The 57,671-nt window shown below is 35.1% G+C and carries 33 protein-coding genes and 1 pseudogene; 20 read left to right on the top strand and 14 right to left on the bottom strand.

From position 1 onward, the window contains the following. From ASC72_RS24050 to ASC72_RS05355, 5 genes and pseudogenes are all read left to right on the top strand, one after another. A pseudogene (locus ASC72_RS24050) lies at positions 1-1,182 on the top strand (hypothetical protein); the annotation flags it as partial. A 217-nt stretch (positions 1,183-1,399) separates the two neighbouring features. Further along, the gene (locus ASC72_RS24755) at positions 1,400-1,612 is read left to right on the top strand and encodes a T9SS sorting signal type C domain-containing protein (RefSeq protein ID WP_371258436.1); all 213 of its coding nucleotides are present in this window, start codon (positions 1,400-1,402) and stop codon (positions 1,610-1,612) included. 185 nt (positions 1,613-1,797) lie between these two features. Then, a complete protein-coding gene (locus ASC72_RS05345; RefSeq protein WP_241775641.1) occupies positions 1,798-5,649 on the top strand; it encodes a T9SS sorting signal type C domain-containing protein in 3,852 nt (1,283 codons plus the stop codon). A 471-nt stretch (positions 5,650-6,120) separates the two neighbouring features. Then, a complete protein-coding gene (locus ASC72_RS05350) occupies positions 6,121-9,432 on the top strand; it encodes a T9SS sorting signal type C domain-containing protein (RefSeq protein ID WP_056187967.1) in 3,312 nt (1,103 codons plus the stop codon). A gap of 451 nt (positions 9,433-9,883) precedes the next feature. Next, a complete protein-coding gene (locus ASC72_RS05355; protein ID WP_157849264.1) occupies positions 9,884-13,396 on the top strand; it encodes a T9SS sorting signal type C domain-containing protein in 3,513 nt (1,170 codons plus the stop codon). A 61-nt stretch (positions 13,397-13,457) separates the two neighbouring features. Here ASC72_RS05355 and ASC72_RS05360 read toward each other — a convergent pair whose 3' ends face one another. From ASC72_RS05360 to ASC72_RS05375, 4 genes are all read right to left on the bottom strand, one after another. After that, complete coding sequence (locus tag ASC72_RS05360; RefSeq protein ID WP_082564240.1) at positions 13,458-14,324, bottom strand: cupin-like domain-containing protein; 867 nt, start codon at positions 14,322-14,324, stop codon at positions 13,458-13,460. A gap of 81 nt (positions 14,325-14,405) precedes the next feature. Then, positions 14,406-15,494 carry a biotin synthase BioB gene (gene bioB / locus ASC72_RS05365; protein ID WP_056187976.1) on the bottom strand — a complete coding sequence of 363 codons (1,089 nt, stop codon included), beginning with the start codon at positions 15,492-15,494 and terminating at the stop codon, positions 14,406-14,408. Positions 15,495-15,665: 171 nt separating this feature from the next. After that, complete coding sequence (locus ASC72_RS05370; protein ID WP_056187978.1) at positions 15,666-16,103, bottom strand: hypothetical protein; 438 nt, start codon at positions 16,101-16,103, stop codon at positions 15,666-15,668. A gap of 119 nt (positions 16,104-16,222) precedes the next feature. After that, positions 16,223-17,152 (bottom strand): bifunctional riboflavin kinase/FAD synthetase, encoded by a 930-nt coding sequence (locus tag ASC72_RS05375; RefSeq protein ID WP_056187981.1) that lies wholly within the window; start codon positions 17,150-17,152, stop codon positions 16,223-16,225. A 195-nt stretch (positions 17,153-17,347) separates the two neighbouring features. Here ASC72_RS05375 and ASC72_RS05380 point away from each other — a divergent pair, with 195 nt between their 5' ends. Beyond that, entirely contained in the window at positions 17,348-20,020 is a 2,673-nt protein-coding gene (locus ASC72_RS05380) for a reprolysin-like metallopeptidase (protein ID WP_056187983.1), read from the top strand. A 112-nt stretch (positions 20,021-20,132) separates the two neighbouring features. Here ASC72_RS05380 and ASC72_RS05385 read toward each other — a convergent pair whose 3' ends face one another. Next, entirely contained in the window at positions 20,133-20,816 is a 684-nt protein-coding gene (locus tag ASC72_RS05385; RefSeq protein WP_056187986.1) for a ComF family protein, read from the bottom strand. Positions 20,817-20,914: 98 nt separating this feature from the next. Here ASC72_RS05385 and ASC72_RS05390 point away from each other — a divergent pair, with 98 nt between their 5' ends. The 5 genes from ASC72_RS05390 to ASC72_RS05410 all read left to right on the top strand — a co-directional run bounded on the left by ASC72_RS05390 (position 20,915) and on the right by ASC72_RS05410 (position 26,729). Continuing rightward, positions 20,915-22,453: a glycine--tRNA ligase gene (locus tag ASC72_RS05390; RefSeq protein WP_056187990.1), complete on the top strand. Its 1,539-nt coding sequence runs from the start codon at positions 20,915-20,917 to the stop codon at positions 22,451-22,453. A 200-nt stretch (positions 22,454-22,653) separates the two neighbouring features. Then, positions 22,654-23,463: a LytTR family DNA-binding domain-containing protein gene (locus tag ASC72_RS05395; protein WP_056187993.1), complete on the top strand. Its 810-nt coding sequence runs from the start codon at positions 22,654-22,656 to the stop codon at positions 23,461-23,463. Between the two features lie 172 nt (positions 23,464-23,635). Then, positions 23,636-23,893: a hypothetical protein gene (locus tag ASC72_RS05400; RefSeq protein WP_056187996.1), complete on the top strand. Its 258-nt coding sequence runs from the start codon at positions 23,636-23,638 to the stop codon at positions 23,891-23,893. A gap of 159 nt (positions 23,894-24,052) precedes the next feature. Continuing rightward, a complete protein-coding gene (locus tag ASC72_RS05405) occupies positions 24,053-26,044 on the top strand; it encodes a tetratricopeptide repeat protein (protein WP_056187999.1) in 1,992 nt (663 codons plus the stop codon). Beyond that, the gene (locus tag ASC72_RS05410; protein ID WP_056188002.1) at positions 26,034-26,729 is read left to right on the top strand and encodes a response regulator transcription factor; all 696 of its coding nucleotides are present in this window, start codon (positions 26,034-26,036) and stop codon (positions 26,727-26,729) included. Before ASC72_RS05405 ends, ASC72_RS05410 begins: the two co-directional genes overlap by 11 nt. A gap of 83 nt (positions 26,730-26,812) precedes the next feature. On the opposite strand, the gene thiL is transcribed toward ASC72_RS05410, so the two are convergent. The 4 genes from thiL to ASC72_RS05425 all read right to left on the bottom strand — a co-directional run bounded on the left by thiL (position 26,813) and on the right by ASC72_RS05425 (position 32,963). Continuing rightward, positions 26,813-27,859: a thiamine-phosphate kinase gene (thiL, locus tag ASC72_RS05415; RefSeq protein WP_056188005.1), complete on the bottom strand. Its 1,047-nt coding sequence runs from the start codon at positions 27,857-27,859 to the stop codon at positions 26,813-26,815. A 116-nt stretch (positions 27,860-27,975) separates the two neighbouring features. Beyond that, on the bottom strand, positions 27,976-28,110 hold the full coding sequence (locus ASC72_RS24475) for a HepT-like ribonuclease domain-containing protein (RefSeq protein ID WP_241775642.1): 135 nt from the start codon (positions 28,108-28,110) through the stop codon (positions 27,976-27,978). Between the two features lie 224 nt (positions 28,111-28,334). Continuing rightward, positions 28,335-28,634 carry a nucleotidyltransferase family protein gene (locus tag ASC72_RS05420; protein ID WP_056188008.1) on the bottom strand — a complete coding sequence of 100 codons (300 nt, stop codon included), beginning with the start codon at positions 28,632-28,634 and terminating at the stop codon, positions 28,335-28,337. Positions 28,635-28,904: 270 nt separating this feature from the next. Then, positions 28,905-32,963: a T9SS type B sorting domain-containing protein gene (locus ASC72_RS05425; RefSeq protein WP_056188011.1), complete on the bottom strand. Its 4,059-nt coding sequence runs from the start codon at positions 32,961-32,963 to the stop codon at positions 28,905-28,907. Positions 32,964-33,160: 197 nt separating this feature from the next. Here ASC72_RS05425 and ASC72_RS05430 point away from each other — a divergent pair, with 197 nt between their 5' ends. The 3 genes from ASC72_RS05430 (at position 33,161) to ASC72_RS05440 (ending at position 35,349) form a co-directional block, all read left to right on the top strand. Beyond that, on the top strand, positions 33,161-34,093 hold the full coding sequence (locus ASC72_RS05430; protein ID WP_056188014.1) for a 1-phosphofructokinase family hexose kinase: 933 nt from the start codon (positions 33,161-33,163) through the stop codon (positions 34,091-34,093). Positions 34,094-34,310: 217 nt separating this feature from the next. Further along, positions 34,311-34,790, top strand: a complete 480-nt coding sequence (locus ASC72_RS05435) for a DinB family protein (protein WP_056188016.1) — start codon at positions 34,311-34,313, stop codon at positions 34,788-34,790. Positions 34,791-34,851: 61 nt separating this feature from the next. After that, the gene (locus ASC72_RS05440) at positions 34,852-35,349 is read left to right on the top strand and encodes a DinB family protein (RefSeq protein WP_056188020.1); all 498 of its coding nucleotides are present in this window, start codon (positions 34,852-34,854) and stop codon (positions 35,347-35,349) included. 54 nt (positions 35,350-35,403) lie between these two features. Here the strand turns inward: ASC72_RS05440 and ASC72_RS05445 are convergent, their stop codons facing one another. Then, positions 35,404-36,363 carry a YafY family protein gene (locus ASC72_RS05445; RefSeq protein WP_056188024.1) on the bottom strand — a complete coding sequence of 320 codons (960 nt, stop codon included), beginning with the start codon at positions 36,361-36,363 and terminating at the stop codon, positions 35,404-35,406. 649 nt (positions 36,364-37,012) lie between these two features. On the opposite strand from ASC72_RS05445, the gene ASC72_RS05450 reads away from it, so the two are divergent. Further along, on the top strand, positions 37,013-37,507 hold the full coding sequence (locus ASC72_RS05450; protein ID WP_056188027.1) for a hypothetical protein: 495 nt from the start codon (positions 37,013-37,015) through the stop codon (positions 37,505-37,507). 51 nt (positions 37,508-37,558) lie between these two features. On the opposite strand, the gene ASC72_RS05455 is transcribed toward ASC72_RS05450, so the two are convergent. The 4 genes from ASC72_RS05455 to ASC72_RS05470 form a co-directional block, all read right to left on the bottom strand. Beyond that, positions 37,559-42,349 carry a fibronectin type III domain-containing protein gene (locus tag ASC72_RS05455; RefSeq protein ID WP_056188030.1) on the bottom strand — a complete coding sequence of 1,597 codons (4,791 nt, stop codon included), beginning with the start codon at positions 42,347-42,349 and terminating at the stop codon, positions 37,559-37,561. 240 nt (positions 42,350-42,589) lie between these two features. Beyond that, the gene (lepA, locus tag ASC72_RS05460; protein ID WP_056188032.1) at positions 42,590-44,386 is read right to left on the bottom strand and encodes a translation elongation factor 4; all 1,797 of its coding nucleotides are present in this window, start codon (positions 44,384-44,386) and stop codon (positions 42,590-42,592) included. 164 nt (positions 44,387-44,550) lie between these two features. Next, entirely contained in the window at positions 44,551-45,288 is a 738-nt protein-coding gene (locus ASC72_RS05465) for an NUDIX domain-containing protein (RefSeq protein ID WP_056188034.1), read from the bottom strand. A gap of 20 nt (positions 45,289-45,308) precedes the next feature. Continuing rightward, positions 45,309-46,025, bottom strand: a complete 717-nt coding sequence (locus ASC72_RS05470) for an NUDIX domain-containing protein (protein ID WP_056188037.1) — start codon at positions 46,023-46,025, stop codon at positions 45,309-45,311. Positions 46,026-46,527: 502 nt separating this feature from the next. Here ASC72_RS05470 and ASC72_RS05475 point away from each other — a divergent pair. From ASC72_RS05475 to ASC72_RS05495, 5 genes are all read left to right on the top strand, one after another. Further along, complete coding sequence (locus ASC72_RS05475; RefSeq protein ID WP_056188040.1) at positions 46,528-49,641, top strand: TonB-dependent receptor; 3,114 nt, start codon at positions 46,528-46,530, stop codon at positions 49,639-49,641. 11 nt (positions 49,642-49,652) lie between these two features. Beyond that, positions 49,653-51,227 (top strand): RagB/SusD family nutrient uptake outer membrane protein, encoded by a 1,575-nt coding sequence (locus tag ASC72_RS05480; RefSeq protein ID WP_056188044.1) that lies wholly within the window; start codon positions 49,653-49,655, stop codon positions 51,225-51,227. Positions 51,228-51,251: 24 nt separating this feature from the next. Continuing rightward, the gene (locus ASC72_RS05485) at positions 51,252-52,148 is read left to right on the top strand and encodes a hypothetical protein (RefSeq protein ID WP_131725781.1); all 897 of its coding nucleotides are present in this window, start codon (positions 51,252-51,254) and stop codon (positions 52,146-52,148) included. Between the two features lie 369 nt (positions 52,149-52,517). Next, positions 52,518-54,995: a beta-galactosidase GalB gene (gene galB / locus ASC72_RS05490; protein ID WP_056188053.1), complete on the top strand. Its 2,478-nt coding sequence runs from the start codon at positions 52,518-52,520 to the stop codon at positions 54,993-54,995. Between the two features lie 122 nt (positions 54,996-55,117). Continuing rightward, positions 55,118-57,517 (top strand): alpha-xylosidase, encoded by a 2,400-nt coding sequence (locus ASC72_RS05495; protein WP_056188057.1) that lies wholly within the window; start codon positions 55,118-55,120, stop codon positions 57,515-57,517. The last annotated feature ends 154 nt before the right edge of the window (positions 57,518-57,671 follow it).

Here is a 57,671-nt window from a genome sequence, read left to right on the forward strand (position 1 = left end):
ATCAATACAGGAAATATTGAGTATGTACGTACCACTCTTCCAATCCGTCAGGCAGATTATGTATACTGGTCAACGCCTGTTAAAGGACAGACTCTGGCAGCTGTTTCGCCTCTAACGGAAAGTGAYAAATATTTTAGATTTGATGGTACTGGYTGGGTTGCAACTCCTAAAACCAATGTGATGATTGTTGGTAAAGGATATATCATCCGTGGTCCGGAAGGAACTTCAAACACAGTAAGAACCCCATATACGGCTACTTTTAAAGGAACGCCAAATAACGGAACCATTACTACTGAAACATTCAGTGCAGGAAAGTATTATTTGATTGGAAAYCCTTATCCGTCTGCCATTGATGCCGATAAATTTATAAGTGACCTTAATAATAAGGGCTTACTGCAGGGRACATTGTATTTCTGGACACACAATACACCRGTAACACTTGGCGGTTATTACAGATATAATACCGATGATTAYGCAAGTTACAATTTGAGTGGCGGTACCAAAACAAAGAAAGCAGCAAAAAGTGCAAATAATGCACCGGGAAATATCGACAGCGAGCCACAGGGCTATATAGCAGCGGGACAGTCCTTTATGGCAGGYTTCAGTTTTGGTGGAGCAATTCAATTTACCAACTCAATGCGTATTGGCGCGGATAAAAACGCTCAGTTTTTCAAACCCGGCAAAACTTCAAAAACCACAGGTATCGAAAAAAATCGTGTGTGGTTAAATTTCAGTTTTGGTGGAGCAATTCAATTTACCAACTCAATGCGTATTGGCGCGGATAAAAACGCTCAGTTTTTCAAACCCGGCAAAACTTCAAAAACCACAGGTATCGAAAAAAATCGTGTGTGGTTAAACCTGACCAATGAAGAAGGTGCTTTCAAACAAATGCTGGTAGGATACATTGAAGGGGCAAGCAATGATTACGACAGAGGATACGACGGTCTTTCATTTGACGGAAACAAATACATCGATTTTTACAGTATAGGGGGGACAAGAAAATTTGTAATCCAGGGTCGTGCACTGCCTTTTACAGATACTGATACAGTTCCTTTAGGATATAAGACTACCATTGCCGGAGATTTTACAATCTCTATTGATCAGGCTGATGGTATATTTACCACTCAGTCCATTTATCTGGAAGACAAAACAACGGGCAAGATTCAGGATCTGCAAGCAGCANTTTACAATCTCTATTGATCAGGCTGATGGTATATTTACCACTCAGTCCATTTATCTGGAAGACAAAACAACGGGCAAGATTCAGGATCTGCAAGCAGCAAACTATACCTTTACAACTGCAATCGGGACTTTCACAGATCGTTTCGTGCTTCGTTATACTAACAAAACATTAGGAACAGGTGATTTCGAAAATATCGAAAACGGACTTTTGATTTCAGTGAAAGATAAAACCATAAAAGTTACTTCGGCAAAAGAAACTATTAAAGAAGTTACGATTTTTGATATCAACGGAAAACTACTTTATAACAAAAAGAAAGTTGGATCTACAGAGTTACAGATTTCGAACCTGCAGGCCGCCAATCAGGTTTTATTGGTAAAAGTGACATTGGAGAATGGATTTACAGCTACCAAAAAAATTATATTTCAATAAATAAAAAATGTTTACAATACCGAAAAGAGACGCATTACGCGTCTCTTTTTTTTGCGCTATTTTAAAAATCTATATCCTTAAAACTAAATCTAAATATCACCAAAAGTGGGTATTGTGCTTTTTCCTAAAGCCACTTAAATTACGGTTAATTCTTATCATTTAATAGTAACCTGATATTTTCGATTTTGATTAAACATTTATTTCTTTCATTGGTTTTAATGAACTTCATTAGTAAAACTCAAGTTTACGCACAACAAGGAAAGGTAGACGCAACTTTCAATACTCTTGATGATGGTTTAATAGGTGATGGTTTTGATAATACGGTTCGAAGCTTAAGCTTACAGGCCGATCAAAATTTAATTGTCGGTGGTGATTATTTAAATCTTAATGGAATTGCATCTTCTTATTTAACTCGCTTAAAACCGGACGGATCCATAGACGAAACTTTTAACACAGGAAGCGGTTTCAATGGTAAAGTATATGCTACTTATATTCAGCCAGATGGTAAAATTATAGCAGGAGGCAGTTTTACTTCTTTTAATGGAATCAGTTCCGGAAGATTGGTCCGTTTGAATCAGGATGGTTCTTACGACGAATCTTTTAATACTTCAGTTGCTGCAACCACAGGAATTATTTATGAAATTTCTCCACAAATCGACGGGAAAATTATAATTGTGGGAAGTTTTACAAGATATAATAATGTAACAGTTAATCGGGTCGCCCGTATTCTTTCAAATGGTTCTCTAGATACTTCTTTTATAACAGGTTCGGGGACTTCATCAAATATTACAAATGCCAGTGCCTTATCAGATGGGAAAATTTTGCTGACTGGGAATTTTACTTCTTTTAATGGGATTCAAAGCAATAAAATTGTCCGTTTATATCCTGATGGACGTGTTGATACGAGTTTTAATAGCGGTGCTGGTTTTGACGACGATGTAAGTGCTATGGTCGTTCAGTCTGATGGCAAAATTGTTTTAGGGGGAAAATTCACTAATTATAATGGAATGCTTGCCAATAGAATTATTCGATTAAATAATGACGGAAGCATTGATGACAGTTTTTTATCCGGTTCTGGTCTAAGTGCAGGATCAGTTCAGAAAATTAAAATGGATACTTTTGGGAATATCATGATTGGTGGTTCTTTTACAGGTTCTTATAATGGCAGTGATGTCAACAGAGTTTGTCTTTTAAATTCTCATGGCATATTAAAAACAGATGTTGACTTTGGTTCCGGACCTGCTTCAGCATCGGTTTTAGCATTGGCAAATGATCTGGAAGGTTCCTGGTATATCGGAGGTTCATTTTCCATTTTTGATGGGCTGAATCAGGGAAGATTAGCAAAGATTAATCCGGAAGGAGAATACGATACCGGATATTTGGCAGCAGGAATTGGTTTTGATAATTCGGTTTTAAAAGTTTTATCACTGGAGAATAAGAAAACAATGGTGTTTGGTAATTTTAAAAAATTTAATGGTGTTTTTGTTTCCAGAATTACCCGTCTTTTAGAAGAAGGGTTAATAGATCCTGATTTTAATGCAGGACAATTAGGGGCCAATAATTTAATTAAAACGGCAGTATTACAATCAGATGGAAAAATCATTTGCGGAGGAAATTTCACGAAATACAATGAAACACTTACCAATAGGATAATTCGGGTTTTACCTGATGGGGTCGTTGACGATACTTTCAGCATTGGTACAGGTTTTAATAGTCAGGTTTATGCAATAGCTATTCAATCTGATCAAAGAATCGTTGTTGGAGGAAATTTTACCCGTTATAATGATACTCCTGTAAATAGATTAATTCGATTATTGCCTAATGGTTCCCGTGATACAAGTTTTAATGTTGGTGTTGGAGCCGATGCAATTATTGAAGCGATCTTAATTCAGCCCGACAGGAAAATTTTGGTTGGGGGGCATTTTTCTAATTTTAACGGTCAGTCAATTTCGCGTTTAGTTCGGTTAAATGCTGACGGAAGTATCGATTCAGGTTTTAATGTAGGAAACGGATTTGATAAATACATATATGCAATGGCATTGCAATCTGACGGAAGAATTATCATAGGAGGAAATTTTCTCAATTATAATGGATCTTCGCAAAAGCGTATAGTTCGATTAAATTCTAATGGCAGTCTGGATGCCTCTTTCGAATCGGGTTCGGGTTTTAGTAAAGGTGATGTAAGGAGTATTTTGGTGCAGCCTGATGACCGAATTTTAGTTGGAGGTACTTTTTCCGGAACATACAAAAACTATACGTCTATGCGGCTTTTGCGTTTATTGAAATCGGGTGATTTTGATGCTTCTTTTGATGTTCGTCTTAACAACAAACTTTACACGATGAGTTTTACAGCAAATCAGAGGCTGATGATTGGCGGAGATTTTAATTCAGTTTCAGGCATATCCAAACATCGAATTGCAAGATTGAAACTTTGTCTGGAAGGCACGGTCTGGGATGGTAGCAATTGGTCAAATGGTTTTCCATCTGGTGGAAAAGAAGTGTTTTTTAAGGAAGATTATCCTTCTTTGATCTCGACAAATGTATGCAGTTGTAGTATCGATTATGGAAAAACAGTTACGCTTTTAAGCGGTAATACTTTAGATATAGAGTTTTCTTATTTAGGTTTTGGAACATTAGTTTTAGAAGATACAGCAAATTTATATCAGTCAGATGATGAAATGATTAATACGGGAATACTACATCTTAAAAGGAAGACCTCGCCAATTCTTAAATCTGATTATACCTATTGGTCATCTCCCATAAATAACCAAAAATTATTTGATGTTTCTCCTAATACGGCATCTGATAATTACTATTCTTTTTTTAATTATGCCTGGCAAAGAGAAAGTCCTTCTAATAATATGATTGTGAGTAAAGGATACATTATTCAGGGACCGACAAATTATTCTCCAACTATTCCTGAAAAATATGAGGCTGTTTTTAAAGGCATTCCTAATAATGGAATAATTAATGTAAATATTGGGTCTGCAAACATCTATAATTTAGTTGGCAATCCTTATCCGTCTACGTTAGATGCTGATGTCTTTTTAAATGTAAACAAAAAAAATATTAAAGGAACTCTTTATTTCTGGACACATAATACCCCTTATGCTAATAATAAATACACACAGAATGATTATGCGGTTTATAACAGGCTTGGTGGTGTGGGCACCAGGGCAGCGTTGACATCAGGAATTAATGAAACTGTACCGGATGGAAAGATTGCTTCCGGACAGGCTTTTTTTGTAGGCAGTTTAAGTGAAGGAACTATTGAATTTAATAATAGCATGAGGACTACTGAAAAAAACTCCATCTTTTTCAAGCCAGAAAAGATAAATCATATAAGCAGCAAAAATGTTTTCGAAAGACATCGTATATGGCTGAATTTGAAGAACTCGGCAGGTATTTTTAAACAGCTTTTAATTGGATATATTGAAGGGGCAACGAATTTATATGATAGTAATTATGATGCAGAATCATTTAATGCTAACCAGTTTGTAGATTTTTATAGTAATGTTGAAAATAAAAAATTAGTGATTCAGGGTAGAGGTTTGCCATTTGTAGAAACAGATTCAATTCCGCTAGGTTATTCCAGTACAATAGATGGTGAATTCAGTATTAGTATTGATCATAAAGATGGGATATTTGAAAACAGGTCTGTTTTTATAAACGATAAAGATTTGAATATTACATATGATCTTTCAATCGGGGCTTATACATTTTCTACAAAAAAAGGAACTTTTAAAGATCGTTTCAATTTAAAATTTGTGGATGAAAATTTAAAAACAGATACCTGGACAGCAGAAGCAAATAAAATTATAGTTTCTGCAAACAAAAAGAACATACTTATAAATGCCAATCAAAATAATATTAAGGATGTTATAATTTTCGACGTTGCAGGGAAACAAATTTATAAAAAAAATGAGGTTGAAAACACCAAATTATTTATTGAAAATCTATCTTCAAAAAATCAAATTTTATTGATAAAAGTTAGGTTAAAAAACGGATCTGATTCAACCACAAAAATTATATTTTAGTCCTATTTTTCTTCTTATTTGTATGTCATTTCTTTTAAAAAGAAGTGACTTTTTTTTGAAATAAATTTTACTTAAAATCCCCTTACCTGACGCTTTTTTTTAGGTTAAAATTAATTTTAACATAATTTTTTTTCAAATCATTATGTTTTTTGATGGAAAACTGAAAAATGTGCATTTCATTTATCAGGTGAGTTACATTTTTTAAATGTTGAATTACATAAAAAAAGAATATTTATGAGAAATAACTTAAAATAATAAAATCAATATTTTGTCGTGCAAATATAAGTCTCTGATTTAGATTTAGTTAGTTGAAAATTGTAAATTGTTTAGGGTGTTTTAGGGGTAAAATGGGGTTAAAAAAACAGTTTAAAAATCCTCTAAAGTAGATGCTCAAAAAAGCAAGTTTTCTTAGCGCTTTTTTAGAATAATTTATTTCAAGAAACGTATTGTCAAATTTAAATTTTACATGAGATGGACAAAAAACTACTTTTGATTTTTTTTATGTTATTTTGCTTTGGATTTTCAAATGGAGCTACTATAACAAGTACAGGAACGGGGAATTGGACTTCTTCAACCTCATGGATTGGCGGCGTTTTGCCTACAGCAAATGATGATGTAATTATAGGTACAGGATCATCTATAACGCTTAGTACAAATGTTTCTCTAAAATCTTTAACAATAAATGGTACCTTATTTGCTTCTGGAGACCCTATAGTATCAACTCCTGCTGGGAATGTATTGATTGTGACGATTAATGGCTTATTGGATTTTAATACGAATCAAAGTTCTGTTAGTTTTCCGGCCGGTACAATTGTAGATATCAATCCCCCGGGAAAAATTGATGACACAGGAGCAGGATGTTCAAATCAGGTTGCAATCTTTATTGGTACAGTAAAATTTGCAGTTTGTGTGGGTAGTGGAAATGCTGAATATACTTTTACCCAACTTAATGATTTAGGTGGAACTTTACAATCAAAGCCTTCTAGTAATGCTCCAGTTTGCGAAGGAAGTATACTTAACTTTACAGCAGCAAAGGACGGTGCAGACGGTGCTTCACTAAATTGGCATTGGTCTATAAAACCTCCCGGCTCGGGATCTTTTACTATATATCCTGATAAACAAAATGTAGTCTCTTTTGCAAATGCTCTACCAGGATCTTATGAAGCCACTCTTACTTATACAACAACGTACGGAGGATCTGTTTATACTAGTTCTAAAACTATTTTTGCAACGGTTAATATTAGGCCTACTGCTCCAACAATAGCTGCAAATGGACCAACAACCTTTTGTAGTGGTAGTAATGTTACCTTGACTTCTACTGTTGGTTCAGGATATTTATGGTCAACCGGTGCAACTACACAAAGTATAGTGGTGGCAACAACAGGAAACTATTCTGTTCAGATAACAAATGCATCAGGATGTCAAAGTCTTGCATCTGCTCCAACCACAGTTACTGTTAATGCGAAACCTGCTACTCCGACAATAGCTGCAAACGGGCCAACAACCTTTTGTAGTGGTGGGAATGTTACTTTGACTTCTACTGTTGGTTCAGGATATTTATGGTCAACCGGTGCAACTACACAAAGTATAGTGGTGACAACATCAGGAAATTTTTCTGTTCAGGTAACAAGCGCATCGGGGTGTCAAAGTCTTGTCTCTGCTCTAACTGCGGTTACTGTTAATACGAAACCTGCTACTCCAACAATATCCGCAAATGGACCAACAACCTTTTGTAGTGGTAGTAATGTTACCTTGACTTCTACTGTTGGTTCAGGGTATTTGTGGTCAACCGGTGCAACTACACAAAGTATAGTGGTGGTGGCAGCAGGAAACTACTCTGTTCAGGTAACAAATGCATCAGGTTGTCAAAGTCTTGCATCTGTTCCAACTACAGTTACGGTGAGATCTTTATTAGCTACACCAAATATTGTAACTGTCATACAGCCAACTTGTGTTATGCCAACAGGTAGTATAGAGTTAGGCGGATTAAACGCTGCAGTAAATGGGCAAATTGCGCAAAGTGGTACATTCATTCAAACTTATTCAGTTTCAAACTCTAGTTTTACAGTTTCTAATTTAGCTCCGGGAACATACTCTTTTACATTGCAAGATGGTGTAAATTGTTCTTCATCACCAACTATAAATATTGTGATAAGCTCCCCTGATATAAATAGTTGGAATGGTGTAACATGGTCAAAAGGGAGCGCGCCAATATTTTCTGATATTATAGAATTTGCTGCCGATTATCAATCAGTTGGAGATCTAAACGGTTGTTCATGTAAAGTAAATGCAGGAAAAGTAGTGACAATAAGTTCAGGTCATACATTATTTGTTGATAATGGGGTAACAGTCGAATCTGTAACTGGTGCTAAACTAATATTTGAGAATAGTGCAAGTTTGATACAGAAAAATAATGTTGTTAATACTGGAAATATTATCTATAAACGAGCGAGTGGTCCAATTCGTCAGGCTGATTTTGTGTATTGGTCAACTCCGGTTAATCCGCAAAAATTAGTCGATGTGTCACCATTAACTGAAAGTGACAAGTATTTTAGATTTGATGGAACAGGCTGGGTAATTACGGATAGAAATACAAATATGATTGTTGGTAAGGGGTATATAATTCGTGGCCCCGAAACTTACTCTAATGTCACCAGGACTGATTATACTGCTTCTTTTATTGGAGTGCCCAATAATGGAAACGTTACCACTGAGGCATTGGATAGCGGAAAGTATTACCTTCTTGGAAATCCTTATCCGTCAGCAGTAGATGCAGATCAATTTATTTTGGATAACCCAATTTTACAGGGAACATTGTATTTCTGGACACATAATACACCGGTAACCTTAGGAGGTTATTATAGATATAACGTCGATGATTATGCGAGTTATAATCTGACAGGTGGTGTTACCACCCGAACTGCGGCACTAACGGGTACTGCTGCTCCAGGAAACAATAGTGAAGTACCACTTGGCAAAATAGCAGCGGGACAAGGCTTTTTTGCTGGTATAAGTTTACCTGGTACGATAACTTTTACCAATGCAATGCGTTTTGGTGCAAACAATCAATTTTTTAAACCAGCGAAAACCTCTAAGACAGCGATTGTAGAAAAAAATCGTTTATGGCTTAACCTCACCAATACGGAAGGAGCTTTCAAGCAAACTCTTATTGGATACATTGAAGGAGCAACCAATGAAACTGAGAGAAGATACGATGGTGCTACTTTTAATGCAAATAAATATCTGGATTTTTATAGTGTAAACAATGGGAAGAAACTTTCAATTCAGGGACGTGCGATTCCTTTCTCTAATATTGATACGGTACCACTTGGATATAAAAGTACAATTGCCGGTAATTTTACCATTTCAATAGATAAGGCTGACGGCAAATTAACTAATCAGGCCATTTATTTAGAAGATAAAACAACAAATATAATTCATGATTTAAGAACTAGCAATTACACCTTCACAACAACAATAGGAACTTTTGATGATCGTTTCGTATTGCGTTATACCGATAAAACTTTAGGAACAGTTGATGTCGAAGATGTTGACCAGATGGTTCTGGTTTCGGTAAAAGAGAAAATTATTAAAGTGACATCAACCAAAGAAAATATTGGCAAAGTATTGATTTTTGATATCACCGGAAAACTTCTTTATGAAAAAGATAAAGTGGACGCTACGGAATTAGAGATATCTATTTTAAAATCTGTAAATCAGGTTTTAATTGTCAGAACAACTTTAGAAAATGAATATACCAATACTACAAAAGTTATTTTGTAAACAATAATATAAAAAAGTAAAAATCCATTCCGTTATGCGGAATGGATTTTTTTTTAATAATAAAATAGTTGCCACACCTAAATCGATTTATGTTTTATTTATGACGTCATTTTTCACAGGATAGGAATGGAAAAGTGTTAAAGTGTTGATTTTCAAGTAAAAGTTTTAATTATTTGTAAAAAAAATCATACCTTGTTAAATGTTTTCATTCGGTAAAACACCTTCAAAGCCCGTTGAATCACATTTTTTTATTTCTCGTCACAAAAAAACTACATGAAATAGTTTTTTTATCTGCCTTAAGACTTAGTAAATATCTTATTTGTTAAATAAGGAAACACTTTCTGTTTCTCTTGTATAAGTGTCAGTACACATTTTTTGTATTCCTACTTCAATTGTTGCGGTATTTTAAAAATAATTTTATTTGAGTTTTTAACCATTAAAAATGTTGGGTATGAAAAAATATTTACTTTCATTATTGACTTTTCTTCCGTTTTTGATATCGTCTTTTCTTTTCATGAAATTGATTAGAAATAAAGTTTGGTGTACTAAGCTAAAGTTGACCGTATCATTGTCGCTGATATCCCTGTCTTTATGGGCACAGTCTCCAATACATACTTTTAATACAAGTAACACTTTAGTTGTTCCGGCAGGAATTACTGATATGAATGTTAAAGCGTGGGGAGGAGGAGGTTCAGGTGGAGGTGCCTCTGGTGCGGGACTTTTATCTGGGCGAGGTGGTGCAGGTGGAGGTGGGGGTGCTTATGCCACATCTCAAATAACAGTAGTTGCGGGGATAACCTTAAACGTGATTGTTGCGGGCCAGACTAATGGAACGACTGGAAATGGAACAGCTGGAGGCAATTCGACTATTGTGACCTTTGAAAATACTATACAAGCTGCCGGCGGAGCCGGCGGGGGAGCAAATACTACAGGAGCTGTTCCTACAGGTGGTGCAGGAGGTAAGGCTTTGGCTTCATTTGGTACCACAAAAGTTGATGGCGGAAATGGCGGAAATGGAGATGTGGCATTGCTGTCTGCAGGGCTTAATTCGGGCTCTGGTGGAAACGGAGGTCTTCCTGGTGGCGGAAACGGAGGTTCTGGTATTTCAAGCGGAATATTACAAAATGGGCCTGGAAATCCAGGAGCTGCCCCCGGAGGAGGAGGAGGAGGAGCGATTAATGCGGCTTTAGGCGCTGCTCAATTAGGTGGTAGGGGAGCGGCAGGTCAGGTAATTATTAGTTATACTTGCCCAACGTATGGCATTTCGGGAGTTACGGCAACAGCTGTTTGCACTACAGCCGGAACCTCAACAATAACCCTGACAGGAAGTGCAGCTTCTTTGCCAATTGGAGTTTATACCGTTACCTACAATCTTACGAATCCCGTTCAAAATAACTTAAGCATTGCAATGACCATTGCAACGGCAGGTCAGGGCACTTTTCCATTGACAGGTTTAAATGCTATTGGTACAAGGAACATAACAATTATCAAATTAACATCGGAAGATTGCATTAGTAATATAAGCTTAAATAACAGTGCTAGTATAGTTACTTCTGCAGTTACAGCTGGTGGAACAATTGATGGCAGCACTGCAGTTTGTTATGGTTCTACAAGTGGAACACTTTCATTGACCGGAAATGTTGGTTCCGTTTTGAATTGGGAATCCTCTGTGAGTCCATTCTCTACCTGGACTCCTATAGTAAATACAGCAACAAGCTATGTTTCAGGTCCATTAACAGAAACAACCAGATTTAGAGCCGTAGTTCAAAGTGGAGGATGTTCGGTAGTAAATTCTGCGGAAATATCAGTAGCTATTAATCCTTTGCCTCAGGGAAGTTTAAGTGCGAATGGACCATTTTGCGGAACTGGTTCTCCACAATTGACTTTTACAGCCACACAAGGTACGGGGCCCTATACCATAGTTTACAAGGAAAACGGAGGGGCTGATCGCACGGCAACAAGCGTGATAAGTGGTACGCCTTTTGTGCCTTTTACAAGTTCAATAAACAGTTCTACAACCTATACACTGGTTTCTGTGACAGGTGCAAACACCTGTTTAAGACCAAATGGATTTACAGGAGGGTCTGCCTCTGTAACGGTTGAAACAAAACCATCTGCTCCAATTTTAGGTACAATTGTACAGCCAACCTGCGTTACGTCAACGGGGAGCGTTGTATTAAATGGATTAATCGCAGCAGTGAATTGGACAATTACCCAAAGCAATGGTACTGTTTTTCAGACTTATTCTGGTTCAGGAACTACTTTTACAGTTCTTAATTTGGCTCCCGGTAATTATACTTTTACAATACATGAAAATGCTAGTTGTATTTCATTACCAACAGTAAACGTTCAGATAAATGCGCCAATTACAAATATTTGGAACGGTGCATTGTGGTCAAAAGGAAGCCCGCCAATAAGTACTGATGCCATTGAATTTACTGGAAATTATCAAACATCTGGGGACTTGGCAGGCTGTTCGTGTGTTGTTAATTTAGGGGTAAATGTTACTGTGAATTCGAATCATACCTTGACAATTACAAATTTTGTGAGTAATACAGGAGGTATACTAACATTTGAAAATAATGCAAGTTTGATACAGATTAATAATTCGGTTAATACCGGAAATATTAATTACAAGCGAACAAGTAAGCAAATTCTTCAGGCAGATTTTGTGTATTGGTCAACGCCTGTTAATCCACAAAAACTGGTTGATGTTTCGCAATTTACTGAAAGTGATAAATATTTTAGATTTAACGGAACAAGTTGGGTGGCTACGGATAGAAATACAAATATGACCGTTGGTAAAGGATATATAATTCGTGGCCCTGAAACATACTCGAATACTATTAGAGCCGATTACACTGCTTCTTTTATCGGAGTGCCCAATAATGGAAACGTAACTAGTGAAGCACTTGATAGCGGAAAATATTACCTGCTTGGAAATCCTTACCCATCAGCAGTAGATGCAGATCAATTTATAACGGATAATCCAATTTTACAAGGAACCTTGTATTTTTGGACACACAATACACCGGTCATTTTAGGAGGTTATTATCGATATAATGTTAATGATTATGCAAGTTATAATTTAACTGGCGTTGTCGTAACCAAAAAAGCAGCACTAGCTCCAGGATATAATAATCAGGCACCAGATGGTAAAATAGCGGCAGGACAAGGCTTTTTTGCCGGTATTAGCTTACCTGGTACGATAACTTTTACCAATGCAATGCGTTTTGGCGCAAACAATCAGTTTTTTAAACCAGCGAAAACCTCAAAACCAGCAATTGTAGAAAAAAATCGTTTATGGCTTAACCTTTCCAATACTGAAGGAGCTTTTAAGCAAACCCTTATTGGATACATAGGAGGAGCAACCAACGATATAGAGAGAGGATATGATGGTGTTACTTTTGATTCTAATAAATATTTAGATTTTTACAGTGTAAACAATGGAAAAAAATTGGTGATCCAGGGTCGTGCTGTACCTTTTTTAGATACTGATACCGTGCCACTGGGATATAAAAGTGCCATTGCGGGTGATTTTACTATCTCAATAGATTACGCCGATGGTAATATGATCAATCAGCCAGTTTATTTAGAAGATAAAGTAACCAGTTCGATTCATAATTTAAGAAGTAGCGATTACACTTTTTCAACTGGGATCGGTAGTTTTGATGACCGTTTTGTTTTGCATTATACGAATAAATCTTTGGGTATAACAGATATTGAAGATATGGAACAGACAGTTTTGGTTTCTGTAAAAGAAAAAATCATCAAAGTAACATCAACCAAAGAAAATATGAGTGAAGTGTCTGTTTTTGATGTCACTGGAAAATTGTTGTTTAATAAAAATAAAATTAATGCAACAAAGTTGCAAATTTCAAATTTGCAATCAGGGAGTCAGGTTTTGCTGGTAAAAACAACTTTGGAGAATCAATATACAAGTACAACAAAAATTGTTTTTTAGTATTTAAGGTGCTAATAAAAAAGCAGTTGAAATTCATATTTCAACTGCTTTTTTATTGCTGTTAAGCAGATTTCGCTAAATTCTCATGTGTATTTTCAATCGCTTTTTGATTTTTATAATCAATCCATTTCTGGCCTTTAAATTTTCGCATCATAATATCAAAATGGCGCATAATAAAAACATTATAAGCCGCTTTTGATAAATTAGTAATGTTTCTTGGAAAAGCACGTAAACTCATAGAGAATCCCGGTGTCAAATATTTCATATAATGCCAGTATCCTTCGGGCATATATAACATTTCGCCATGTTTGAGATTGGTGATATAACCTTCAGCATTTTTTAGGGCAGGAAATTTTTCATAATCAGGATCATCAAAATCAATATCTTCTCTCGAAATTAAGGCATGTGGAACCTTATACATATACTTTGACTGATCCGGAGGAAAGATCATGCATTGTTTTTCTCCATGAAAATGAAAATGCAAAATATTCGAATAATCAATATCAAAGTGCATAAAGACCCTTGAGTTTTCTCCTCCAAAAAACAACATTGGCATTTGCTTGACCAGTTTTAATCCAATATCAGGCCACAAGAAGTCATCTTTTAACGTTGGGACTTCCTTCATTAGATTATAAAGGAAAATACGATAGTTGGTAGGTTTTGATTCTAAAAGATTGATATAATCGCTCATTTTCATTTTAGTATGTGCTTCATTAAAGCCATCTTCATGATTAACGGGTCTATTGTCGTATAAAGGAACGACAGTGTCACCGGCGATTTCATTGATATAGGATAATCTCCATTTATGATAAGCTGGCCAATCTTCGGTGAGCTCTTCGATAACAACGGGAATTTGTTTTTTTACATATTGGGAAATAAAATCAGCTTTTGAGATCTTTTTTACCCTTTCGATTTGTTTTAAATCCATCTCTATTAAATAAAAAAATTGCTTATAACACATGTTATAAGCAATTTAAAAATATTTTTCGAGATTTATTAACTCATTTAATTAAATTTTTGATTTGATCGAAGCTTCCAAATTTCTTTCAATCGTATGTCCTGGTCTTGACCATTTTGGTTTTTCGCCTAAAGGAGCAAATTGAGAATCTTCAGCCTCAACTGTTTGAGGTTGCGAAACTTTAACAAATGGCTTTTGCGGAATCAATCCTAACATTTCAAACATTTTCATGTCTTCGTGTACGTCCGGGTTTGGCGTAGTAAGTAATTTATCTCCGGCAAAAATTGAATTTGCACCAGCGAAAAAGCACATTGCTTGCCCCTCACGGCTCATATTGGTTCTTCCTGCAGATAAACGAACTTGAGTATCTGGCATTACAATTCGGGTAGTTGCTACCATACGAATCATTTCCCAGATTTCTACTGGTTTTTCTTCCTCCATCGGAGTTCCTTCAACAGCCACCAAAGCATTAATCGGCACTGATTCTGGTTGTGGATTTAAAGTAGAAAGTGCTACAAGCATTCCGGCTCTGTCTTCAATACTTTCTCCCATTCCAATAATTCCTCCACTACAAACCGTAACATTCGTTTTACGAACATTCTCAATTGTTTGTAAACGGTCTTCGAAACCACGGGTAGAAATTACGTCTTTATAATATTCTTCGGAAGTATCTAAATTGTGATTGTAAGCGTATAATCCTGCTTCTGCTAAACGTTGTGCCTGGTTTTCAGTAATCATACCAAGTGTACAACACACTTCCATATCAAGTTTATTAATGGTACGAACCATTTCTAAAACCTGATCGAATTCTTCACCGTCTTTTACGTTTCTCCATGCAGCTCCCATACAAACACGAGATGATCCGCTTGATTTTGCACGCAAAGCCTGAGCTTTTACCTGACTTACGCTCATTAAGTCATTTCCTTCTACACCTGTGTTGTATCGTGCAGCTTGTGGGCAATAGCCACAATCTTCAGGACAACCTCCCGTTTTAATAGATAGTAAAGTAGATACCTGAACGACGTTCGGATCGTGTTTTGTTCTATGAATTGTGGCTGCTTCATAAAGCAGGTCCATCATAGGTTTGTTATATATGGCGATTATTTCGTCTTTTGTCCAATTGTGTTTTGTAATGCTCATCGATGCAATTTTTTGATGCTCCAAAAGTAGTTAAATTGTTCTAATCAACCAATGTTCCTTTCCGTAAATGAATATTTGACAGGTATTTTCAAAAAGAAACACTCTAAAATCATGAAAAAGTATAATTCTATGATTTTAGAGTGTTTAAATGGAAGATTTATTTAAAAAAAATTAATCGGCAGCATATTTATTATTCCAGTACAACATCATCATTAAGGTGACAATTACAGAGGAAGCGACTCCTTCAAAAAGTAAACAGATACAATAAGTTGGTACAGAAGGGTTTCCTCCAAACATAAATGTTTCCGACAAGGTTTGTACATAAGCGTCCCCACCTCTCACATAACTATACACTAATAACCCGAAAACACTCATTAAGACACCAACTACAGAGGTAGTCATTGCTGATACGGCATTAGATACAAAGTTGGTTTCGCCTTCACGAAGATTCATTTGCATGGTCCTGTTTACACCATAAAATATAAAAAAGACATTTAGTGTACGCAGATAAAATAAATCTGCAAGTCCTAATAGGTTCATTAATAAGAAATAAATGCCTATTCCGAGGAAAATCAAAAAACCGTTGGTAATTTCTTTAGGTAAATTCATAGTGGTTATTTTTAAAGAAGTTAATAGTAAATGATTGACAAGCAGAGTTGTATATCAAATTTACTAAAAAAATAACTACGATGATTTAGAATGAGAGAAAAGTGTGTTCGAAAGCTTTTCTAAAGCTTTTCAATGAAAGCCAAAGCATTAATTTTATCCTGGTTTAATTGTGCTTTCAGTAAATCAACTGAACCAAATTTTTGTTCTTCGCGAAGATAATGTAATAAGGAGATTTCGATTTTTTCGCTATAAATAGCAGCCTCAAAATCAAAAAGATTTACTTCGATAGTTTGTTTTTCACCGTTTACTGTCGGATTAAAACCGATATTCATCATTCCAAAAACTTCTTTTTTATCGATTAAGGCTTTTACTGCATACACCCCATTTTTCGGAATCAATTTATAATCTTCTTCAATTTGAATGTTTGCTGTCGGAAAACCAATAGTTCGTCCTAATTGTTTTCCTTTTACAACTTCGCCGGTTAAAAAATAATTATATCCCAAATAATCATTGGCCAAAGTCATATTTCCTTCATTTAAGGCTTTTCTGATTTTGGTAGAACTTACCGAAACGTCCTGAATTTCCTGAGCAGAAATTTGTTCGACTTCAAAACCATATTCTTCCCCAAAAGCAATTAAATCGTCAATGTTAGCGGTTCTGTTTCTTCCAAAACGATGATCATGTCCAATAATTATTTTCTGAATATGAAATTGATCGACTAAAATAGAGTGAACAAATTCCTCAGCAGTTAATCTTGAAAAACTTTCGTTGAAAGGATGAATAACAAGATTCTCAATTCCGGTTGCTTCTAAAAGTTTTGTTTTTTCAGAAATTGTATTTAAGAGTTTAATTTCTGATTTTTCTTGTAAAACCATTCGTGGATGTGGGAAAAATGTAAGAACTAAGCTTTCGTATTTTCCGTTTTCTGTGTTTTGAGTAATTCGTTCCAGAATTTTTTTATGACCAATATGAACACCATCAAAGGTGCCAAGAGTTAAAATAGTTTTCTTGGTCGAATGGAAATCGTTTATAGAATGAAAGAGCTTCAAAACAAATAATTTAAGATGGTGCAAATTTATACTATCTATTTGAAATTTTATACTACCCACAATTGATTTTTAATACCATTTTGGTTCTTTTTAGTGAAAATTGGCTGGCTCGTCGACTAAAAAAGATTAAATGTCGTTTATATGTAAGAATTTGATTTAATTCTCTTAATTTTGATTTTTCAAATACCATTGAGTATGAAAAAATCACTACTTTTTTTATTTGTTATTTTTTGTTGTGTTAGAGTTCACGCTCAAAACGATAATTTATGGCAAAGAACAACCTTAAATGCTGTAAATAAGAGGCTAAATTCATCTGATTCAGAAAGATTATACTATAAACTGAATTCAGATTTCTTAAAAAATAAACTAGCACCCACAACAGATAAAAATTCAAAAATCAGCACTTCAGAGATTACAGTGCCCAATTCAAATGGGATTCTGGAACGTTTTACCGTTTGGGAGTCTTCTAATTTTGAACCTGAATTGCAAGCGAAATATCCTGAAATCAGAGCCTATGAAGGAACTGGTTTAGACGATAAATCAGCAAAAATACACTTTAGTGTTTCTCCAATTGGAGTGCAAACTATGATTCTTCGTGCAGATAAAGCAACGGAATATATTGAAGAAAATCCAGAAGATAAAACCCAATATGTTTTGTTTACTTCAAAGAATACAAACAATTCTCAAAAACTAATTTGTAAAACAGCGGATTTAATTTCAGATAAAAACAATGCTGGAAAGACAGCAAAAACGGCATCAAACGCACAAGTTTTTAAGACAATGCGTTTGGCTTTGTCCTGTACGGCAGAATATACCACTTTTTTTGGAGGAACAAAAGCCAATGCACTGGAAGGAATGAATGCAACTTTGACCAGAGTAAATGGTGTTTTCAATAAAGATTTAGCCGTAAAGTTGGTTTTGATTGCAAATAATGATGCTATAATCTACACAGATGCAAATGCAGATCCGTATTCTAATGCTGATACAGGAGCAGATGGCGACTGGAATCAGGAAGTGCAGACCACATTGACAAACGTAATTGGAAATGCAAATTATGATATAGGACATTTATTTGGTGCTTCGGGTGGTGGAGGGAACGCTGGTTGCATTGGTTGTGTCTGTACAAATCCAACAACTAATAATCCATTGGCAAAAGGAAGTGCATACACCTCACCTTCAGACGGAAAGCCTAAGGGAGATACTTTTGATATTGATTTTGTTGCACACGAAATGGGACATCAATTAGGTGCAAATCATACTTTTTCTTATGATGCTGCCGAAAGAACCAGTGTAAATGTTGAGCCTGGAAGTGGTTCAACTATTATGGCTTATGCCGGTGTAACGGGAGATTATGATATTCAAAATACTTCTGATGATTATTTTGCTTATGCCAGTATTTTGCAAATTCAGAATACCCTTGCAGGCAAAAGCTGCCCGGTTAACACTACCATTATCAATAATCCACCAACGATTAATGCTGGTCCTGATTATACTATCCCGATTAGTACTGCATTTGTTTTAAAAGGAACAGGCTCTGATCCTGAAGGTGATTCAATAACCTATAACTGGGAGCAATACGATAATGCCACTACAACTTCAGGCGGAAATAGTATTGCCTATCCAACAAAACCTGACGGACCTCTGTTTCGATCAGTTGTTCCTAATAGTTCAGCTATTCGTTATATGCCTGGTTTCAGTTCGGTACTTCAAAATAAATTGACTACAACATGGGAATCCGTTTCCTCTATTGCAAGAACGTTGCATTTTACCTTAACAGGAAGAGACAATGCAGCTTTAGGAACGGCTCAAACCAATACAGACGCTATGATTGTAACGGTTGCTTCTTTTGCAGGACCATTTGCAATAACTTCACACGCAAGTGATGGTGTTAGCTGGTGGCAGGGGCTAAACGAAACAGTAACATGGAGTGTCAATAATACCAATACTTTAGAAGGTTCAACAGCGGTTAACATCAAATTATCTACAGATGGTGGTTTGACTTTTCCAATAACTCTGGTGGCCAATACACCAAATGACGGTTCTGAAACCATCACGCTTCCAACGAGTGTGCCTTCGTCTAAAAATTGCAGAATATTGATTGAACCAATAGGGAACATTTATTATGCAATAAATAGCAAACCATTTTCGGTAGGATTTACTTCAACAATAAGTTGCAATTCTTATAGTTTTGGAAGCTCTTTTTCAATTCCAAACACTACAACTTTTGTTACACGAACTGTGACAGTCCCGGTTTCTGGAGCAACGGTTTCAGATGTAGATGTTGTGGTTAATGTGACACATACAAGGTTTTCAGATCTTGAAATTCAGATAGTAAATCCACAAGGAACTGTTGTGCGATTGTTTAATAAAGATTGCGGATCCACAAATTCAACTTTAGCAATGCAATTTAATGATTCAGGTACTGCTTTAGATTGCAACAGAACAACCGAACAAATTGTTATTCCGGTTGATTTGTTAAGTGTTTTTAATGGACAAAATACCGAAGGACCCTGGACTTTAAGAGTCCGTGATGCTGTTGCCGGGAATTTCGGAATATTAAATTCGGCCTCCGTGAATATTTGTGGTCAAAGCTATACTTTAGATACACCTGATTTTGAAAGTATCGATTTTGTATTGTATCCAAACCCAAACAAAGGAAGTTTTACCATTCAATTTGAAAGTAAATCAAATGATGGAGTTAAAGTTTTTGTGCACGATATTTTGGGTAAGAAAGTTTATGAAAATACTTTTGAAAGCACATCAAACTTCAATCAGAATATTCAATTGCAAAATGTTTCTGCCGGAATCTATTTGGTAACGGTTGTTGACGGAGATAGAAGAACCGTTAAGAAGATCGTAGTAAATTAAAATTCCAATCTTTAAAATTCCAAATTCCAATCCGTTGTCTTTTTTACTTTTAAAGTAAATTGCTTTTAGAAAAAGATTGGAATTTGGAATTTCTTTTTTGGAATTTGATTTATCATGAGTTCGCCATCGCCATACAAACAATACTAATTTTCGCTCCCGGAATTTTTAGTAAAGCACGCGAACAGGCTTCAAGCGTGGCGCCAGTTGTGAGCACATTATCAACAATAAGAAAATGTTTGTTTTGATTTTCTTCAGAAAAATGTACATCAAATATATTTTCGATATTTTCAGATCTTCCTAATAGATTCTTTTTAGACTGCGTTTTAGAGTATTTCTTTCGATATAAAATGGTATCATCAAAAGCAATATTCAGACCTTCGGCCAAAGCTTTTCCAAAAGTGGTTACCTGATTATAACCGCGTTCCCTGAATTTTCTTTTATGTAGCGGAACGGGAATAACAACATCAAAAGGAATTTCCAAATTCAATTCCTTTAAATCGGCTACATACCAATTTCCTAAAATAAAACCAATTTCTTCATGACCTTTGTATTTTAGGTTGTGAATGAGTTCCTGAACCATTCCTTTTTTGTTGAAATATAAAAATGCAGAAGCGTGTTGGATCTCAATTTTGCCGTAGAATTTCTTTACAGCTTCATTTTTAGTGTCCAAATAATATTGAGTAAGAGGCATTTCATGACGACAATGCGTGCAGATCACGGTTTCATTTGGCGTTAAAAGTGTATGACATGCAGCACAAACTTTAGGGAAAAACAGGTTAATAATGTAATTAATCACAAATAGAAGGAATTTGGTTACAAAAATATAAAAATCAAATGCTCAATCTTTATATTTTTTCTTTTTTTTAAATGTACTTTTTATATTTTTGCACCACTATGGCAAAACAAGAAGATATATTTAAGAATGTGGTTTCGCACGCAAAAGAGTACGGATTTATTTTTCCGTCAAGCGAAGTATACGATGGATTGAGTGCAGTGTATGATTATGCACAAAATGGTGTCGAGTTAAAAAAGAATATCCGTGAATATTGGTGGAAATCAATGGTTCAGATCAATGACAATATTGTCGGCCTTGATGCTGCAATATTAATGCATCCAACTACCTGGAAAGCTTCGGGCCACGTTGATGCTTTCAATGATCCGTTAATTGATAATAAAGATTCGAAGAAAAGATATAGAGCTGACGTTTTAGTTGAAGATCATGCTGAAAAGATCAATCAAAAAGCTCAAAAAGAAATTGAAAAAGCAAGAGCTCGTTTTGGTGATGCTTTTAATGAAGAAGAATTTATTACCACAAATGCCCGCGTTGTAGAGTATCTTTCGAAATACAAAGAAATTTTATCAAGACTTGCAAAAGGTATGAGTGAAGATCTTCAGGATGTAAAAGCTTTAATCGAAGAATTAGAGATCGCTGATCCTGAAACGGGTTCAAGAAACTGGACTGATGTAAAGCAATTCAACCTGATGTTCGGAACTAAATTAGGTGCTTCTGCAGATTCTGCAATGGATTTATATTTACGTCCGGAAACAGCTCAGGGTATTTTTGTGAACTTCCTGAACGTACAAAAATCAGGTCGTATGAAAGTTCCTTTTGGAATTGCTCAAACGGGTAAAGCTTTTAGAAATGAAATCGTTGCAAGACAATTCATTTTCCGTATGCGTGAATTCGAACAAATGGAAATGCAGTTTTTCGTGCGTCCGGGTGAAGAAATGCAATGGTACGAGCACTGGAAAACGACTCGTTTAAACTGGCATTTATCTTTAGGATTAGGAAAAGAAAACTATCGTTTTCACGATCACGAAAAATTAGCGCATTATGCAAACGCTGCTGCAGATATTGAATTCAACTTCCCATTCGGTTTCAAAGAATTAGAAGGAATTCACTCTCGTACCGATTTTGACTTAAAAGCACACGAGCAATATTCTGGCAGAAAACTACAATATTTTGATCCGGAACTGAATGAAAACTACGTTCCGTATGTTGTAGAGACCTCTGTAGGATTGGATCGTATGTTTTTAGCTGTTTTTGCAACGTCGTTGCAAGAAGAAGTTTTAGAAGATGGTTCAACAAGAACAGTCTTAAAATTACCATCAGTTTTAGCACCAACAAAAGTGGCTGTTTTACCTTTAGTTAAAAAAGATGGATTGCCGGATATCGCTAAAAAAATCATTGATGATTTAAAATGGGATTTCAATGTGGCGTATGATGAAAAAGATGCTGTTGGACGTCGTTACAGAAGACAAGATGCTCTTGGAACTCCGTTTTGTGTTACAGTAGACCACCAAACGATCGAAGATGAAACCGTAACCATTCGTCATAGAGATACAATGAAACAGGATCGAGTAAAAATCTCTGAATTAAAAGCTATTATTGAAAACGAAGTTTCAATGAAAAACTGGTTGATGAAAATGTAATTTTTCTCATTTAACACGATATAAATCCCAAATTCCTTAGGTGGAGTTTGGGATTTTTTTACTTTTGAAAAGTGCATTTCATCGATTTTTTTTGCATTTCATCGTTATGTATTAACATTTTATTACAATGTGTTAACAATGAAATATTTATAGAATTGAAATACGTAAATTTAATTGACCCATAAAACACAAATTTAAACTTGAAAAGATATTCGTATATTATTATAGATGATGATGCCGAAAGTATTTTGAGAACCAAAACAATTGCAGAAGGTTTTTCGGAATTAACTTTTGTGGCATCGGCAACGAGTTATCAAAATGGGTTACATTTAGTTTTAGAATATAAACCATCTTTAGTTTTTTTAGAAATTGATCCAAAAGATTCATCCAGCAATTTATCGCTTGCGTTCATCAGTGAATTGTACAGGTATTTGACTGTGATTCCTAAAATTATAGTCAACACCACAAAAAAGGAATTAGCTTTTGAGGCCATTCAATATGGTGTTTTTGATTATTTATTGAAACCTTTGTTGGCTATTGATTTACTCAAGACGGTTTTGAAAATCGAAAAGGGTGTTTTGGAGCCTGTAAACAAAGAAAATAGAAATGAAGTTGTCTCAGTTGTTGTTCCGCAAACGGAAGGAGTACAAGAGCTGAGAAAACCTTTAATTATTTGTATTAAATCATACGGTGATTATCGTTATCTGAATGCGGCTGACATCGCGTATTTTCAGGCTGATAATAATTCCACAGATATTTATCTTAATTCTGGTGAAATGGTAACCGCTTTTAAAACACTAAAACATTTTGAGAGTATTTTGGACTATCCGTTTATTCGAATTCACAATAGTTATATCATTAATCAAAATTATATTGCGAGGATTCATAACGGGAACTCAGTTTGTTACATAAAAAACTCTCCTAAAAAGATCCCATTTTCTAAAACCTATAAATCAAATGTCGATATAATTATCGCCAATTTTGCCGCAGGAAACTACTTAGAAGTCTAAAAACTAGGTATTTACATTAAATTAACGCTCATTGACTATCATTTGGGCATGTTCTACCACAAACTGCATTTTTCATATACTTTTTTTTTGATTCCGTACCTAGTTTTACATCATCGATTCCGCCCAAAGAATCGACTCCAAAAACAAACAATCAATAAAATACCTCAAGATTATGAAAAAGACAGCTTTAACATTAGGATTATTTTCTTTAGTAATGGTAACGACTTCATTTACTACACCACAATCAATTTCAACATTTAATAATACAACAAGTTCTAGCGATACAGATACTGGTGGAGTATTAACCGGAAGAGATCAGGGAAGAAAATTAGATTTTCATGCCACTGCAAACGAATTAAAAATCAATAATAAATCTGAAGGATTTCGTCATGATAGACAATCATTAGGAAGCACTATTAAACTTGATTAATAAATAGCTTAAATTATCATAAAAGCTGCCAAATTTTGGCAGCTTTTTTTTTGTGTCTATAGTTTTAGTATTTTTGATAAAATTCAAAAATATATATTGAGAAAAAATTTACAAATAATATTGTTTTTAAGTTTCATTTTTTTTGGTTGTACCAAGAAAATGGATACTGGTAATAGTATGACTTCTTCTGAGGATAGCCTTCCTATTTATTTATCATTGGCCAATGATATTAATATGCCTTATGAATTAAAACAGAAATATAATCGTAAAGCGTTTGCAATTATTATAAATCAGGATAATGATTCGATAAACAGAGTGAATCTTTTTAGAATTGCTAATCGATATTACAATATGAACGATTTGAAATCATATCTTGAAATGTCGAAACTGGTTTTAGAGCGGTCAAAAAGTATGAAAGATTCCGTAAGTACCGCTAAAGCTTTTTCGTATTTGGGAGATTATTATAGTTCTCAAGGACTTTCAGATAGTGCATTTATGAATATTTATAAAGCGCAGAAACTTTATTTACAAATAAACGACCAAAACAATTTGGCTAAAACATTTTTAAGTAAGGCAAGTCTTCAGTATAATGAGGGCGATTTTTTTGAAAGTGAAATAGCCGTCTTTAAGGCTCTTCGCATTTTGAAAAAACAAAAAAACGTAAATGATCAACTTTACGAATGTTATAATCTTTTAGGGATATTATACAATGATAGAGAGGAATATGATAAGTCTTTGGAGTTTCACAATAAAGCATTGGCAGTCTTGGATGCAAGTATTCCCTTAGAACTTCAGCTTAAAGCTACTTCTTTAAACAATATTGGTTTTGTTTATATAAGTATGAACAATTATGAGCAAGCAAAAAAATATTTTGAAAGAGGATTAAATGAAAAGAATCTTTTTAAAGAAAAAATCGTTTTATATGCTATGTTGTTAGATAATCTGGCCTATTCTAAATACAAATTAAATGATTTAGAAAAGGTTCAGGATCTGTTTTTTAAATCATTGAAAATTAGAGATAGTTTAGGATTGAAATCAGCTATTATATCAAATAAAATTCATCTTTCAGAATACTATGCATTTAAAAAAGATACTTTCAAAGCAATACAATTTTCAAAACAAGCCTTAATTTTATCACGTACTGACGGTAAGTTGAATAGTACATTAGAGGCCCTAAAACAAATTGCCATTGTAGATCCTAAAAATGCGTCGACTTATTCCAGAGAATATATTAAGCTGAATGACAGGATGCTTAGAGCAGAAAGAAAAATGGGCGAAAAATTCTCTCGTATCGAGTATGAAACCAACGAAATTAAAGATCAAAATTCAAATCTGCAGGAGAAAAACCGAGCTTTAGTATACGTTTTTAGTATTTGTACCCTCATAGGCCTGTTTTTCTATGTTTACAAAACACAACAGGCAAAAAACAGGGAATTACTTTTTAAGCAGCAACAGCAAATTGCGAATGAAGATATTTATAATTTAATGATTTCTCAGCAAAATGATATTGAAATAACCCGAATTAAAGAAAAGAAAAAGGTTGCCCAGGAACTTCACGATGGTGTTTTGGGCCGAATGTTTGGTGTAAGAATTAGTCTGGATAGTTTAGATAAGATCGATGAGCCTGATGCAGTTCAAAAAAGAAAAAAATATTTAACAGAACTAAAACACATTGAAGAAGACATTCGTGAAATTTCGCATGATTTAAATAGGGAAAAATCAGAATTAATTAATAATTTTATTGCGATTTTAAACAAATTGTTTGAAAAACAACAAAACACATACAATTCTAAGTTAATCACCTCTTTTGATCCTCATATTAAATGGGAGTTAGTGAGTAATATTGTTAAGATTAATTTATACAGAATTATTCAGGAAGCACTTCAAAATTGTAATAAATATGCTGATTCTGATACTATTACAGTAGAGTTTAAAAGTGAAATTGATTATTTGATTCTATCGATTTCAGATGACGGAAATGGTTTTAATACCAAAAGAACGAAAAACGGAATAGGATTACATAATATTCAATACCGTGCCAAAGAGTGTAAGGGTACCGTTACTATAAAATCTGCCAAAGGAGAAGGAACTGTTCTCATAATTAAAGTCCCAATCGATCAAAAAATAAACCTACAAAAGAATGACACTTAACCTAACTCCGATTCCGCCTTTAATCAGTCAAAATATCCTAATTGTAGATGATCATCCTTTTATAATTGAGGGATATAAAAATGCAATTACACGCTATAATCCTAAGGAATATGATTTTACTATTTTGCAGGCTCATGATTGCAGATCGGCTTATGATTTAATTGAAGACGAGGCCACTCCAAATTTTGATGTAGCTTTTTTAGATATAAGTATGCCGGCCTATGAGGAAAAAGATATTTTTTCAGGCGAAGATTTGGCTAAATTACTCCTGACAAAAATGCCTCATTGTAAGATCATTTTGCTGACAATGTATACTGAATTGCTAAAAATAAAAACAATTATCAGGACCATAAATCCAAATGGTCTGATCATTAAAAATGATCTTACTTTTGACGAGTTGCTTTTTGCCTTTGATAAAGTCATGAAAAATGATAAATATTACAGCCAGTCTGTTGTAAAAATGGTGAATCAGTCCGCACATAATTCAATAGAAATTGATGAGTTCGATAAACAGATTCTCTTTCATCTTTCAAAACAAACTCCAATGGATCAAATGCCGCAATACATTCCGATTTCTTTGAATGCACTTGAAAGACGAAAAGTGAATTTAAAAGAATTGCTGAAAATAAAATCGGGTTCTGATGAAGAACTGCTTAAAGAAGCCAAAAGTAAAGGGCTCTTTTAAATTGAAATTCCAAATAAAAAATTCCAAATTCCAATGACTAGCATTACTGGAATTTGGAATTTTTTATTTGGAATTTCTTAAAATTATTCGCTTAACGCATCCCAACCTCTTGCTTTCAAAGGAATCTGAGTATTCGCACGCGTAACTAGATTTATTCCTTCACTTTCATCGGCCATATGCCCGATAATCGAAAAGTTTGGATTTCCTTTTATTTTGTCGAAGTCGTTAATGTCAATGGTAAATAACAATTCGTAATCTTCTCCGCCATTAATGGCAACAGTTGTGCTGTCTATATTAAATTCCTCACAAGTGGAAATAAACTGAGGATCCAATGGCAATTTGTCTTCATATAAATTACAACCCACTTTTGATTGCTTGCATAAATGAATAATTTCTGATGATAATCCGTCAGATATATCAATCATCGAAGTTGGTTTTATTTCCAGCGCGTGTAATAAAGTACGAACGTCTTTTCGTGCTTCCGGTTTTAACTGGCGTTCGATTAAATAACTGTACATGTCTAAATCAGGCTGACTGTTTGGGTTTACCTGAAAAACCTGTTTTTCGCGTTCTAAAACCTGTAGTCCCATATAGGCAGCCCCAATATCGCCGGTTACAACAAGTAAATCGGTTTGTTTGGCACCGTTTCTATAAACGATTTCTTCTTCATCGGCTTCACCAATTGCAGTAATGCTGATAATTAATCCTTTTTGTGATGAGGTTGTGTCTCCGCCAATAACATCCACTTTATATTCTTTTGCAGCATGTGTAATGCCTTCAAATAATTCTTCCAGGGCTTCTAGTGGAAAACGGTTAGAAACTGCCACAGAAACCGTAATTTGAGTTGGTCTGGCATTCATGGCGCAAATGTCAGATAAATTTACAACTACTGATTTGTATCCTAAATGTTTTAATGGCATATAAGCCAAATCAAAATGCACGCCTTCGATCAATAAATCGGTCGAAACCACTACTTTTTTATCTTTAAAATCAAGAACAGCAGCATCATCACCAATACTTTTTAAAGTCGACTCCTGTGTAACATCAAAATTTTTGGTTAAATGTTCTATTAAACCAAACTCGCCTAATTGGGCTATACTGGTACGTTGTGGGTTTTTATCTTCAATCATTTTGTCTGTTTATTGCTTTTTTGGTTTTTTACCAAGGTTGCAAAGGTACGAAGTTGATGATTTAATAACTATAAAGGGAGTTGATTATTAATTTTGGAGTTGGAAAAAATAAGATGTTACAAGTAGTTATCTACGTTTTCCTTAATTAATTTATCTACTTCAAGTCTTAATTTCGGAAGATGATTTGTGAGAATTGACCAAATATTTTCATCAGAAATATTATCATAAGCATGAATAACCTGATTTCTCAATCCAATGATTGTGCTTTTGCGTTGGTAATTTTTTCAGTAAATGAATTGTCGCAAGTTATGATTCTGTTTTTACGGCTTCACCAACAATCTCAAGATTTCTTTCGACCGCTCTTTTAAGCATTAGATTGTTTCTGTATTTAAAAAAGTCTTTTTCTTAATCTTTGAAAAAAATATCAATTTCGTCAATACATATTTTAATATCGAAAAGCCATTTAAGAATTCTTTCATCCATAAATAAGCTCTTTTGATTTATTAATTGAGTTGATTAGGATTGGGTTTCTCAATGTTTGTTCTTCAACTAAATCAACTTCGCGTCCAAATAAAAGTTCTAATTTTTCTTTGAAATCAATGTAGTTGTCAAAATACTTAGATAACTCAATATTTTTAAATTTTACCAGCAGGTCAATATCACTTTCTTTACTAAAGCTGGAATTTAAAGCCGAACCAAATAGATACATCTTTTCCACATTGTAGATTGTACAAAGTTTTTTTAAGTCTTTACTATTTTTATCAACTATTCCCATTATTGCAAATTTAGGCAAAAAAAATCTCTTTTGGATGCATTTAAAAATAATTGCTTTTAACGTTTTATATCCACAAACGGAGTCGTTTAGCAGCTTTAACAATGATGTTTTTAATCTGATTTCGATTAGTTATTCTAAAGTTCCTGAGGCCGCGTGAAGGATGGGAGCAATCCGCCGCCGCGGAGCGGACAGCCTGACAGTAGCCCGATAAGAGGGTGATAACCGTAATATAGTTTGCCCTCTCATCGGGATGGTGGCACGTCCGGATAATCATCGTTTCATACTAAAATGGGCTTTGAATACCTGAGCTACTCCATCCTGGTTATAAAAAACCTGAAACCAATAATCAGTCGAAGGAAGTGGATCGCCGTTGTAATTTCCGTCCCAGCCGGGACCTGCGGGGCTTATTCGTTTTAGGAGTTTACCATAACGGTCAAAAATATTTATAACAGCATCGGACTGAAAAGCAAGATCGGGAATATTCCACGTATCGTTATATCCATCAGCGTTTGGAGTGAAAAATTTGGGATATTTAAGGACTTTTGCAATTAAAATCTGATCGTCGCAGTTTCCTTTGATGTCTTTTACGGTAATAACATGCTCTCCCGAATCAACATCTGAAAACACATTATTGGATTGAAAATTTCCGTCATCCAATTGATATTCATAAGTTCCAAAACCATTGGTTACGTTTACGATAATATCGATGGTATCTTCAAAAGAATCAGTTACGGTGACGGTTGCTATTGCCGGACTGGATTTTTCGACGATAATAGTAGCGGGGTTGTAACCGCAATCGTTACCAATATTGGGCGTTTTTTTAGTACTGACAATAGTATAAGTGCCTTCCTGAGTTGCGGTATAATTAGGGCCGGTGCTTATTTTAGTGCCATTCAAAAACCAATCAATCGCATAAATATTCGGATTAAGTCCTGAAGTCAATTGCGCCGAACGGAGTGCTGTTCCTGTTTGGAAATCAACGCAGATTATTTCATTTTTAAATGTCAAATCTTTGAGTGGATAAACGGTAATATCAAAATCATCTTGTGAAGCGCAGTCAGAATTGGTTGGAGCTGCAGCATAGACATACATTTTTTGACTTGCGTTTATTTGTTGACCGGCTGCATAAAGTGTTCCGGTACCATTTGGTCCGCTGTAATAATTTCCAACTGATAACGGAGGCAATGTATAGCTTTGACAAATGGCAACATCAGGGATGTTGACTACTATTGGAGTTGGGGAAATTGTAACCGAAAAGCTCTTTTGGCTTGAGCAAGTCTGTCTATTTCCCACAATTGCGTAGACATAAATGGTTTGTGAGGTTTTCAAAATTGTTCCGGCGGGGATAACTGCACCTTTTCCCTGAGGTTGTGAATAATAGTTTCCTAGTTTTAATGGTGGTAAAGTGTAGCTGTCGCAAACATTTACATTGTTAAAGGTACCCACATCTATTCCATTGTAATTAATCTTGAAAAAAGTTTCATTTCGGCAGTCTGTAAAATCTGCCCATTCATTATAAATATAAATAGTTTGATTACTGTTTATAATAGTGCCTTCAGGAATTAGGTTTCCAGCACCATGAGAGCCACCAGTCTCGGTGTAATATTTTCCGTTTTTTAATTTAGGCAGTTTGAAATCAGAGCAGGTAACAACATCTGTAAAACTATCAACAGGTGGTAGTGGTCTGATTTCAACAATAAAACTATGTTCATTGGTGCATTCTTTTCCAACGGAATAAACATAAATGGTTTGTGTTTTAGTAATGACATCACCGGCTTTTAAAGGGGTTCCCCCACCATTGGTTTTGGTAAAATAATTACCATTTATCAGAGGTGGCAATATATAACTTTGACATTCCAGTCTATTGGCCGGAGTATCTACCAGTGGTAATGGTTTTATAGTGATTTCGTATTTGGTGTTATCTGTACAATTCGGAGCCGTTGTTGTAGTAGCATAATAATACACGGTTTGTGAAGTCGTAATAACCGTTCCTGCGGGAATGTTTGCACCCTGACCTTTCGGGCTGTCGAAGTAACCGCCTATTGCAACTGCAGGTAAAGTATAGCTTCCGCATTTGGAAATGGGAACAAAAACCTGAGAATTTACAATGTCGATTTTGAAGGAATGCTCATTGGTACATCTTCCATCGTTTGCAAAGACAAAAACGGTTCGGCTTGAAGTGATGTTATGCCCTGCATTTAAACGGGTTCCCAAGCCACCGGACAAAGTATAATAATTGCCATTTGTCAAAGACGGCAGAATATAAGAATCGCAAGTCACTACATTGCCTGGCGTATCTACCAAAGGCAGCGGATAAACAACAAATGGTACGGCCTCATCGCGACAAACTACACCATTGATTACGGCATAATAATAAACAGTTTGATCTGTTGTAAATGAAGTACCTGACGGAATTTCACTTCCGCCTCCTCCGGCAGCCGTAAAAAATGCACCAGCAGGTACTCTGGGAATTATGTATTTACCACAGGCTTCTTTACGAAAAGTCAATTCATAAATCAGAATTACGTTAAAGTAGCTTTCGTTAGTGCATTTGTTTGTGGCAGTTGGACCGCTGTAAATATAATAGGTCCCGCCTTTGGTGATGACATCTCCGGCGTTCAATTTAGTACCCGTTCCGCCCGGAGCTGTGTAATAATTTCCAAAGGTTATTGGTGGCAATGTATAGTTGTTACAAGCTACAACATCCGGAATATCGTCAACCGGCGGAAGTGAATTAATAGTTATAGCGAAATTTACAGTCGTATAACAAATCGAGCTTGAACTATGTTCTATTCGCACCCAGATCGTTTGTGGTGATTGAGATATTGCAGTAATGAATTCTGCGGGTTTTTGAATTCGATTAGTACCACTGTTTGCTGCCGTCTCGCTAGTGTAATAGCTAATTTTATATTCAGATGGATTTGATCCGTTTAGAATTGCAGTTTCCTGAACCGTCAAATCAACTAATACTCTTCCGGAATTAGTGTCACATACATTTAAATCGGGCGGTTTTACAGCATTTATAGGGTTTGTTACCAATAAATCGAAAGAAAGCAAATTATTGCAAAAAGTATTTCCGTTAGAAACATGTACCGCTTTTATATAGATCGTCTGGTTTCCTGTACTTGTATAGGTAGTCAATTGATTATTGGGTATTGCCGGTCCGTTTGAATTGGCTGCAGCCAAAGAATCAAAATATTGAAGTGTATATTCGGCCGGATTGAGGTTCAATGCAGCCAAATTATTTTTTGTTAAGTCGTATTGATAATTTGGAGTGCCGTTATAACAAGCGGTTAAATTCTGGGGAGATTTAATAACTAAATCTGAAATAACTACTTCATCTTTAATAACGCAACCGGAAAGTGTTGCCGTCAGGTTGTAAGTTCCGGAACTAGTAAGGGTTAAAGAGTTGCCTGACTCGCCTGGAATTACGACACCATTCCGAGTCCAGACATAAGTATAATTGCCTGTAAGCCCGGATTGAAGGGTAATGCTTTCACCTTCGCAAATAGCCCTGTCCGGGCCTAAATCCATAGTGGTTATAAAACTACCGCCTTTTATAAAAACTGCCGCATCATAATTGCTGTCGTGATAATCACCAATGGCCAGTTTAATGCTATAAGTTCTATTGGGAATGACGGACGACGAAGCAGTTAAAACTTTGGTTTCACCCCGCATATTTATGGCAGATGCTCCCGGATTAGTTACATTGTAACGGCCAAACAAATTGGCATTGGCAGATAAACAAGAAGAATTATATTGTTGATCCCGAATGTTTTTAACTGAAACCGGTGTTGATGTGCCGGGGAGTACAGCAAGATTTGTCGTGACTCCTGTGGTTAAATCCGTTAATATAAAGGCAAATACATCGCTAAATCCACATTGAAACTCTCCATATTCATTAGAAGCAAAAAGAAAATCAAAACTAAAATTATTCGATAGCGGAGTAAAATCAAACTGGATGAAACTAACATCGGTAATGGCAACAATTTGCCCGTTTTCATTACTTATAGTTTGCAAATCGCTATCACTAGCCGTGTTTAACTGGCTGCTTTCATTGGTTCCGGTATAAATTCCTTCGGTATATTTTGCAATACCGTTTCGAATAATAATACCACTTGAAATTGGAAAGTTTGGATTAGTATTAGTGAATTTTCCAATACCCAGATGCGATGAGAATTTAAAATTGCTTTCGTTCGAACAGGCATTTTGCATTAATTCTTCGCGAATTAGTTGAGGTATAGCCAAGGTTGTAGTGTCGACGATTATTCCTTGTGATAAACATTTAGTCGAATAAAATAATAAAAGTAGAAGAAGAGGGGCTCTCATAATTCTTGTTTTTATTAATTGATATGTTTAAATGTACGAATTATTTTATCTTAAAACAATGAATTTCAGTATTTTAGCATGTTTTGTTCATTTGAAGTTATTATTTTGGGAAGTTGTAATCAATTCAAATTTTAGTAAATTGCATATAATACATCTTAGAAGATCTCATTAGAAAACCATTTTTAAACGTTAGAATTATGAAATCATTTGATATAGTTACCCTAACCGTAAATCCTTCGGTAGATAAAAGCACGCATTTTTCAGGTTTAATTCCGGAGCAGAAAATTAGATGTAAAGATCCTTTGTTTGATGCCGGCGGGGGCGGAATAAATGTCTCCAAAGCAATTGCCCGCCTGCGCGGAAATTCATTAGCTGTTTTTACATCAGGCGGACCCGTTGGTGATATGTTAAAAGATCTGGTAACAAAAGAAAAAGTAACTTTTGAAGCTATTGAAACTGAAACCGCCACAAGAGAGAATTTTGTTGCTGTGGATGATAATACCAATTCTCAATATCGTTTCGGATTTTCAGGAGATACATTAACAGATGTTGAAGTTGAAAAGATCCTGGCGACCATTCAGAATCTTAAACCAAAATTTTTAGTTGCCAGTGGAAGTTTGAACGAAGGTTTGTCTTCCGATTTTTATCAGAAAATAGCAAAAATTGCCAAAGCTTCAGACACAAAATTTATCGTTGATACTTCCGGAGAAGCTTTAAAGAAAGTTTTAGAAACCGGTGCCTATCTAATTAAACCCAATGTTGGTGAATTGGCAAAATTAATTGGCGTACAACGTTTGGAAATGGAAGAGGTAAAAGAAGCTGCAAAAAAAATCATTACTCAGGGTGGCGCAGAAATTGTTGCCGTTTCTCTTGGTCCTCAAGGTGCAGTTTTAGTTACAAAAGACGAATACGAATATGTTCCTGCACCAAATGTTGCCAAAAAAAGTACCGTTGGGGCTGGAGATAGTATGGTTGGAGGAATAGTTTGGGCATTATCTCAAAATAAAAGTCTGAAAGATGTTATTCGTTGGGGAGTTGCCTGCGGATCTGCCGCCACCATGAATGAAGGAACACAATTATTTAAATTAGAAGATGCTAATCGTTTGTTTGAATGGCTGAAGAGTAAATAATTTTGAGTTATAAGTTATGAGTTATGTGATGTACAGGCGCATTACAATGCGTCTCCCGCAAACGTGATTAAATTGTGGTACAGTGCGTTAGACGCACTGCTGTGCGTCTCTACGTTTGTCAGCAGGAAAAAAAATAAATATTTTTTTTCCTGCTGACAAACTGTTGTCACCGACCCTCAATACTTTTGAAGTATTAAATAATTAAAACTTTAAAATCATGAAAACATTAGCAGCCCAAGTAATTACTCCTGAAGATTTATTGAACCACTGGCAAGGACACCGCGCCCTTACAAGACGCGTGATCGAAGCTTTTCCTGAAAAAGATTTCTTTGAATTTTCAATAGGAGGAATGCGACCTTTTGCAAAATTAGTGGATGAATTTTTAGCAATGGGAGCTCCAGCAATGAAAGGAATTATTAATAAAGATACAGCGCCTTATGTAGAAGCACCAGAAAAACTGATTTTTAAAGCACAATATCTTGAAAAATGGGATGAAGCGACAGCAGAAATTAACAAATATTGGCAACAATTAACGATTGAAGACTTTAATGAAACTTTCAATTTATTTGGACAATATAATTTTCCTGTGATTCAGAACATTTTTTATTTAATTGATAACGAAATACATCACCGCGGACAAGGTTATGTGTATTTAAGAGCTTTAAATATTGAACCACCTTTTTTCTGGGAAAGATAAATTCCGGGGAAACTATTCAAACTAAATCATTCCATTCGAAGTATAATATAAATCAAATAGTATGAGTCTAAAAAAAATAATGAGCAATTATGCAGCTTACAATTTATGGGTTAATCAACATTTTGTAAACTGGCTTTCGACAAAATCAGATGAATTACTGAATAAGGAAGTGGTTTCAAGCTATACAAGCATTATTAAAACGCTGAATCATATTTGGGAAACAGAACAATATTGGTATTCAATAATTGCCGAAATTGCCCTGCCCGATAGAAAAGAAAGCATTGATTTAGATAAGAATGAAATATTTGAAGGTTTGATAGATAGCTCTACAAAATTAGAGGCATTTATTGCATCATTATCGGAAGAACAATTATTCAAAGTTATTAAAATTGAAAATCCATGGTTTCAATGCGAATTGCCGCTTAGTGAATATTTACTTCAAGTGGTGAATCATGGCACTTACCATAGAGGACAAATAGTTACTATGGGGCGAAATATTGGTATAACCGATGCCTCAAATACAGATTACAATTTTTATAATGTTGTAAAAGCGCAATAGTTACCTGAAAAAAACTCCAAAAGATGAATTGTTATTTCAGCTTTTGGAGTTTTTTTATAAAAGTCTTTTTCTATTAATTTCTAATAATTCTAAGGCTCTGGTTTTGAGTCTTTCGGGTTCAAGGATTGTGGCATAATCCCCAAACATTAAAAACCAACGCGGAAAACCACTTTCGATGTCGCGACACATAAAAGTCATTTCTATCTGGCCATCAACTTCTTTTTGTGAAATATAACCGTGGTATTTTCGCTCTGTTTCCAAATATCGGGCTATTTTCTTTTCGATTAAAAGTCTAACTTTTGTAGTCGGAATTGTTTCTGTTTTAGATAAATAAGTTTCTAAAGAATCATGTTCGATTGTAAAATCGCATTCGGTTTTCTGAATGCCATGAATTCTGTCGGTTCTGAATTGTCGGTAATCTTTCCTCAAATGACAATATCCCAAAAAGTACCAGTTATTATGATCATGAAAAACACCAACAGGCTCGATATTTCTTTTTGTGGTTTCGTCTTTTTCAACTGTTTTATAAGAAAGTAAAATTTGCTTTTTCTCCGCTATACTTTCAAAAAGAACAGACAAGGTATTAGGGGAATTATCATTGAACATAGGTTCTGCAGTTTGCATAACCACTTTTGATTCAATATTCGATAGCCAGTCCTTATCGGTACTTCTCAAAACCGATTTTAACTTGAACATTGCCGATGCATAATGATTTCCTAAAGAAGGATCTGTAAATTTCTGCATCAGTTTTTCCGCCGCAATAAAGCTGCTTACTTCTTCGCGCGTAAACATAACGGGAGGCAATCTATAACCGTCCATTAAAGCATAACCTACTCCGGCCTCACTGTAAATTGGGACTCCGGATGCTTCCAAAGTCCGAATATCCCGGTAAATAGTTCGTAAACTAACTTCAAAGCGATTCGCCAATTCCTGTGCTTTTACAATTTTTTTAGATTGTAATTGAATGAGGATAGCGACAATTCGGTCAAAACGTTTTGGAGATTCGTCAAGCATTTTTTTGAGGTACTAAGGTTCTGAGTTACTGTCCCGAAGCTTCGGGACTAAGATTTTAAGATTCAAAGATACAAAGGTTGACAGAAACAAGAAACCCGATCGTAAAAGTTATCGGATTAATAAAAAACCTCTGCTTGCTCACTTAGTTTTACCGCAAAGCACGCAAAGTTTTTTTGGTATGTTTGCAATGGCTTTATAAGTTCGCAAAGCTGTTTGTGGCGACCTTTGCGATTAAACGATGAATATTGAGTTTTAAAATTGTAAGATTAAGGCTGTATTTTTTGCGTGGAAAATTATTTTAATCTCGAATAAATGCATTAAAAATCAGATAGTTAAATATTTATATAAGTATTTACTTATTTTTTAAAAAGTAAAAATACTACTACGTAAGCAAATACCGACCATATTTAAATTTTGGAATTAAATTCTACTTTTTATGAAAGTTATTGATACTATTTAGATTGTGAATTTAATTATTTGCTATTTTTAATCCTGCTGTAAATTCAATTTAGAAACAGAGAAACCTACAAATCTGACTCTACTAATTGTTGCAGCACGTTCTTTTTGATCCGGACTTTACTAAAACATACATTTATCCAAAATAATGTATCCCGCTGAAGATTAATTTTAACTTTTAACCCCAAATAAAATGATTAGAAATTACACCTTTGACGAGACTTCTAAGAGATTTGAGCCTCATGATCACAAATGCGCCTACTGCAGACAAGCTGAAATGGAAAACATGAATGATTGTTATTTTGTACCTCTTATTGTTGAAGACGACAAAAGCAATATCGTTGTTTACAAATCAGTAGAATATTCAAAGATCTTAATCGGAATACCCAGATGCCATTCTTGCAAAGAAATTCATTACGATGCAAAGAATAAGGCCATTACCATTTCAATGGTTTCCGTTATCCTATTATTGGGTCTTTTACTTTATAATTTTGTGAATCTAAACACATTCGTATTTATGCTCGGAATTTTTACTGTTATTTTCGGAGGTATCTACGGATCAGCAAAATTAACAGAACGATATGTTGCCAATAAAGGAATTTATACGGTACAATACGGGGCCGAAACAAACGAAGTCGTTCGTAATCTCGTAATCTCAGGATGGACATTTAACACCTCAATTGCATAAAACAAAAACCCCCGATAACGAAGTTATCGGGGGTTTTTTGATTAGCAACTATTAATATTTTATAAATTTCCTGAAAACTGATTTTTCTCCATCATTTAATTCAATAATATAAATCCCTGAGCCTATTTTACTAACGTCAAGGCCTGTTTCATTTATGATGCCTTCCTTGATGGTTTGGCCGGCCACATTTGTTATTTTGAAAAATGAAGTTGTATTTTCAGTTAGTTTTACAAACAATTTCTCATGAACTGGATTAGGATATAATTGATAGAAATTGTTTTTAGAAATATCATGATCTTGTACAGAAAGATTATTCTGGATATTTACCGTATAATCTTCAACTTCTCCTAAAGCAAATATTTCGCAAGGGGATTGGGTTCCATTTCGTTTCATAGAAACTCTCATTCTTGTTGTGCCATTAATGGCCGTATTGGGAATGATGAAGTTTCCTGTTACCGATTGTGATGTTACAGTAGCTGAAGTCCAAACCAGTTCATTATCGTCCAAAAAATCATTGTCTGCATTTAGATCAATCCAGACAGCAAACACATTTGAATTGTTGTATGAAGTGTAGGTCTCAACTGTAATTGTATTAGTCGCGCCTTTTGTTAAGTTTGTAGAAATTGCCGTGAAATCAGAATATCCTCCTGCTTCCCCTTTTGTAGTGTTATTTATAGTATTGAGATGAACATTATTAATGTGTCCTTTTTCGGTATCTGTTCCTGCAGAAGTACAATATGCGATTGCTCTGGGAGGAGTTACTTTGATGATATTACTGGCTTCAGACAAATTTTTTACTCTGTCTTTAGCCTTTACAGAGAAGGAATATTCTTTTTCTGATGTCAGGTTATTGATTGTATACGTTGTTGTTGAAGTGCTTCCAATTAACCAAGTGTCATGGTAAATCTCATAACTGGTTACACCTATATTGTCTGTTGATGGTGTCCATGATAATGTGGTTGCCGTTGAAGTAGTTTCTACAGCCTTGAGATTTGTTGGTGCTGTTGGAGGTGTCGAATCTTCTGGTAACGTATCAACTATCACATTCTTGCTTGCATCAGATAAATTTCCGTCAGCATCTTTTGCTTTTACAGTAAACGAATATCTTTTCTCATCTATTAAGTTGGTAAAAATATAAGTCGTATTTGTTGTTGAAGCAAATAGAATAGTATCCAGATAATAAATGTTATAACCCGTAACTCCGACATTATCAGTTGCAGCCATCCATGATAATGTGGTTCCGTTTTTAGTAGTGTTTGTAGCCACAAGATTTGTAGGTGCTGTTGGCGGAATTACATCCAGTGACAGAGTTGTTATCGAAATTTGATTGCTTGAAGCAGAAATGTTCCCAGCTTCATCTTTTGCTTTAACTGAAAAAGAATATTTTGTTCCCAAAGTTAAACCGGTTACGGCAAAATTTGTTGAAGAAGTAGTTCCAATAATTGTGTTTTCCTTATAAATATTATAACCCGTTACCCCAATATTATCTGTTGATGCATTCCACAACAAATTGATTGCAGTTTTAGTAATATCAGAAGCTGTTAAGTTTAAGGGAGCACTTGGAACAGTAAGATCCGCTGGCAATGTTGTTACGGAAACAGCATTACTTGCCTGAGAAATATTCTGAGCGTAATCTTTTGCTTTAATGCTAAATGAATAACCCGTTTTTGCACTCAATAATTTTACGGTAAAATTCGTCAAAGTTGTAGTTCCAATTAATGTGATTCCTTCGTAAATTTCATATTCCGTAACCGCAATATTATCTGTTGATGACGCCCATGATAATTCTGTAGTTGATGCTGTTGTATTTGAAGCCACAAGGTTTAAAGGAGCTGTTGGGGCTTCATATTCTATTATAGGATCTTTAATGTCTAATATATAGTCTTCAATTTCGCCATTATGAAACATTTCACAAGGAGCAGGAATTCCATTTTCTTTTAAAGCAATTCTCATTTTTGATCTTCCTGCCGTTGCGGTAATAGGAATTGTAAATTTTTTAATTGCTGTAAATGATTGGGCTGTAATAGTTGTGCTATAAATTAGTTCTCCGGCATCATCGAAGTCTTTGTCTCCATTTAAATCAATCCAAAACGCTAAACCGCTGGGTTTTGTGCCAGAATAGTATTTTGAAACGGTTATACTTATCGTATTTTCCTGCCCGGGAATTACAAATCCTCCTGTACTTTTAAAATCATTATACATTTGTACAGCTCCTAATTCTGAAGCTGAATTATTGATTTTTCCAAGAGTAACATTAGAAATCGTGTCATTGTTTTGTGCGGTACTGCCTGGAATACAATATTTTGGTAAAGTAATAGTACTTACTGTAAGAGCATTGCTTGTCTTTTCGTTTGATCCTGAATCATATGCTTTTACAGTAAAAAGGTATGCTGTACCTTCTTTTAAATTTTTAATATCATAACTGGTTATGCTTTCATCCACATTGGCAATAAGAATCGCTCCATTATAAATGCTATATGATTTAATATATTGATCATCTGTTGCTTTATCCCAAGATAATGTTGTGGATATTGTAGTAGTATTGTTTGCTCGCAGATTTGTTGGTGCAGTTGGAAGTACATTGTCTATTAATGTTTTTACCAATACGGCATTGCTTTTTATTGAGCTTTGTGCTTCGCTGTCTATAGCTTCAACTTGAAATGAATAATTTGTATTGTTTATTAGATGTGAAACAGTATAAGTTGGAACACTAACAAATGCAACAAATGCAGAATTTTGAGTTATTTTATACTTAATACCGCCAGCGTTATTTGTTGAAGGATTCCAGGATAAAGTAACTTTTGTCGGAGTAATATCTGATGTTGTAAGAGCTGTTGGTACTGTAGGTGGTGCATCAGTTAAAGTTTTTATTATAACCGGCACACTTGAAACTGAAAGGTCACCATTTGTATTTTTAGATTTTACAGTAAATAGATAACTTGTTGCCTGACTCAATCCGTTAACAATGAAGTTAGTTGTTGCAGATGTTCCTATTAATACAGATTCCTGGTATATTTCGTAATTACTAATATTTGAATTGTTTACCGGACCCGCCCATGATAAATTGGTTGTTGAAGGGCTGGTTTCAGAAGCTGTCAGATTTGTAGGAGCATTAGGACCATTAATGCTGGTAATATTATTTAAAATATTTATAGTATAGTCTTCTGTTTCGCCATAATTGTAAGTTCCTGTATAATCCCCACAAGGATAAGGTATTCCAACTGCATCATCTCTAATTATAACTCTCATCCGGGTAGTTCCGGTAATTGCAGTTTCTGGCACTACAAAAGTTCCCACTACAGGTGATTCCTTAGTAACAATCTGATTCCATACCATCTCACCTGCATCATAGAAATCCTTATCTCCGTTATAGTCAATCCACACAGCATATCGCTGTCCAAATTCAGTCTGACCCTTAAACTTTTCACGAGGCTTAATAGTGATTAAACTTACTTCGCCCTTTTTTAAGTCGGTGGAAAGGTTGGTATTATCACTGTAATGATTATTTGATGTATTACCAGAATAGTCAATTGATCCTATTTTTACTCTTGTAATTAACATCGCTAAAACCTGACTAAATCCAACAGAAACACAATATGCAGGGATTTGTTGAAGTGTAGTTACTGTAATGGTATTACTTTCTGTAGAAATGTTTTCCTGAACATCTATACCTTTTACAGAAAAATTGTAGATTGTATTTGGCGTTAATCCAGAAATTTTAAAGCTTGTGGCTGTTGAAGAAGCAATAAAATCATTTCCATTGTAAATTTTATATCCAGCAACTATTTTATTGTCAGTTGAAGCGTTCCAGGATAGATTTGCTGATGTATCACTTATTTCAGATGCAATTAAGGAAGTAGGCGCGGTCGGCGAAATCGCATCAAGAGTTTCGCACACAATTGAAAGTGTTGCATTGGAAGTATTTCCAGCAGCATCTCTTGCTTTTACAGAATATGAATAAAAATTATTCGATGTTAGCCCTGTTACAGTATAGCTCGTTTTAGTTGTACTAGCTACTAATAAGTTTTGTCCCTGATAAATATCATACCCGATAACTCCTTCGCTGTCGGTTGAAGCATTCCAGGATAAGTTTAGAGAAGTTTTTGTAATTTCAGAAGCGACAAGGCTTGTCGGAACGGTTGGAGCTATAATGTCAAGTGCCTTAACGATAACAATATTACTTTCTAAAGAGCTATTTCCTGCTGCATCTGTAGCTTTAATTGAAAAATTATAGGTAGTCGCTTGTTTTAAATCTTTGACATTAAAAGTTTTAGTGGATCCGTCTACTGTACCTAATAAAGTAAATGTATTATTGTATATAGAGTAACCCGTAACACCAATATTATCAGTAGAACCGCTCCACGATAAATTAACGGAAGTTGCTGTTATATCAGTTGCTGTCAGATTTGTAGGAGATGTAGGCGTAGTACCATCAGGAGTCGTAATAATAATCAAATTACTTGATAGCGAAGTGTTTCCTGCCGCATCTTTTGCTTTTACACTAAACGTGTAGGTAGTTAATTCTGTTAATCCTTTGATTTGAAAATAGGGTTCATATTGTTTTGATGTACCTATAAGTACAGATCCATTATAGATTTCATAGGAGACAACGCCAACATTATCACTTGAACTCACCCATTGTATATTGCAAGATGTTGCAAAGGTTTGATATGCTCTTGCATTCGTTGGTGCCGTCGGAGCTTCCAAATCTGAGGTTTGATAAGAAATTACATTTTCAAAAAGAGAAGCAGTAGATAAAGATTTTGCCTCTGAAAATAATGGTATTACAATTAAAATCACTAAAACTACGGTAATTTTTTTTTTGAGTAAAGTTTGCTTCATATACTGTCTTTAAACTAATGTTTTTGTTTTTTCAATTTTTTATGTGCTAAAAAAGAGCATTTGATTTTTGTAGTAAATGTATTTCTTTTTATATTCATATAGAATATTTATTTTAAGATAAAAATATGACAAATGGTTTAGATTTTAGAATAACCTTAAATTAGAAAACAAAAAACCCAACAACTTGCGTCATTGGGTTAAGTCTATATTCCTGACTCTTTATTCTATATTCTAAAAAAACTAGTCGTTCAATTTCAAAACAGCCATAAAAGCTTCTTGTGGAATCTCAACGTTTCCAACCTGTCTCATACGTTTTTTACCTTTTTTCTGTTTTTCAAGCAATTTACGCTTACGCGAAATATCTCCACCATAACATTTTGCGGTAACGTCTTTACGAAGTGCTTTAATCGTTTCACGAGCGATAATTTTAGCTCCAATTGCTGCCTGAATCGGGATGTCAAATTGTTGTCTTGGAATCAATTCGCGTAATTTCTCGGTCATTTTTTTACCGATGTTATAAGCGTTGTCTTCGTGAATAAGAGCTGAAAGTGCATCAACCGTTTGTGCGTTCAAAAGTACATCCAGTTTTACTAATTTAGAAGTTCTCATTCCGATTGGAGAGTAGTCAAAAGAAGCATAACCTTTAGAAACTGTTTTTAAACGATCGTAAAAATCGAATACAATCTCGGCCAAAGGCATATCAAAATTTAGTTCCACTCTTTCAGTAGTCAAATACGTTTGATTGGTAATTTGACCACGTTTTTCAATACACAAACTCATTACGTTTCCAACAAAATCAGATTTTGTAATGATGGTTGCTTTAATATAAGGTTCTTCAACTCTGTCTAAACGAGATGGTTCAGGTAAGTCAGAAGGATTGTTTACAACAAATGGAGTTTCAGGATCTTTTTTGGTATAAGCCAAATATGAAACGTTAGGAACTGTAGTAATTACAGTCATATCGAACTCACGCTCTAAACGTTCCTGGATAATTTCCATGTGGAGCATTCCTAAGAATCCGCAACGGAAACCAAATCCTAACGCTGCAGAACTTTCAGGTGTAAAAACTAATGAAGCATCATTCAATTGCAGTTTCTCCATAGAAGAACGCAAATCTTCATAATCTTCAGTGTCAACTGGATAAATTCCGGCGAAAACCATTGGTTTTACATCCTCAAAACCAGTAATCATATTAGTAGTTGGCGTTTTGGCATCCGTTAGAGTATCACCCACTTTTACCTCTTTGGCTTCTTTAATTCCAGAAATTAAATAACCAACATCACCTGCAGAAATAACATTTTTAGGAACCTGATTTAATTTTAAAGTTCCAATTTCGTCAGCAAAATATTCATTTCCAGTGGCCATGAATTTAATTTTTTGCCCTTTTTTAATTTGTCCGTTTTTAACTCGGAAAATAACTTCAATTCCACGAAACGGATTATAATGTGAATCGAAAATCAATGCCTGTAAAGGCTCATCCACATTTCCTGATGGTGGTGGGATTTTTTCGATAATGGCTGCCAAAATATTTTCAACTCCAAAACCTGTTTTTCCGGATGCATGAATAATATCTTCTAATTTACATCCTAATAAATCGATAATATCATCACTAACTTCTTCCGGGTTAGCACTTGGTAAATCAACTTTATTCAAAACCGGAATAATTTCCAGGTCATTCTCTAAAGCCAAATATAAATTCGAGATCGTTTGTGCCTGAATACTTTGTGCAGCATCAACAATCAAAAGCGCACCTTCACAAGCGGCAATAGATCGTGAAACTTCATATGAAAAGTCAACGTGACCAGGAGTGTCAATTAAATTTAAAATATATTCCTCGCCTTTATAAGTATATTCCATTTGTATGGCGTGACTTTTAATGGTGATTCCACGCTCGCGCTCCAGGTCCATGTTGTCAAGCAATTGTGCTTTTTCTTCACGAGCTGTAACGGTTTGTGTAGCGCCCAATAATCGGTCTGCCAATGTACTTTTACCGTGGTCAATGTGTGCAATAATGCAAAAGTTACGTATCTTCTTCATTTTAATATATCAATTCTCTTATGCGAGTTTAAGTATTTTCTGGGTATAATTTTGCCCTGTAACAACTGCTTTTGAGCATGTTATTAAGGCGCAAAGATAGCGGAAAGTTTTGGATTCTGGAATGTAGTTGTCTGATTGTTGGATTCTGAAATTTAAAAAGCGCTTTAAAACTCAAAATTAAATCCTTTTTCGGTCAGTTTCTTGTAAATATCCGGATCAAATTTGTACAATTTTGCGGCTCTGTGCGAGACATCTTGTTGTTTTTCATCTAAGGCAACCAACAATTTCATATGCAGAATTTTTCTTCTGAAATTAGATTTTTCCAATTCAATTCCTAATATCTCTTCATACAAATGCATTAATTGCAGTAAAGTGAATTTTTCAGGCAAAAGATTGAATCCAATTGGCGCCTGACGAACTCTGTTACGAAGTTGCATTAAACTAAATTCGAGGATTTCATTGTGGTCAAAAATCAAATCCGGAATGTCGTTGATCTTATACCATTTGGCCTCTCGCAGCGTAAAACCGGCTTTAATATTATAATCTTCGCGATTTACCAAAGTATAGTAACCAATAGTGACAACCCTTCTGTCCAAAACACGTTTTGGGTCAGTAAAAGCTTTTAGCTGTTCCAGATAAATATTGTCAAGACTTGTCAATTCGTATAAAACACGTTGTGCGGCATCATCAGCGCTTTCTTCTTTTTTTATCCATCCCCCAAGAAGTCCCCATTTTCCAACACTTTCTCCTTCGGCATGTTGTACTAACAGCACTTCAAGGCTTGCCTTATTAAATCCAAATATAACGCAGTCAACCGTAATACCTTCAATAGCTGGTTTTATGATTTCTGTCGTTGCGTTGCTATCAGCGTCGCTATTATTTCTATTAGGTAAAATTGTCATGGATGCCTTATAAGCTTGGGTTAAAATTCAAAATTAAATCCTTTTTCGGTCAGTTTATTGTAAATAGCTTCGTCAAATTTATATAATTTGGCCGCTCTATGCGAGACATCTTGTTGTTTTTCATCTAAAGCAACCAACAATTTCATATGCAGAATTTTTCGTCTGAAGTTCGATTTATCCATTTCAACACCTAAAACCTCTTCATACAAATGCATTAATTGCAGTAAAGTAAATTTTTCAGGCAGCAGATTGAATCCAATCGGCGCCTGACGTACTCTGTTTTGAAGATGTTTCAAACTATAAGACAGAATTTCGTTATGATCATATATTAAATCCGGAATTGTATCTATCTTATACCATTTGGCATCAGCTGCTGTAAAACCTGCTTTAATATTATAATCTTCTCTTTTTACCAAAGCATAATATCCAATAGTAATAACACGTCGAAGCGGAAAACGATCCGGATCTCCAAATGCTTTTAGCTGCTCCAGATAAATATTATCAAGACCGGTAAGCTCATTCAACAACCGATGTGCCGCGTTGTCTGTACTTTCTTTTTTATAAATCCATCCTCCCGGAAGTCCCCATTTTCCTTTACTGATTCCTTCGCCATGTTGTACTAAAAGCACTTCTAAACTTCCTTCATCAAAACCAAATATGACACAATCAATGGTAATCGCATTCATTGCGTTTTGTTCACTTTTTAGGACTGAATCGGCATCTACTTTTATATCCATGTGCGATAGAAATTTTGACAAATTAAACAAATAAAATGCATAACTTTCATTGTTGATTACTTAATATTTTTTTAACAAAGCAAAAATGTGATAATCAGTTCTTTGAAATTCCATAAAAATGGGATTCAAAAATCAGAATTCTTTAAATGATTGATTGTCAAAATGCTACTTCGATATTTTTTTGATATTTTTTATTTCGTTTTAGCCTTTAAACTTATCAGATCAATAAAATTGAATCTGTATAAATCAGAATTAGAAAAAAATATCCTTAATATTTTGCTAAAATAGAAAAAAAGTTTTACACTTGTAGTCAAATTTACCATAAGATAAGTTCAAAATGACTATAAGTTTTAATAGAACCATTTTTAAAGTAAAAAAATTAGCTGAAAACAGGCTTTACCAATTAGCCTTTTTTGGCGCGATCTCAATGAAACTTACACTTTATATATAACAACTAACTTAATTTAATCAACTTTTATTTATTATGAAAAGCAAATATTGTATGAAAACAACACTGTCCTCGTTTTGTACGGCACTGTTGTTTAGCTTATTTATGATGCAGTCGGGTTTTGCGCAGGCACAATCCCGATCTGTAAGTGGAAATGTAACATCGACAGTTGACGGAATGGGAATTCCGGGAGCAAGTATCGCTGTGCAGGGAACTAAAATTGGTACCACAACCGATTTTGATGGAAACTACAAAATAGAAGCAAAAGCAGGGGATGTCCTGGTATTTACTTTTATTGGATTCAAAAGCCAAAAGGTAACAGTAGGAACACAACAAGTTATTAATGTTACACTTGCGGAAGAAACGTCAGAACTTAAAGAAGTAGTCGTTATAGGGTATGGCTCGCAAAGGAAAACGCTGGTAACAACTGCTGTTACACAAGTAAGCGGTGAAAATCTTACGAAGACCAATACTACAAATGCTCTTCAGGCACTTCAGGGACAGGCAGCCGGACTTCAGGTTACTTCAACTTCAGGACAACCGGGAGAAGGTTTAAATGTCGTGATTAGAGGAGCCGGTTCTACTGGTGGTACGAGTCCGCTTTATGTAGTAGACGGGATATTGACAGGGGATATTTCTTATTTGAACAATTCAGATATTGAATCTATTTCTGTTTTAAAAGATGCCGCATCAGCTGCAATCTATGGTTCACAAGCTTCAAACGGAGTTATTTTGGTGACAACCAAAAAAGGAAAGCGCGGTGCAGCCGGACAAATTACTTTTGATCAATATTATGGCGTGCAATCTGTAGCTAGAAAAGTTGATTTGCTTAACGCAACAGAATATGGTGTTATGTTAAACGAAGCCGCTGCAAATTCAGGTAAAAATCCTTATTTTACTAATGATCAGATTGCCGCACTAGGATCAGGCACAAACTGGATGGACCACATGCTTACAGACAATGCAGCTACTAAAAACTTCTCTTTTGGTGCGTCGGGTGGTTCTGATACGTCTGTTTATTCTACTTCATTGTCTTATCTAGGACAGGAAGGTGTTGTTGGAGGAAAAGATTTATCCAACTACGAGCGTTACAATTTCAGATTCAATTCAGAACATAAATTGTACAAAGATGTACTGACTTTGGGCGAAAACTTAAGTTTTGCTTATATTAATAAAAACGGAATAGGTGTTGGAAATCAATACAACAATTCCTTAAGAAGTGCTTTTCAGACAACACCATTATTGCCAATGTATGATGCTAATGGTAATTATTATGACACTACAAATAATAGTGAGCCTTGGTTGGCTGGTGCAGCGAATCCTTATGCATTAATGGTTTACAACAATCAAAATGAAGGTAATAATCAGAAATTATTAGGAAATGTTTATTTGCAGATTGAGCCAATAAAAAACCTAACCTTCAGAACTACTTTAGGCCTTGATTACTATGCTGGTGAAGGACATTCTTACACACCTGTTTATCGATTATCGATTTATGCAAACACTTCTTTCGATAAAGTGAATCAAAATATGAACAAAGGTAAAACCATCACATGGGATAACTTGTTGACATATAAATTTAATGCTGCCGAAAATCACCATTTTGAAGCCATGTTAGGAACTTCTTCTATTAATTATGACGGAACTTCGGTTGAAGCTACAAATGCAGATTCGGTTTTTAATGATCTTGAGCATGCCTGGATAGATAATACAACCAACAAAGACGGAGCAAAAACAACAATAAAGGGGAAAAAAGAACAAACAAAAAGAATGTCTTATTTCGGAAGGTTAAATTATAACTTTAAAGAAACGTATTTATTAAATGCAACTTTCAGAATGGATGGATCTTCTATTTTTTCTGACGAAAACCAATGGGGTTATTTTCCATCAGTTTCTGCGGGATGGATTGTATCAAATGAAGAATTTTTGAAAGATTCAAACGTGATCAACTTTCTTAAATTGAGAGCGAGCTGGGGACAAGTTGGAAATCAAAACGCCAGAGCTTTCCAATATCTTTCAACTATAAAATCAAATAATACCAATTATATTTTTGGAGATACCGAAGGTGTTCTTACACCTGGAGCTTATCCTAACAGATTATCAAATCTGGATTTAAAATGGGAAACTTCAGAACAGATTGACCTTGGTTTCGACGCCAGATTTTTAGATAATGCCTTAAATGTAACTTTTGATGTTTACAAAAAAACAAGTAAAGACTGGTTGATTTTGGCTCCAATATTGGCAACTGCCGGTGCTGATGCTCCATTTATCAACGGAGGAAACGTAGTAAACCAAGGGGTAGAGTTGAGCTTAAATTACCAAAATAAAATTGGTGATTTTAATTACAGCGTTAGTGCAAACGGTGCTTATAATGAAAATAAAGTAGGAGAGATACCTAATGCAGATGGTATTATTCACGGATTGAGTAATGAACTTTATGATAATGCCGGAGAATTCTACAGAGCACAAAACGGATATCCATTAGGTTATTTTTGGGGATATAAAACAGGAGGCGTTTTTCAAAATCAGGCACAAATCGATAATTACAAATCGGCAAATGGTGTAGTCCTACAGCCAACAGCAGCTCCGGGAGATCTTATTTATACCAATGTAAATGGAGATGACAAAATAGACTCTTCTGATAAAACGAAAATCGGAAAACCAAATCCGGATTTTACTTATGGCTTCTCTGTGTCAGCAAGCTACAAAGCTTTTGATTTTTCACTTAATGCCAATGGTGTTGCCGGAAATGAAATTGTACAATCTTACAGAAACCAATCAGGTGCTTACGGAAATTATACTTCTGCAATATTAGATCGTTGGCATGGTGAGGGTTCTTCAAACACAGTACCAAGGGTAACAGAAGATAACAGAAACTTTACTCAGTTTTCAGATTTATACATTCAGAAAGGTGATTTCCTGAGAATTAATACGGTTACTTTAGGATTTGATCTTGCTAAAATGAAACAATCAAAACCATTTTTTGCAAGCCAGTTCAGACTTTACTTCTCGGTATTAAATCTTTACACTTTTACGAAGTATAATGGAATGGATCCTGAAATTGGATTTGGTTCCTCAAATGATGACCAGAAATTTTCATCAGGTGTTGATGTTGGGTATTACCCAAGACCAAGAACATTCATGTTGGGATTAAATGTTAAACTTTAATAAATAAAAAAATGAAAAATACATATCTATATATTTTCTGTTTTAGTTTATTGTCTCTGGGTTCTTGCAGTTTAGAAACAGAGCCATTGACACAACTAACAGATACAAATTTTTACAAAACAACAGATGATGCTTATACGGCACTTGTAGGTTGTTACGATGGTTTACAAGTGGCAACTGGTGCCTCTGGTCTGGGAGTTCCCGTTATAAGCGAAGTAATGTCTGATGACTGTTTTGGAGGAACCGGTAATTCTGATGGTTACGGTTATGCAGCTATTGATGAATTTGATATTAGTCGTTCTCCTTCAGATGTAGATTTATTGAATGGCAACTGGATTGGGTATTATAAAGCACTTTATCGTTGTAATGTTTTCTTGTCTAAAATGGATCAGATTGACTGGAAAGGAAACACAACACTAAGAAATACTTACGAATCTGAAACTAAATTTATCAGAGCTTATCTTTATTTTGAAATGGTGCGTTTGTGGGGAAATATTCCATTGTTAACTGCTCCTTCTTCTGAAAATGTTCCTCAGGCCAATCCTGATGAAGTTTATAAAGTAATTGCACAAGATTTGGTTTTTGCTGCAGAGAATTTACCTGCAACAGCATACAATGCTACAACTAATGGGCGTATTACGAAATGGGCGGCGAAATCTTTACTTGGTCGTGTTTATTTGTACTATACAGGTTACTACGGAAAAGCTGATTTAGTAGGTGTAGTTACTAAAGCTCAGGCTTTAGGACATTTAGAAAATGTTATTGCCAATAGCGGACATGGTTTAGTGGCTGATTTTTCAACGCTTTGGCCAGCGGCTTCTGTAGATAAATATGCAGGTGAAAGCAACAAAGAAAACGTATTTGCTATAAAATACACTTACACTAGTGATTATAACGGAAATACGGATGGTAACCATTGGCTGGTAATGTTTGGTATGAGAGAATTCTCTTCGTATCCTTATGGACGTGGTTGGGGAGTTACAGTAAACTCAAAATTATGGAATGTTTATGATGCCACTGATACAAGACGAGTAGCCACAGTGATTGGAATTGATGAAGAAAAAATTGCATTTGATAAGAAAAATAGTCAAAGAGAATATACAGGTTATTACAACAAAAAATATACGCCAATGGTAGATAAAGACGGAAAAGATCTTCCGTTAACTATGGGTAGCCAGTTTTGGGATATCAGCCAATTTCAGGATTATGTGGTATTAAGATATGCAGATGTTTTATTAATGGCAGCGGAACTTGGAAGTGGAAATGCTCAGGCTTATTTTGATGAGGTGAGAAAAAGAGCTTACAAAGATAATTTTACAAGTTTACCAGTAAATGCTGATAATATTTTGAAAGAAAGACATTTAGAGTTTGCTCTTGAAGGTGTTAGATATTGGGATTTATTACGTCAGGGAATTGGAAAAGCTTCTTCAACAATTGCTGAAACTACTACTTTGTTAAGTGGTGGAGTTGCCGGAACAAAAACAATTACTGCGGCTAAAATTCAGGCAACAAAAGGTTTGCAGCAAATTCCTAATACTCAGATTACCTTATCCAATGGAGTATTAAAACAAAATGCCGGTTGGTAATTTTAACTAAAAATGAAACAAAAAATGAAAAATATTAAAATAGTAATGACTTCGTTTTTGATGTTAGCTATGCTAGTATCATCCTGTTCTCCAGAAACGTATTCTTTAGACGGAGTGACGAATAAATCCGATATTAAGTTTGAAATTACTCAGGATTTAGCAGCTGATCCGGGTGGAAATACTGTAATACTGAAAAACACAACCCCTGGCGTTATATTAACATGGGATTATGGTACAGGAAAATCAAACAAAGCTATCGAAACAGTAAAGTATGCCTTTAAAGGTACTTATACGATAAAAATTTCTGCCGTGACCGGTGGAGGTATTGTTGAGCTGGATCCGGTAACTGTTACCGTGACGAATGATAACTTAAACTATGTAAATGATCCGCTTTGGACTGCCTTATCAGGTGGAGTAGGAAAATCAAAAACATGGTATTTAGATTTAAACGCAGCAGGAGTTTCAAAATATTTTGCAGGTCCGGTTGCATTTTCAGGAAATAAATTGGGATGGCAAAAAGAATGTACAGGAGATAGCGGATTGTGTTGGATATGGGAGCCAGACTGGAAAGGTAATCAATGGATAACACCTGCAGGAGATTATGGATCTATGACATTTAGTTTAAATGGTGGCCCATTTGTAACTGTAAATCATGCATTTACTACTACAAGAGGGACAGAAAACGGGACTTATTATCTTAATGCTACAAGCCATGAGTTAACTATGACAAATGCAGCAATTTTACAAAGCAGTAGTGCTGCAGGGGATGTTGCTGACTGGTCTAATTGTAAAATCATTACCCTGACAAACGATGCAATGCAAATTGCTGTTCGTAATAAGAGCAAGGAAGAGTTTATAATTTTCAATTTTATATCAAAAGAATATAGCGACAGCTGGGTGCCAAAAGCATCTAAACCCTGATATTGATTTGATGTCGGGTGATTTAAATCCCGGTTTTTGTTACTAAAATATAATAGTAAAGACAACCCTTTCAAAGGGACAGATTTGTACATAGTTTCATAAGACCTTGAAATTCTGTTATAGATCTGTCCGAATGGGGCTGAAAACACTTAAAGTCTTCTCTAAAAACGATCTAATTATAAATCTTAAAAAGAACGTTTTTAGAGATTTCTTCTTAAATAGTTTTTTTACTTTTTTGACAAAATCAAATCAGTTTAAGACTAAAAAATACAACAATAGAAAGTGTAAATAAGTAATTTACCGGTAAGTAATTTAATTAAAAGAGTTTATCGGTAAATTTATTTCACACTAATCATTAATAAAAAAAAGATGAGACATTCGATTTTTTTTAAAATACTGACTATTTTAGGACTTTTGGCACTTTTAAGTTGCAATAAAAGGAATGATACTATTTTTACTTCCAGAAAAGTTTCTTTCAATTCAGATTGGAGTTTTCATCTAAATGATAGTATCGTCGATAAAGATACTATTGGAGCTTCTACAAAATGGAGAACTTTAAATGTTCCTCACGATTGGAGCATTGAAGGGAAATTTGATGAAAAAAGCCCGGCAGGTTATGGCGGAGGAGCATTAAACGGAGGTTTAGGCTGGTACAAAAAAACATTTAAAGTTGCCGCAGCTGACACTAGTAAAGTAACTTCAATCATTTTTGATGGCGTTTACAGAAACAGTGAAGTCTGGGTCAACGGACATTATTTAGGAAAACGTCCAAACGGATATATTAGTTTTCAATATGAAATTTCTCCTTACTTAAACTATGGGGATAAAAACAATGAAATAATTGTAAAGGTTGACAATTCAAAACAACCTAATTCGCGTTGGTATTCCGGTTCAGGAATTTTTAGAAATGTCTGGCTCGAAACTACAGATAAATTGCATGTTGCACAATGGGGAACTTATGTTACCACTCCAAAAGTTACTGCTGAAAAAGCTTCAATAAACTTTGAAACAACGATTCAGAATCAAAACTCAGCTTCAAAAAAAGCAACAGTAACAACCACTATTTTTAAAGAAGATACTAAAGTAACAGCTGTTACTCAAAATATAACGATTGGTGCAAACGCCAATCAAACTATCAAACAATCTGTAGAGATTGAGACTCCAATTTTATGGTCGGTTGAAAAACCGGAATTATACACAGCCGTTACTGAAATTTCAGTTGATGATCAAATTGTAGATCAATATAAAACGAATTTCGGAATCAGAGATTTTAAATTTGACCTTGATAAAGGTTTTCTTTTAAATGGAAAACAAGTAAAAATCAAAGGAGTTTGTATGCATCATGATTTAGGAGCATTGGGTTCGGCAATCAATACCCGTGCTATCGAACGCCAATTAGAAATCCTGAAAGGAATGGGTGTAAATGGAATCAGAACTTCTCATAATCCTCCAGCTCCGGAGCTTTTAGATCTTTGTGATAAGATGGGTTTCATTGTCATGGATGAAGCTTTTGACATGTGGAAAAAAAGTAAAACCAAATACGATTATGGAAATGACTGGGACAAATGGCACAAAAAAGATTTGATCGATCAATTGCTCCGTGACCGTAACCATCCAAGTATTTTTGTTTGGAGTATTGGGAACGAGATTCCACAGCAATGGGACGAAAGTGGTGTAATAATAGCAAAGGAATTAGCCGCAATTACACGTCAATACGATAAAACACGACCAATTACAGCGGCCATGAATCCGCCTGTAAATATGAATATTGACGAAGTAACCCTGCAATTTGAACAAAAGAATGTTCAATTTAATGCAATCGCAAAATCGGGTGTTTTGGATCTTATTGGTTACAATTATGCACATCAAACGTACGAGCATCATAAAAAGAATTTTCCGAATACGCCATTTATTGCAACCGAAACTACCTCGGCTTTAGAAACCCGCGGTTATTATGATGCGAATTCTGATTCGATAAAAAAATGGCCGGTAAGATGGGATCTTAAATTTACTGGTGGAAATCCAGATAATACCGTTTCTGCTTATGATCAGGTACAGGCGCCTTGGGGTTCTACACACGAAGCAACCTGGAAAATCATTAAAAAACATGATTATCTTTCCGGAATGTACATTTGGACAGGTTTCGATTATATCGGAGAACCAACTCCGTACGAATGGCCGTCTATTAGCTCGTACTTCGGAATTGTAGATTTAGCGGGTTTCCCAAAAGATGTGTATTATATGTATCAAAGCGAATGGACGGACAAAACCGTATTGCACATTTTCCCACATTGGAATTGGAAAGCGGGACAAACAGTTGATGTTTGGGCATACTATAATAATGCTGATGAGGTTGAGCTTTTCTTAAATGGAAAATCAGTTGGTGTTCGAAGCAAAAAAGGAGAAGATTTGCATGTAATGTGGAAAGTTCCTTTTCAGGCCGGAACATTAAAAGCAATATCACGTAAAAATGGAAAAACAGTTTTAGAAACAGAAATCAAAACTGCCGGAAATCCATCAAATTTAAAATTGACTGCGGACAGAAGCAACATAAAAGCTGATGGAAATGATTTGTCATTTGTCGCAGTTGATATTTTGGATGCAAAAGGTGTTTTAGCACCAAAAGCGAATAATGAAATTAATTTCTCTTTAAAAGGAAATGGAAAAATAGTAGGTGTTTGCAGTGGAGATCCGGTAAGTCATGAATCGTACAAAGGTTCAAAACATACAGCGCTAAACGGAAAATGTTTGGTCATTGTTCAATCAGCAAATAAAACAGGAAGATTAGAATTAACCGCTAAAGCGAATGGATTAAAACCCGCCACAATTGTAATTACAGCAGAATAAACAAGTTTCGTTCCTAACAGGTTTCCAAAACCTGTTAGGAATTTTATTTAATATTTTTAAAAATCAACACAAACCTACAAGGTTTCGAAAACCTTGCAGGTTAACTATTAATAAATTAACTAATGAAAAACTCACAACTCACAACCTTGTTTTCAATCTTGATGTTTGGATTGTTGGCGACGCCAAATGCATCGGCACAAATTCAAAATGCAGATGTTTTGAACGCTCCAATAGACATCAGTAAAGATTTTCAGAATTACCTGAACACTTTTTATTTTGCCGATGAATTAACTGGTTTTGATCCGGCAACCGGAAAAGGAACCATAAAATATTTAAGATACAATTACAAAACGCGTCAGGCCTTCAACAACATGATGATGAAACCGGATACCGTTGCAGCAAACGAATTTCCAACAACAGAATACGACGTTTCACCAGAATTGCCTTTCCAGATTCAGTTTGTTTCTGATAGAACAATCCGAATCAAAACGACTTCAGGACCACAATTTCATCCTGAAAAAGAGTCTCTAATGTTGATTAACGGTGTTGCGCCAAATCATCCCGAATTATGGAAATATTCTAAAATCGAAGGCGGTCATAAATACACCAGCAAACACGGTGTTGTCGAGATTTTATCAAAACCTTGGCACGTAAAAATTTACGATGAAACCGGAAAGTTACTAACCAGTACGCTTCATGATTCTGATTTCAAAAATACGTATACACCAACGCTTCCGTTTTCATATGTTCGAAGAAATAGTGATTACTCCAGAAGTATGGGTGCGGCTTTCAGCTTAGAACCGGACGAAAAAATATTTGGTTGTGGAGAATCTTTCACCCAATTCAACAAACGCGGTCAAAAAGTAGTTTTATGGACTGATGATGCAAATGGAATCCAGAACGAAACCATGTACAAACCGGTTCCGTTTTATATGAGCAGCCGTGGTTATGGAGTTTTCATGCATCATTCAACGCCTATTACAGTTGATTTTGGAAGATACTTTGGAAGTGCTAACGAAATGTACATCGGCGATGACGAAGCCGATTTGTTTTTCTTCATCGGAGAACCAAAAGATATTTTAGATCAATATACAGATTTGACAGGAAAAGCTGCCATGCCACCACTTTGGTCGTTTGGTTTCTGGATGAGCCGAATCACTTATTTCACTGAAAAAGAAGGAAGAGAAGTAGCCAAAGATTTACGTAAATATAAAATTCCAACCGATGTAATTCACTTTGATACCGGTTGGTTTGATGTCGATTGGAGAAACAATTACGAGTTTGCAAAAGCACGTTTCCCGGATGCTCAAAAAATGATGTCAGATTTAAAAGACGATGGTTTTCATGTATGTTTATGGCAATTGCCTTATTTCACACCAAAGAATACTTTGTTCAACGAAATCATGGATAAAAACTTAGCAGTAAGAGACCGTAAAGGAAATCTTCCTTACGAAGATGCTGTTTTAGATTTCTCAAATCCTGAAACGGTAACATGGTATCAAGCCAAATTGAAAAGATTATTCGATCAGGGCGTTTCTGTTTTCAAAGTTGATTTTGGAGAAGCAGCACCACCAGAAGGAATCTACCATTCAGGAAGAACTGGTTTCTACGAACACAATTTATACCCATTAAGATACAATAAGGCAGTTGCTGAAATTACACAGAAAGAAAAAGGATATACTTTAATCTGGGCCAGAAGTACATGGGCAGGATCTCAGCGTTACCCATTACATTGGGGTGGAGATGCTGAAACTTCAAACGGAGCCATGTCAGCTGAATTAAGAGGCGGACTTTCCTTAGGATTAAGCGGATTCAGTTTCTGGAGCCATGATGTGGGTGGATTTGCTACAAAATCTCCTGAGAATTTATACAGAAGATGGGCACCATTCGGAATGTTTACTTCGCACGTAAGAAGCCACGGTGAGCCTCCGCGCGAACCTTGGTTGTACAGCAAAGACTTTTTAGAAGGTTTCAGAAAAGCAGATAATATGCGTTACGAATTAATGCCTTATATCTACGCTCAGGCAAAAGAAAGTTCTCAAAAAGGATTGCCAATGATGCGTGCCTTATTTGTAGAATATCCAAACGATCCGGGAGCATGGTTAGTGGATAATGAATATTTATTCGGATCAAGTATGTTAGTGGCACCACTTTTTGAAGAAGTAACGGAAAGAGATGTTTACCTTCCGGAAGGAACCTGGATTGATTATCAAACTAAAAAAGTATACCAATCAGGATGGCATAAAATTAAAGCGGGCGAAGTGCCGATTGTAGTTTTAGTAAAAGACGGAACGGCATTGCCTCACATCGCTTTGGCACAATCAACAAAAGACATGGATTGGAGCAAATTGACATTGAAAGTGTATGCAAGTGATGCTACAACTTCGGCGAAAGCCAAAGTGTTTTTACCGGAGGGAGATGCCGTTCAGGAAATCACAGTAACTAAAAAAGGAAGCAATTTTGAAGTTGCACCAAATGTATTAAACGGAAAAACCACTTTTAAAACGGAGTGGATTAAATAAATTTCAGACGCAGATTAAAAGGATTATTTCTCTCGCAGATTTAGCAGATCATGCAGATTTTTTAATCTTTAAAATCAGTGAAAAAATATAGCCACAGATTAGAGGATTAAAAAGATTAAAAAATAAATATGCGATATCTGCAAAATCTGCGAGA

The sequence above is a fragment of the Flavobacterium sp. Root420 genome, assembly GCF_001427905.1.
In the GTDB taxonomy this organism is placed as follows: domain Bacteria; phylum Bacteroidota; class Bacteroidia; order Flavobacteriales; family Flavobacteriaceae; genus Flavobacterium.

What these genes read in the sequence shown, in the direction of transcription:
- ASC72_RS05430 (WP_056188014.1), top strand. Translation starts at nt 33,161, where the DNA reads ATGAAATCATTTGATATAGTTACCCTAACCGTAAATCCTTCGGTAGAT.
- ASC72_RS05400 (WP_056187996.1), top strand. Translation starts at nt 23,636, where the DNA reads ATGAAAAAGACAGCTTTAACATTAGGATTATTTTCTTTAGTAATGGTA.
- ASC72_RS05390 (WP_056187990.1), top strand. Translation starts at nt 20,915, where the DNA reads ATGGCAAAACAAGAAGATATATTTAAGAATGTGGTTTCGCACGCAAAA.
- ASC72_RS05470 (WP_056188037.1), bottom strand. Translation starts at nt 46,025, where the DNA reads ATGGATATAAAAGTAGATGCCGATTCAGTCCTAAAAAGTGAACAAAAC.
- bioB (WP_056187976.1), bottom strand. Translation starts at nt 15,494, where the DNA reads ATGAGCATTACAAAACACAATTGGACAAAAGACGAAATAATCGCCATA.
- ASC72_RS05475 (WP_056188040.1), top strand. Translation starts at nt 46,528, where the DNA reads ATGAAAACAACACTGTCCTCGTTTTGTACGGCACTGTTGTTTAGCTTA.
- ASC72_RS05480 (WP_056188044.1), top strand. Translation starts at nt 49,653, where the DNA reads ATGAAAAATACATATCTATATATTTTCTGTTTTAGTTTATTGTCTCTG.
- ASC72_RS05495 (WP_056188057.1), top strand. Translation starts at nt 55,118, where the DNA reads ATGAAAAACTCACAACTCACAACCTTGTTTTCAATCTTGATGTTTGGA.
- ASC72_RS05485 (WP_131725781.1), top strand. Translation starts at nt 51,252, where the DNA reads ATGAAAAATATTAAAATAGTAATGACTTCGTTTTTGATGTTAGCTATG.
- ASC72_RS05445 (WP_056188024.1), bottom strand. Translation starts at nt 36,363, where the DNA reads ATGCTTGACGAATCTCCAAAACGTTTTGACCGAATTGTCGCTATCCTC.
- ASC72_RS05370 (WP_056187978.1), bottom strand. Translation starts at nt 16,103, where the DNA reads ATGAATTTACCTAAAGAAATTACCAACGGTTTTTTGATTTTCCTCGGA.
- ASC72_RS05355 (WP_157849264.1), top strand. Translation starts at nt 9,884, where the DNA reads ATGAAAAAATATTTACTTTCATTATTGACTTTTCTTCCGTTTTTGATA.
- galB (WP_056188053.1), top strand. Translation starts at nt 52,518, where the DNA reads ATGAGACATTCGATTTTTTTTAAAATACTGACTATTTTAGGACTTTTG.
- ASC72_RS05405 (WP_056187999.1), top strand. Translation starts at nt 24,053, where the DNA reads ATGGATACTGGTAATAGTATGACTTCTTCTGAGGATAGCCTTCCTATT.
- ASC72_RS05440 (WP_056188020.1), top strand. Translation starts at nt 34,852, where the DNA reads ATGAGTCTAAAAAAAATAATGAGCAATTATGCAGCTTACAATTTATGG.
- ASC72_RS05410 (WP_056188002.1), top strand. Translation starts at nt 26,034, where the DNA reads ATGACACTTAACCTAACTCCGATTCCGCCTTTAATCAGTCAAAATATC.
- ASC72_RS05435 (WP_056188016.1), top strand. Translation starts at nt 34,311, where the DNA reads ATGAAAACATTAGCAGCCCAAGTAATTACTCCTGAAGATTTATTGAAC.
- ASC72_RS05350 (WP_056187967.1), top strand. Translation starts at nt 6,121, where the DNA reads ATGGACAAAAAACTACTTTTGATTTTTTTTATGTTATTTTGCTTTGGA.
- ASC72_RS05425 (WP_056188011.1), bottom strand. Translation starts at nt 32,963, where the DNA reads ATGAGAGCCCCTCTTCTTCTACTTTTATTATTTTATTCGACTAAATGT.
- ASC72_RS05360 (WP_082564240.1), bottom strand. Translation starts at nt 14,324, where the DNA reads ATGGATTTAAAACAAATCGAAAGGGTAAAAAAGATCTCAAAAGCTGAT.
- ASC72_RS05465 (WP_056188034.1), bottom strand. Translation starts at nt 45,288, where the DNA reads ATGACAATTTTACCTAATAGAAATAATAGCGACGCTGATAGCAACGCA.
- ASC72_RS05450 (WP_056188027.1), top strand. Translation starts at nt 37,013, where the DNA reads ATGATTAGAAATTACACCTTTGACGAGACTTCTAAGAGATTTGAGCCT.
- ASC72_RS05455 (WP_056188030.1), bottom strand. Translation starts at nt 42,349, where the DNA reads ATGAAGCAAACTTTACTCAAAAAAAAAATTACCGTAGTTTTAGTGATT.
- thiL (WP_056188005.1), bottom strand. Translation starts at nt 27,859, where the DNA reads ATGATTGAAGATAAAAACCCACAACGTACCAGTATAGCCCAATTAGGC.
- ASC72_RS05380 (WP_056187983.1), top strand. Translation starts at nt 17,348, where the DNA reads ATGAAAAAATCACTACTTTTTTTATTTGTTATTTTTTGTTGTGTTAGA.
- ASC72_RS05420 (WP_056188008.1), bottom strand. Translation starts at nt 28,634, where the DNA reads ATGGGAATAGTTGATAAAAATAGTAAAGACTTAAAAAAACTTTGTACA.
- lepA (WP_056188032.1), bottom strand. Translation starts at nt 44,386, where the DNA reads ATGAAGAAGATACGTAACTTTTGCATTATTGCACACATTGACCACGGT.